The 56,483-nt window shown below is 60.5% G+C and carries 53 protein-coding genes, 1 other RNA gene and 2 pseudogenes (1 of these 56 running past the window's edge); 27 read left to right on the top strand and 29 right to left on the bottom strand.

Translation table 11 applies throughout. The features are described from left to right. Positions 1-8: 8 nt before the first annotated feature. Together ssrS and HP062_RS19580 are read left to right on the top strand one after the other, a co-directional pair. Positions 9-187: non-coding RNA, 6S RNA (ssrS, locus tag HP062_RS19575), on the top strand. 86 nt (positions 188-273) lie between these two features. Continuing rightward, positions 274-879, top strand: coding sequence for a 5-formyltetrahydrofolate cyclo-ligase (locus tag HP062_RS19580; protein ID WP_010465002.1), 606 nt, complete (start codon positions 274-276; stop codon positions 877-879). Between the two features lie 35 nt (positions 880-914). On the opposite strand, the gene HP062_RS19585 is transcribed toward HP062_RS19580, so the two are convergent. Continuing rightward, positions 915-1,067 carry a hypothetical protein gene (locus tag HP062_RS19585; RefSeq protein WP_007942433.1) on the bottom strand — a complete coding sequence of 51 codons (153 nt, stop codon included), beginning with the start codon at positions 1,065-1,067 and terminating at the stop codon, positions 915-917. Between the two features lie 201 nt (positions 1,068-1,268). On the opposite strand from HP062_RS19585, the gene HP062_RS19590 reads away from it, so the two are divergent. The 4 genes from HP062_RS19590 (at position 1,269) to HP062_RS19605 (ending at position 6,643) form a co-directional block, all read left to right on the top strand. Continuing rightward, positions 1,269-1,718, top strand: a complete 450-nt coding sequence (locus HP062_RS19590) for an EVE domain-containing protein (RefSeq protein WP_172791900.1) — start codon at positions 1,269-1,271, stop codon at positions 1,716-1,718. A 121-nt stretch (positions 1,719-1,839) separates the two neighbouring features. Beyond that, positions 1,840-2,805: an HlyD family secretion protein gene (locus HP062_RS19595; RefSeq protein WP_077747167.1), complete on the top strand. Its 966-nt coding sequence runs from the start codon at positions 1,840-1,842 to the stop codon at positions 2,803-2,805. Beyond that, positions 2,802-5,525 carry a ribosome-associated ATPase/putative transporter RbbA gene (rbbA, locus tag HP062_RS19600; RefSeq protein WP_172791901.1) on the top strand — a complete coding sequence of 908 codons (2,724 nt, stop codon included), beginning with the start codon at positions 2,802-2,804 and terminating at the stop codon, positions 5,523-5,525. The genes HP062_RS19595 and rbbA overlap by 4 nt, the downstream gene beginning before the upstream one ends. Next, positions 5,525-6,643: an ABC transporter permease gene (locus HP062_RS19605; protein ID WP_077747165.1), complete on the top strand. Its 1,119-nt coding sequence runs from the start codon at positions 5,525-5,527 to the stop codon at positions 6,641-6,643. The genes rbbA and HP062_RS19605 overlap by 1 nt, the downstream gene beginning before the upstream one ends. 90 nt (positions 6,644-6,733) lie before the next feature. Here HP062_RS19605 and HP062_RS19610 read toward each other — a convergent pair whose 3' ends face one another. Continuing rightward, entirely contained in the window at positions 6,734-7,141 is a 408-nt protein-coding gene (locus tag HP062_RS19610; protein WP_010465012.1) for a flagellar basal body-associated protein FliL, read from the bottom strand. A 150-nt stretch (positions 7,142-7,291) separates the two neighbouring features. Between HP062_RS19610 and HP062_RS19615 the strand changes: the two genes are divergently transcribed. Further along, positions 7,292-8,269, top strand: coding sequence for an NADPH:quinone oxidoreductase family protein (locus HP062_RS19615; RefSeq protein ID WP_172791902.1), 978 nt, complete (start codon positions 7,292-7,294; stop codon positions 8,267-8,269). 240 nt (positions 8,270-8,509) lie between these two features. Next, on the top strand, positions 8,510-9,862 hold the full coding sequence (gene glpT / locus HP062_RS19620) for a glycerol-3-phosphate transporter (protein WP_010465017.1): 1,353 nt from the start codon (positions 8,510-8,512) through the stop codon (positions 9,860-9,862). Here glpT and HP062_RS19625 read toward each other — a convergent pair. The 7 genes from HP062_RS19625 to HP062_RS19655 form a co-directional block, all read right to left on the bottom strand. Then, positions 9,835-10,506, bottom strand: a complete 672-nt coding sequence (locus HP062_RS19625; protein WP_010465019.1) for a gamma-glutamylcyclotransferase — start codon at positions 10,504-10,506, stop codon at positions 9,835-9,837. The two genes, glpT and HP062_RS19625, sit on opposite strands and share 28 nt — an antisense overlap. Before the next feature lie 233 nt (positions 10,507-10,739). Beyond that, positions 10,740-11,708, bottom strand: a complete 969-nt coding sequence (locus HP062_RS19630; RefSeq protein WP_010465021.1) for a CDP-6-deoxy-delta-3,4-glucoseen reductase — start codon at positions 11,706-11,708, stop codon at positions 10,740-10,742. After that, positions 11,708-13,174, bottom strand: coding sequence for a 4-hydroxy-3-polyprenylbenzoate decarboxylase (gene ubiD, locus HP062_RS19635; protein WP_007942423.1), 1,467 nt, complete (start codon positions 13,172-13,174; stop codon positions 11,708-11,710). Before ubiD ends, HP062_RS19630 begins: the two co-directional genes overlap by 1 nt. A 69-nt stretch (positions 13,175-13,243) precedes the next feature. Next, positions 13,244-15,244 carry an acyltransferase family protein gene (locus HP062_RS19640; RefSeq protein ID WP_172791903.1) on the bottom strand — a complete coding sequence of 667 codons (2,001 nt, stop codon included), beginning with the start codon at positions 15,242-15,244 and terminating at the stop codon, positions 13,244-13,246. Positions 15,245-15,388: 144 nt separating this feature from the next. Then, positions 15,389-16,648, bottom strand: a complete 1,260-nt coding sequence (gene rho / locus HP062_RS19645; protein WP_007942421.1) for a transcription termination factor Rho — start codon at positions 16,646-16,648, stop codon at positions 15,389-15,391. A 247-nt stretch (positions 16,649-16,895) separates the two neighbouring features. Then, positions 16,896-17,225, bottom strand: coding sequence for a thioredoxin TrxA (trxA, locus tag HP062_RS19650; RefSeq protein WP_008150340.1), 330 nt, complete (start codon positions 17,223-17,225; stop codon positions 16,896-16,898). Positions 17,226-17,345: 120 nt separating this feature from the next. Then, complete coding sequence (locus HP062_RS19655; RefSeq protein ID WP_010465028.1) at positions 17,346-18,053, bottom strand: FadR/GntR family transcriptional regulator; 708 nt, start codon at positions 18,051-18,053, stop codon at positions 17,346-17,348. Between the two features lie 257 nt (positions 18,054-18,310). On the opposite strand from HP062_RS19655, the gene HP062_RS19660 reads away from it, so the two are divergent. The 5 genes from HP062_RS19660 to ppx all read left to right on the top strand — a co-directional run bounded on the left by HP062_RS19660 (position 18,311) and on the right by ppx (position 22,903). Then, positions 18,311-19,096, top strand: coding sequence for a transporter substrate-binding domain-containing protein (locus tag HP062_RS19660; RefSeq protein ID WP_172791904.1), 786 nt, complete (start codon positions 18,311-18,313; stop codon positions 19,094-19,096). A gap of 21 nt (positions 19,097-19,117) precedes the next feature. Then, positions 19,118-19,786, top strand: a complete 669-nt coding sequence (locus HP062_RS19665) for an amino acid ABC transporter permease (RefSeq protein WP_169857174.1) — start codon at positions 19,118-19,120, stop codon at positions 19,784-19,786. Then, a complete protein-coding gene (locus HP062_RS19670) occupies positions 19,783-20,433 on the top strand; it encodes an amino acid ABC transporter permease (RefSeq protein WP_083375491.1) in 651 nt (216 codons plus the stop codon). The genes HP062_RS19665 and HP062_RS19670 overlap by 4 nt, the downstream gene beginning before the upstream one ends. After that, complete coding sequence (locus HP062_RS19675) at positions 20,420-21,157, top strand: amino acid ABC transporter ATP-binding protein (RefSeq protein WP_010465037.1); 738 nt, start codon at positions 20,420-20,422, stop codon at positions 21,155-21,157. The genes HP062_RS19670 and HP062_RS19675 overlap by 14 nt, the downstream gene beginning before the upstream one ends. 243 nt (positions 21,158-21,400) lie before the next feature. Beyond that, entirely contained in the window at positions 21,401-22,903 is a 1,503-nt protein-coding gene (ppx, locus tag HP062_RS19680; protein ID WP_010465038.1) for an exopolyphosphatase, read from the top strand. A gap of 195 nt (positions 22,904-23,098) precedes the next feature. Here the strand turns inward: ppx and ppk1 are convergent, their stop codons facing one another. Further along, positions 23,099-25,321, bottom strand: a complete 2,223-nt coding sequence (gene ppk1 / locus HP062_RS19685) for a polyphosphate kinase 1 (protein ID WP_010465040.1) — start codon at positions 25,319-25,321, stop codon at positions 23,099-23,101. Positions 25,322-25,339: 18 nt separating this feature from the next. Then, the gene (gene hemB, locus HP062_RS19690; protein ID WP_008150323.1) at positions 25,340-26,353 is read right to left on the bottom strand and encodes a porphobilinogen synthase; all 1,014 of its coding nucleotides are present in this window, start codon (positions 26,351-26,353) and stop codon (positions 25,340-25,342) included. Between the two features lie 206 nt (positions 26,354-26,559). Between hemB and HP062_RS19695 the strand changes: the two genes are divergently transcribed. After that, positions 26,560-27,183 carry a DedA family protein gene (locus tag HP062_RS19695; protein WP_077747159.1) on the top strand — a complete coding sequence of 208 codons (624 nt, stop codon included), beginning with the start codon at positions 26,560-26,562 and terminating at the stop codon, positions 27,181-27,183. Here HP062_RS19695 and HP062_RS19700 read toward each other — a convergent pair. After that, positions 27,164-28,399 (bottom strand): sterol desaturase family protein, encoded by a 1,236-nt coding sequence (locus HP062_RS19700; protein ID WP_172791905.1) that lies wholly within the window; start codon positions 28,397-28,399, stop codon positions 27,164-27,166. The genes HP062_RS19695 and HP062_RS19700 overlap by 20 nt on opposite strands. A 116-nt stretch (positions 28,400-28,515) precedes the next feature. Between HP062_RS19700 and elbB the strand changes: the two genes are divergently transcribed. Then, positions 28,516-29,184 (top strand): isoprenoid biosynthesis glyoxalase ElbB, encoded by a 669-nt coding sequence (gene elbB, locus HP062_RS19705; RefSeq protein ID WP_083375489.1) that lies wholly within the window; start codon positions 28,516-28,518, stop codon positions 29,182-29,184. A gap of 56 nt (positions 29,185-29,240) precedes the next feature. On the opposite strand, the gene HP062_RS19710 is transcribed toward elbB, so the two are convergent. From HP062_RS19710 to HP062_RS19730, 5 genes are all read right to left on the bottom strand, one after another. Beyond that, entirely contained in the window at positions 29,241-29,696 is a 456-nt protein-coding gene (locus tag HP062_RS19710) for a YaiI/YqxD family protein (protein ID WP_010465051.1), read from the bottom strand. A 125-nt stretch (positions 29,697-29,821) separates the two neighbouring features. Then, on the bottom strand, positions 29,822-31,720 hold the full coding sequence (locus HP062_RS19715) for an FTR1 family protein (protein ID WP_172791906.1): 1,899 nt from the start codon (positions 31,718-31,720) through the stop codon (positions 29,822-29,824). Between the two features lie 150 nt (positions 31,721-31,870). Then, a complete protein-coding gene (gene rhtB / locus HP062_RS19720) occupies positions 31,871-32,503 on the bottom strand; it encodes a homoserine/homoserine lactone efflux protein (protein WP_010465055.1) in 633 nt (210 codons plus the stop codon). Positions 32,504-32,730: 227 nt separating this feature from the next. Next, positions 32,731-33,312, bottom strand: a complete 582-nt coding sequence (locus HP062_RS19725) for a mechanosensitive ion channel family protein (protein ID WP_172791907.1) — start codon at positions 33,310-33,312, stop codon at positions 32,731-32,733. Next, the gene (locus HP062_RS19730; RefSeq protein ID WP_077747154.1) at positions 33,312-35,222 is read right to left on the bottom strand and encodes an ATP-binding cassette domain-containing protein; all 1,911 of its coding nucleotides are present in this window, start codon (positions 35,220-35,222) and stop codon (positions 33,312-33,314) included. The genes HP062_RS19725 and HP062_RS19730 overlap by 1 nt, the downstream gene beginning before the upstream one ends. Positions 35,223-35,272: 50 nt before the next feature. Between HP062_RS19730 and HP062_RS19735 the strand changes: the two genes are divergently transcribed. Continuing rightward, positions 35,273-35,737: a TIGR02444 family protein gene (locus tag HP062_RS19735; RefSeq protein WP_010465061.1), complete on the top strand. Its 465-nt coding sequence runs from the start codon at positions 35,273-35,275 to the stop codon at positions 35,735-35,737. Here the strand turns inward: HP062_RS19735 and HP062_RS19740 are convergent. Further along, positions 35,734-36,870: an AlgP family protein gene (locus HP062_RS19740; RefSeq protein ID WP_172791908.1), complete on the bottom strand. Its 1,137-nt coding sequence runs from the start codon at positions 36,868-36,870 to the stop codon at positions 35,734-35,736. The two genes, HP062_RS19735 and HP062_RS19740, sit on opposite strands and share 4 nt — an antisense overlap. A 192-nt stretch (positions 36,871-37,062) precedes the next feature. Between HP062_RS19740 and HP062_RS19745 the strand changes: the two genes are divergently transcribed. Further along, positions 37,063-37,728 (top strand): FKBP-type peptidyl-prolyl cis-trans isomerase, encoded by a 666-nt coding sequence (locus tag HP062_RS19745; RefSeq protein WP_083375484.1) that lies wholly within the window; start codon positions 37,063-37,065, stop codon positions 37,726-37,728. Positions 37,729-37,787: 59 nt separating this feature from the next. Here HP062_RS19745 and HP062_RS19750 read toward each other — a convergent pair whose 3' ends face one another. The 7 genes and pseudogenes from HP062_RS19750 to HP062_RS19780 form a co-directional block, all read right to left on the bottom strand. After that, positions 37,788-38,246, bottom strand: coding sequence for an Rsd/AlgQ family anti-sigma factor (locus HP062_RS19750; RefSeq protein WP_007899333.1), 459 nt, complete (start codon positions 38,244-38,246; stop codon positions 37,788-37,790). A 177-nt stretch (positions 38,247-38,423) separates the two neighbouring features. Then, entirely contained in the window at positions 38,424-38,975 is a 552-nt protein-coding gene (locus tag HP062_RS19755; protein WP_077747152.1) for a disulfide bond formation protein B, read from the bottom strand. 359 nt (positions 38,976-39,334) lie between these two features. Beyond that, positions 39,335-40,573: a heme biosynthesis protein HemY gene (locus HP062_RS19760; protein ID WP_172791909.1), complete on the bottom strand. Its 1,239-nt coding sequence runs from the start codon at positions 40,571-40,573 to the stop codon at positions 39,335-39,337. Continuing rightward, a pseudogene (locus tag HP062_RS19765) lies at positions 40,570-41,711 on the bottom strand (uroporphyrinogen-III C-methyltransferase). The gene HP062_RS19760 and the pseudogene HP062_RS19765 overlap by 4 nt, the downstream one beginning before the upstream one ends. A gap of 16 nt (positions 41,712-41,727) precedes the next feature. Further along, a complete protein-coding gene (locus HP062_RS19770; RefSeq protein ID WP_172791910.1) occupies positions 41,728-42,495 on the bottom strand; it encodes a uroporphyrinogen-III synthase in 768 nt (255 codons plus the stop codon). Beyond that, complete coding sequence (hemC, locus tag HP062_RS19775; protein WP_010465075.1) at positions 42,492-43,433, bottom strand: hydroxymethylbilane synthase; 942 nt, start codon at positions 43,431-43,433, stop codon at positions 42,492-42,494. Before hemC ends, HP062_RS19770 begins: the two co-directional genes overlap by 4 nt. A 138-nt stretch (positions 43,434-43,571) precedes the next feature. Beyond that, the gene (locus HP062_RS19780; protein ID WP_010465077.1) at positions 43,572-44,318 is read right to left on the bottom strand and encodes a LytTR family DNA-binding domain-containing protein; all 747 of its coding nucleotides are present in this window, start codon (positions 44,316-44,318) and stop codon (positions 43,572-43,574) included. Positions 44,319-44,779: 461 nt separating this feature from the next. Here HP062_RS19780 and argH point away from each other — a divergent pair, with 461 nt between their 5' ends. Next, positions 44,780-46,174: an argininosuccinate lyase gene (argH, locus tag HP062_RS19785; RefSeq protein ID WP_010465079.1), complete on the top strand. Its 1,395-nt coding sequence runs from the start codon at positions 44,780-44,782 to the stop codon at positions 46,172-46,174. 121 nt (positions 46,175-46,295) lie between these two features. Here argH and HP062_RS19790 read toward each other — a convergent pair whose 3' ends face one another. Further along, positions 46,296-46,955, bottom strand: a complete 660-nt coding sequence (locus HP062_RS19790; protein WP_172791911.1) for a glutathione S-transferase family protein — start codon at positions 46,953-46,955, stop codon at positions 46,296-46,298. 125 nt (positions 46,956-47,080) lie between these two features. Between HP062_RS19790 and HP062_RS19795 the strand changes: the two genes are divergently transcribed. The 3 genes from HP062_RS19795 (at position 47,081) to HP062_RS19805 (ending at position 50,882) form a co-directional block, all read left to right on the top strand. Further along, complete coding sequence (locus tag HP062_RS19795) at positions 47,081-47,365, top strand: hypothetical protein (protein WP_010465083.1); 285 nt, start codon at positions 47,081-47,083, stop codon at positions 47,363-47,365. A gap of 235 nt (positions 47,366-47,600) precedes the next feature. Beyond that, positions 47,601-47,846, top strand: coding sequence for a TIGR02647 family protein (locus HP062_RS19800; RefSeq protein WP_010465085.1), 246 nt, complete (start codon positions 47,601-47,603; stop codon positions 47,844-47,846). Positions 47,847-48,038: 192 nt separating this feature from the next. Beyond that, entirely contained in the window at positions 48,039-50,882 is a 2,844-nt protein-coding gene (locus HP062_RS19805; protein WP_172791912.1) for a class I adenylate cyclase, read from the top strand. A 5-nt stretch (positions 50,883-50,887) separates the two neighbouring features. Here HP062_RS19805 and rnk read toward each other — a convergent pair whose 3' ends face one another. The 3 genes from rnk to cyaY form a co-directional block, all read right to left on the bottom strand. Further along, on the bottom strand, positions 50,888-51,298 hold the full coding sequence (gene rnk, locus HP062_RS19810; RefSeq protein WP_010465090.1) for a nucleoside diphosphate kinase regulator: 411 nt from the start codon (positions 51,296-51,298) through the stop codon (positions 50,888-50,890). Positions 51,299-51,574: 276 nt separating this feature from the next. Next, complete coding sequence (locus HP062_RS19815; protein WP_010465092.1) at positions 51,575-51,793, bottom strand: DUF1289 domain-containing protein; 219 nt, start codon at positions 51,791-51,793, stop codon at positions 51,575-51,577. Between the two features lie 4 nt (positions 51,794-51,797). Beyond that, positions 51,798-52,130: an iron donor protein CyaY gene (gene cyaY, locus HP062_RS19820; RefSeq protein ID WP_172791913.1), complete on the bottom strand. Its 333-nt coding sequence runs from the start codon at positions 52,128-52,130 to the stop codon at positions 51,798-51,800. Between the two features lie 314 nt (positions 52,131-52,444). Here cyaY and HP062_RS19825 point away from each other — a divergent pair, with 314 nt between their 5' ends. The 6 genes and pseudogenes from HP062_RS19825 to HP062_RS19850 all read left to right on the top strand — a co-directional run. After that, positions 52,445-52,618 carry a lipoprotein gene (locus tag HP062_RS19825; protein ID WP_010465096.1) on the top strand — a complete coding sequence of 58 codons (174 nt, stop codon included), beginning with the start codon at positions 52,445-52,447 and terminating at the stop codon, positions 52,616-52,618. A 9-nt stretch (positions 52,619-52,627) separates the two neighbouring features. Further along, positions 52,628-53,875, top strand: a complete 1,248-nt coding sequence (gene lysA / locus HP062_RS19830) for a diaminopimelate decarboxylase (protein ID WP_010465097.1) — start codon at positions 52,628-52,630, stop codon at positions 53,873-53,875. 4 nt (positions 53,876-53,879) lie between these two features. Beyond that, positions 53,880-54,710 carry a diaminopimelate epimerase gene (gene dapF / locus HP062_RS19835; RefSeq protein ID WP_010465099.1) on the top strand — a complete coding sequence of 277 codons (831 nt, stop codon included), beginning with the start codon at positions 53,880-53,882 and terminating at the stop codon, positions 54,708-54,710. Positions 54,711-54,723: 13 nt separating this feature from the next. Then, a complete protein-coding gene (locus HP062_RS19840; RefSeq protein WP_010465101.1) occupies positions 54,724-55,449 on the top strand; it encodes a DUF484 family protein in 726 nt (241 codons plus the stop codon). A 2-nt stretch (positions 55,450-55,451) separates the two neighbouring features. After that, a pseudogene (gene xerC, locus HP062_RS19845) lies at positions 55,452-56,350 on the top strand (tyrosine recombinase XerC). After that, positions 56,347-56,483 carry the 5' end (the start) of an HAD family hydrolase gene (locus HP062_RS19850; protein WP_172791914.1) on the top strand. It continues 574 nt past the right edge of the window, so 137 of the gene's 711 nt are visible here — the first part of the coding sequence; it begins with the start codon at positions 56,347-56,349; the stop codon falls past the right edge of the window. Before xerC ends, HP062_RS19850 begins: the two are co-directional and overlap by 4 nt.

Here is a 56,483-nt window from a genome sequence, read left to right on the forward strand (position 1 = left end):
ACTCGCATCACTCCCTGGGGTGCTTGCCAGTTGACCACGTCCCTGAGCCGATTCGCACTACCCTGGAGGCTGCACGTTGGGCTGGTGTGCATGTCCGCTAGACGGAAAGCCTTAAAGCCTACTGCATCTTCCACCTTGAACTTTCGGGTTCAAGGGCTAAGTCAGCAGCGGTTCATCCGGGGAGCCTGATTCCAGTCCGATGCCGGTTTAAATACCGGCATCGGCTTTTTTACGGGTACGCTTTACGTATCCGTCCTGTCGAAGCCTGAATCCATGACCGAACCTGCGCTGCTGCCCCGCCCGCAACTTCGACGCATGCTGCGCAAGGCCCGCCGCGCACTGACCCCCAGTCAGCAACGCCAGGCTGCTCGCGGGCTGTACAAGCAATTGGCTCAGCAGCCGTTGTTTCGCCGGGCCAAACACATCTCCCTCTACCTGCCCACCGACGGTGAAATCGACCCGCGCCTGTTGCTGCGCGCGGCGCAACGTCGGGGCAAGGCGACTTATCTACCGGTACTCAGTGCCTGGCCGCGGACCAAAATGGTGTTCCAGCGGATTCGTCCCGGTGAAAAACTCAAACCCAACCGCTTTCGTATTCTCGAACCCCGGCACAACCTCGCCCGCCAGCGCAAAGTCTGGGCGCTGGACCTGGTACTGTTGCCATTGGTGGGATTTGACGACGTCGGCGGCCGCCTGGGAATGGGCGGCGGTTTCTACGATCGAAGCCTCGCCTACCTGGCGCGGCGAAAAAACTGGCGCAAGCCGACGCTGCTGGGCCTGGCCCATGAATGTCAGAAGGTAGAACGATTGGCTCAGGCGAGCTGGGATGTGCCGTTGCAAGGAACGGTTACCGACAAGGCGTGGTATTTCGCAGGCTAGACGCCACTGGAATCAGCGGCGTCCGAAAGTCAGGCTCAGCGTTTGAAGGCCGATGGCTGTTGTTGCTGTGCGATTTCGATTGGCGCGTCAGTCTTGTTGTTCCACAGGCTTTGGGCATAGCCGGTGGTCACGACGCCGAGGCCGAACAAAATAACCAAAATCCATAGTAAATCCGGTTTGCGTTTCATCGATTGCCCCCCAAAGGCACATCAACACGATGACAGCAGCGGTTTCCGTTGTAGGTGTAGGCCGTGCAGCAGCGTCAAGCTTAGAAGGCCGGCATTTTGCGGCAACGTGAACTGACACGCAAACGCTGGCGTCAACCGACTGTCGGTTTGTCATAAAATTGCCCGACAACTTGCCCAATCACCTCGCAAGGAGCAAAAACCATGGCCTATTGGCTGATGAAATCCGAGCCCGATGAACTCTCGATCAAAGACCTGGCGAAGCTTGGCAAAGCGCGCTGGGATGGGGTTCGCAACTATCAGGCGCGTAACTTTTTGCGGACGATGGCGGTGGGCGACGAGTTTTTCTTCTATCACTCCAGCTGCCCGGAGCCCGGGATTGCCGGGATCGGAAAGATTATTCAAGCGGCGTATCCGGACCCAACGGCGCTGGAGCCGGACAGTCATTACTACGATCCAAAGGCCACGCCAGAGAAAAACGCCTGGAGCGCGATTGATGTTGCGCATGTCGAGACGTTTTCCAAGGTGTTGAAGCTGGAATACTTGAAGCAGCAGACGGTGTTGGCCGAGATGCCATTGGTGCAGAAAGGCTCAAGGTTGTCGGTGATGCCGGTTACCGCCGAGCAATGGACAGCGGTGCTCGGCCTGCGCTAAACAAGCTGAACCGCCCGACGCTCTGGCCTGGATCGGTCAGACGTGACACCCCGTTGACGGATATCAAGTCGCCCCGCCGCTTGCCTGTCAGACTACGACGCTACAGACGCAGGATGCCGACATGTCGATTCACCGCCGCTCTTCACTTTTTTTCGCCTTTTTACTGGGGGCAGTGTTACTGGCCGCTGGGGGTTTTGGTTATTGGAAGTCGACCCTTAGCCGACTGCCCGAAGGGTTGTATGTCGGTAATGGCCGACTTGAAGCCACTGAAGTACAGATCGCCAGCAAAACAGCCGGCCGGCTGGCCGAAGTCCTGGTCGATGAAGGCGACAAGGTGACCAAGGGTCAACTGCTGGCACGCATGGACACCCGGACCCTCGAAGCCCAGCGCAACCAGGCCGAAGCCGAAGTGATACGCGCCCGGGAAAACCTCAATGCCGCCCAGGCCAATGTGCAACTGCGCCAGAGCGAGCAACGGCTTGCCCACCAAGAGCTCAGCCGTTCTCAGGAATTGTTCAAGCGTGGCTTCTCCAGTGGCCAGACCATCGATCAGCAACAATCTCGCTTCGAAACGAGCAACGCGGCCGTCACCGCGGCCCGTGCGCAGGTGTCCGCCGTCGGCGCCGCCATTGGCGCGGCGCAGGCACAAGTCGCTCAGCTGACCAGCGAGATTGACGACAGCAGCCTGCGGGCGCCCATTGACGGGGTGATTCAGCTGCGCATGGCCGAACCCGGTGAAGTCCTCGGTGCCGGTGGGCGAGTGTTGTTGCTGATTGATCCGAACGATCAGTACATGAACCTCTATCTCGCCACATCCGTAGTGGGACGCCTGGCGGTCGGTGATGAAGCGCGGATCCTGCTGGACGCCCTGCCCGGCCAGCCGTTGCCGGCGAAAATCAGCTTCGTGGCAGCCAAATCGCAATTCACCCCCAAAGAAGTCGAGACCCGCGACGAACGTCAGAAACTGGTGTTTCGGGTCAAGCTGCGCCTGACCCAACCCAGCAGCGTGCCCCAGGCCAAACCGGGGATGCCCGGTAACGGCTACGTGCGCACCGCGCCCATTGGCTGGCCGGCCAATCTTCAATGACCGGCCTGGCGCTGCAAGCCACCGACCTTCAGCACCGATACGGCCAACAGCAGGTGCTGACCGACATCACGTTCAGCCTGCCCGCCGGCACCCGGTGCGGCTTGATCGGTCCGGACGGCGCCGGGAAATCCAGCCTGCTGGGATTAATCGCCGGTGTGAAGACGCTGCAAGACGGCCAACTGGACGTGCTCAGCGGCTCGATCCAGGACCGGCGCCACCGTATCAGCCTCTATTCGCGAATTGCGTTCATGCCTCAAGGCCTGGGCGGCAACCTGTATCCCGAGCTGTCGATCAGCGAAAACATTCACTTCTTCGCCACTTTGTTCGGCCTGTCCGGAGCCGAATGCGATCAGCGCATGCAAAGTCTGTTGCTGGCCACCGATCTGCAGCGGTTTGCCGAGCGCCCGGCGGGCAAGTTATCGGGCGGCATGAAACAGAAGCTCGGCCTCTGTTGTGCGCTGATTCATGAACCCGACCTGTTGATCCTCGATGAACCGACCACTGGCGTCGATCCGCTGTCCCGGCGGCGCTTCTGGGAATTGATTGATGACGTCCGGCGTCAACGTCCGCAATTGACGCTGTTGGTTGCCACCGCGTACATGGAAGAGGCCGAGCAATTCGAACACTGCCTGATGCTCGATGGCGGCAAACTGATTGCCGCCGGCTTGACCAGCGACCTTGGGGCAGCGACCCCCAGCGGCAAGCTCGATGAGGCCTTTACTCACTTTCAGGGCGACAGCGGCCGTGACAACCAGCCGCTGGTGATCCCTGCCCGAACCAACGCCACGGCCGACATCGCCATCGAAGCCCATGACCTGACCCTGCGCTTCGGCGATTTCACGGCGGTGGACAAGGTCAGCTTCGCCATCGGCCGCGGCGAGATCTTCGGGTTTCTGGGCTCCAATGGCTGCGGCAAAACCACCACCATGAAAGTCCTCACCGGGCTGATCCCGGCCAGCGAAGGCCGCGCCACGCTGCTGGGCAATCCAGTGAATGCCAAGGATCTGGCTACCCGCAAGCGCGTCGGCTTCATGTCCCAGAGCTTCTCGCTCTATGGCGAACTCAGCGTGCGGCAGAATCTGGACTTGCACGCCCGACTGTTCGATTTGCCCAAGGCCGAGAGCGCACAGCGCATCGATGAGCTGATCCAGCGCTTCAACCTGGGCAGCGTCGCTCATCAGCCGTCCGGAGGACTGCCACTGGGCCTGCGCCAACGCTTATCCCTGGCGGTGGCGGTGCTACATCGCCCCGAAGTGCTGATCCTCGACGAACCGACGTCCGGCGTCGACCCGGCCGCACGGGATGATTTCTGGCGGCTGCTGATCGAACTGTCTCGCGAACAGGGCGTGACGATTTTCCTCTCCACGCATTTCATGAACGAAGCCCAGCGCTGTGACCGCATCTCGCTGATGCACGCCGGCAAGGTCCTGGCCTGCGACACCCCGGCGGCTCTGCAACTGCAGTTCAAGGGCCAGACTCTGGAGGCGGCGTTCGTCACCTGCCTGGAGCAGGCCCAGGGCCCGATCGCAACGGCGGCGCCACCAACGCCCATCGACACGACGCTCGCCCCCGTCGCCCCGATGCAAGACAGCCGCTTCAGTTTTGGACGGTTGCGGGCGCTGGCGAGTCGTGAAGGCAAGGAGTTGCTGCGCGATAAAGTGCGCATGGCCTTTGCCCTGCTCGGGGCGATGTTCATGATGGTGATTTTCGGCTACGGCATTTCCCTGGATGTGGAAAAACTCGCCTTCGCGGTTTACGACCAGGACCAGACGCCACAAAGCCGGGCGTATCTGGAGGCTTTCCGCAGCTCCCGTTACTTCGACGAACAACCGCCCATCAGCGATCCGGCGCAATTGCATCGACGATTACAGCGCTCGGAAATCAAACTGGCGCTGGAAGTCCCGCCGGGATTCGGCCGGGACTTGTTCGCCGGTCGCCAACCCGCTGTCGCGGCCTGGCTCGATGGCGGCATGCCGTTTCGCGCCGAAACCAGCCGCAATTACGTGGAAGCGGTACACCAGGGCAACCTGTTGCAATTGGCCGAGCAGTCCAGCCCCGCACTGAACCGGCAAGCGGCAGCCCAACTGGAAACCCGCTTCCGCTACAACCAGGATGTCGTCAGCGTCAACGCCATCGGTCCCGGGGTGATGGCGCTGATCCTGGCGTTCATCCCGGCCATGCTGACGGCGCTGGGCATCGTGCGGGAGAAAGAACTGGGCTCGATCACCAACTTCTACGCCACACCGCTGACGCGACTGGAGTTCCTGCTAGGTAAGCAAGCGCCATATCTGGCCATCAGCTTGATCAACCTCGCCGTCCTGACGGCTATGAATCGCTGGCTGTTCGGCGTGCCTTTCAAGGGCAGCGGCCTGACCCTGGCCTTCGGCGGGCTGCTCTACGTGCTGGCGACCACCAGCATGGGCCTGTTGATTTCGGCGTTCACCCGAACCCAGATTGCCGCCATTCTCGGCACCATGATCATTACCAGTCTGCCGACCATTCAGTTCTCCGGCTTGATCGTGCCGCGCTCGTCACTCGATGGCGCGGCCGCTGTCATGGGGATGCTGTTCCCGGCGGGTTATTTCCTCGATATTGCCGTTGGCACGTTTACCAAGGCCCTGGATATCCGGCAGTTGTGGCCGCAATGCCTGGCACTGTTCGGGTTTTTCCTGGGGTTTACCGGCCTTAGCCTGGCCATGCTGAAAAAGCAGGAGGCCTGATGCACAAGCTTGCGCACATCCTGCGACTTGGCCTCAAGGAACTCACCAGCCTGCGACACGACAGCGTGTTGCTACTGTTCCTGTTCTATGCCTTCACCGTCGCGATCTACATGCCGGCCGCGGGCTCGGTGATTGGCGTGCACAACGCCAGCGTGGCCATGGTCGATGAAGATCACAGCCACCTGTCACGACAATTGGCGCAAGCCCTGCAGCCGCCGGAATTCCAGGCGCCGGTGTCGTTGCCCTATGAACAACTGGACGATGTGCTGGACAGCGGTCGATTCACCTTCGTCATCAATATTCCGGCCAATTTCCAGGCAGATCTGTTGGCTGGCCGCCAGCCAGCCGTGCAGGTCAACGTCGACGCCACAGCCATGAGCCAGGCGTTCATGGGGGCGGGCTACATCGGACGGATTTTCCAGCGCGAACTGCAGACCTACAGTGAACAAGGCGATGCAGCGAGCAAAGCCCCCGTGCTGCTGACCACCCGAGCGCTGTTCAATACCAATCTGGAGGGCGGCTGGTTCCTGGCGGTGATTCAAATCGTCAACAACATCACCATCCTCGCCATCATCCTGACCGGCACAGCGTTGTTGCGTGAGCGCGAACACGGCACCCTCGACCATTTGCTGGTGCTGCCCCTCACGGCGCTTGAAATCATGCTGGCGAAAATCTGGAGCAACATGCTGGTGGTGGTGCTGTGCACCTGGATCTCGCTGGAGGTGATCGTCAAAGGTGCACTCGGCGTGCCGCTGGCCGGTTCCATGACCCTGTTCCTGATGGTGACGGCCGTTTATCTGTTCGCCAGCACAGCGCTGGGGATATTCCTTGCGACCCTCGCCCGCTCGACACCGCAATTCGGCCTGCTGGCGATTCCGGTGATCATCCCGATGTTGCTGCTCTCCGGCGGCAGTACGCCGCTCGACAGCATGCCGCAATGGCTGCAATGGGTCATGCAGGGCTCGCCATCGACCCACTTCGTCAGCCTCAGCGCCGCGATACTGTTTCGCGACGCGGGGATCAATGTGGTGTGGCCGGACTTGCTGGCATTGAGCGCCATTGGCCTGCTGTTTTTTAGCGTGGCGCTGATGCGGTTTCGCAAGAGCCTGGCGTCCTGAATCGCGGGCAAGCCGGCGCCCACAGGGTTCTGCTCAGTTCCTGTGGGAGCGGGATTGCTCGTGAAGAGGCCGGCCCGGGCAGCGAGAGACTTACTGAATGATGAGGTTGTTGAACAACAAATCCTCAACCATCGGCTTGCCGGTCTCATCGTTCATCACTTGCTGAGTCTGCTTCAGGGCTTCCTGACGCAGCTTCTCCTTGGCTTCAACGTTGCTCATCGCTTCGGTCGTCTGCTGGGCAAACAACGCCACCAGCTGATTACGGATCAACGGCTCGTTGGCCTTCACTGCCTTGGTCGCCTCCTCACCGGTCACGCGCAATGCCACATCGGCCTTGTAGACCTTGAGCTTCGGCGTACCGTCCAGCCCATAGTTGCCCACGAACGGCGGGCTCAAGGTGATGTAATTGACCTTCGGAGCTTCACCTTCTTTGGCTTCTTCGGCCATCGCTGCCACAGGCAGAGACAGGGCCAGCAACAACATGATCCACGCTTTCACAATTCGCTCCTTATCCGGTTTGCGGCCTAGCATAACGACCCGCCGCTCAAGCACAAGCTTATGGCTGACTATCAGGGTCGGGCATGCTCGTTGACCCATCGACTCACACACCTACACTTATCGGCCATCACTCCCAAAGGAATAGCCCTGATGAAAGCCGTGCTGTGCAAAGCCTTCGGCCCTGCCGAATCGCTGGTGCTGGAAGACGTCGCCAGCCCTGTCGCGAAGAAGAATGAAATCCTGCTGGACGTGCATGCCGCCGGGGTGAATTTCCCGGACACGCTGATCATCGAGGGCAAATACCAGTTCAAGCCGCCCTTCCCGTTTTCCCCGGGTGGCGAAGCGGCCGGTGTGGTCAGTGCAGTGGGCGAAAAAGTCAGCCACCTCAAGGTCGGTGACCGGGTCATGGCCCTGACCGGCTGGGGCAGTTTCGCCGAGCAGGTCGCCGTGCCGGGCTACAACGTGCTGCCGATTCCGCCCTCGATGGACTTCAACACCGCTGCCGCGTTCAGCATGACTTACGGCACCTCGATGCACGCACTCAAGCAACGGGCCAACCTGCAACCGGGTGAAACCCTGCTGGTGCTCGGCGCTTCCGGCGGTGTTGGCCTGGCCGCCGTGGAAATCGGCAAAGCCATGGGCGCCCGCGTGATTGCCGCCGCCAGCAGCGCCGAAAAACTTGCGGTGGCCAAGGCAGCCGGCGCCGATGAACTGATCAACTACAGCGAAACCAGCCTCAAGGACGAAATCAAACGCCTGACCGACGGCCAGGGTGCCGACGTGATTTACGACCCGGTCGGCGGCGATCTGTTCGACCAGGCCATCCGCGCCATCGCCTGGAATGGCCGCTTGCTGGTGGTCGGTTTCGCCAGCGGACGCATTCCAGAACTACCGGTGAACCTGGCGCTGCTCAAGGGCGCTGCCGTAGTCGGCGTGTTCTGGGGCTCGTTTGCCCAACGCCAGCCGCAGGACAACGCGGCGAACTTCCAGCAGTTATTTGACTGGTTTGCCGAGGGCAAACTGAGGCCGTTGGTTTCGCAGGTGTATCCGCTGAGCAATGCGGCGCAGGCGATCAATGATCTTGGCCAGCGCAAAGCGGTCGGGAAAGTGGTGGTACAGGTTCGCTGAACGTTAAAAAGCGGGCCGGATTGTCCGGGCCGCTTTTTCAGGACGCTTGAAATGCCTCATCAACCGCCGCCCAGGACCATTCCCATAACGCCCTTCACTTATACCTGTGCGACATGTTCATAAAGGAACACGCAACTGCCCACATTTCCGCTGTTTGGTCGATGCGAACCGGTGCTATTTTCGGTAACGAAACTGTAACATTCGCATCCGCAGTCAAAACAAGAAATCTGGAGCTCTTGAATGTTTGCTTTCTTTCGTCCTGCCGCACATCAGGCTCCATTGCCTGAAGAAAAAATAGACGACACCTATAAACGCCTCCGCTGGCAGATCTTCGCCGGGATTTTCATCGGGTATGCGGGTTACTACCTGCTGCGCAAGAACTTCACCCTGGCGTTCCCCGATCTGATCGCCCAAGGCTATACGAAGGGTCAACTGGGTGTGGCCATGTCGGCGATTGCCATCGCCTACGGTCTGTCCAAGTTTTTGATGGGCATCGTGTCCGACCGCTCCAACCCGCGTTACTTCCTGCCCTTCGGCCTGGTGGTCTCCGCCGGGGTGATGTTCGTTTTCGGTTTCGCACCGTGGGCGACGTCCAGCGTGACCATGATGTTCATCCTGTTGTTCATCAACGGCTGGGCGCAAGGCATGGGCTGGCCGCCAAGTGGCCGCACCATGGTGCACTGGTGGTCGCAGAAAGAACGTGGCCAAGTGGTGTCGATCTGGAACACCGCGCATAACGTCGGCGGTGGCTTGATCGGCCCGCTGGCGATTCTCGGCATGGGCTGGTTCAACGACTGGCACAGCAAGTTCTACGTCCCGGCCGCCGTGGCGCTGCTGGTTGCGGTCTTTGCGTTCATTGTGATGCGCGACACACCACAATCGACAGGCCTGCCGCCGATCGAGAAGTACAAGAACGATTACCCGGAAGGCTACGACGCCAGCCACGAAGAAGAATTCAGCGCCAAGGACATCTTCGTCAAATACGTGCTGCGCAACAAAATGCTCTGGTTCATTGCCCTGGCTAACGTCTTTGTCTACCTGCTGCGCTACGGCATCCTGGACTGGGCACCGACTTACCTCAAAGAGGTCAAGCACTTCGACTTCGACAAGAGTTCGTGGGCGTATTTCCTCTATGAGTGGGCAGGCATTCCGGGCACGTTGCTGTGCGGCTGGATGTCGGACAAGGTTTTCCGTGGCAACCGTGGCCTGACCGGCATGGTGTTCATGGCGTTGGTGACCGTTGCGACGATCGTGTACTGGCTGAATCCGCCGGGTAACCCGATGGTCGACATGATCTCGCTGTTCGCGATCGGCTTCCTGATCTACGGCCCGGTGATGCTGGTGGGCTTGCAAGCGCTGGAACTGGTACCGAAAAAGGCCGCCGGTACTGCCGCGGGCTTTACCGGTCTGTTCGGTTACTTGGGCGGGTCAGTCGCGGCCAGTGCGCTGATGGGCTACACCGTGGACTACTTCGGCTGGGATGGTGGCTTCATCCTGTTGGTCGCCGCCTGCTTGCTGGCAATGGCGTTCCTGGCGCCCACGCTGGGGCACAAGCAAATCGCCAGTCAGACCCGCGAAGAAGCGATCGCCTGATCGGCTTTTGATTGGCAGCGCTTGAGCCGCGCCTCCAGATTCCGGTCTGGCATGGCGTGGCTACGCAGGGCGTTGGCGGTCTGCTCGACATAATCGCGAGTGGTGCCGTAACGCCCGCAAGCGTTTTCGAACACATGGCTCAGCACATGATCCGGCAAGTTGCCGGCATAGCTGGGCAAGTGCCGCTCCAACACAAATCCCAAGGCCTGAACCTGGCTTCCGTCTTCGAGACGGCAGTTGAGCCAGTGTGGCCGATAAGACGGGAACGGCATTTCGCGCTGCCAAAGCGCATAAAGCGAGGCTTCCAGTTGTTCTTCGGGCAAACGGTAAGCGAAGCCGCTGCAAGAACCGCCGCGATCCAGGCCAAAGACCAGACCAGGGACTTCCGGCGTGCCGCGATGTTCGTGGGACCACAGGTATAACCCGCGATGGTAGCCATGCACTCGGCCGCGCACTCGCTCCACCGCCGCACATTCAGGGCGCCAGATCAGCGAACCATAAGCGAATAACCAGACGGGCCCGCCCTTGTGTCGAGCCATGGTCGACTGCATCGAGCTGAGTAATTGTTCGTGCGTAAGCTGCGGCCCCAGATCGAGCCGCGGAGGGTAAGCCAGATTCAAAAATGAAGATTCAATGGCGCTCATGGCGAATAGCGTTCAGCTCCCCGCGGATAAAGAATTACTAAATAGAACGCACCGCTGTAACAATAAGGCACATATGTTTTCAGGCAATTTAAGTGCCATGGCACAGTTCTTAAATAATTGCCTTGCTTGGATATAACCTACCGGCATTTATATAAAACTATAAATACCGATCGGCTATATGGGGAGTTATAACGATTAAGACCGTGGATCAGATCGTGGATCAAAATCGTGGATCAAGATCGCGGCGCGTACGCAAACACGTCGGCGCGCATCTGATGCGCATCCATCCCCGCTTCAACCAACGCATCCAGTGTGCCGTAGACCATGGCCGGTGAGCCGCTGGCATATACGTGCAGCGCTTTCAGATCAGGGAAGTCCTCACACACTGCCTCATGCAACATGCCGCAACGCCCCTGCCAGCCGCATTGATCGCTGACGACTTTATGCAGGAACAGATTGGGCAGTTTCAGCCACTCATCCCAATGTTCGATTTCATAAAAGTCTTCAGGCCGACGAACACCCCAATACAGATGCACCGGATGTTTAAAACCCGCGGCCCGGCAATGTTCAATCAGGCTGTGGATCTGGCCCATGCCGGTGCCAGCGGCAATCAGCACCAGCGGACCGTCCGGCAGTTCCGCCAGATGGGTATCGCCGAACGGCATCTCGATCCGCACCATCGGGTTGCGTTGCAGTTGTTCGATCAGGCTCAGCGCACTGCTTTCGCGCGCCAACACATGAATTTCCAGGTCGCGGCCGGAATGCGGTGCAGAGGCCAGGGAGAAGGCGGATTTCTCGCCGTTCTCGCGCTCGATCATCAAATACTGGCCGGCGTGATAACGCGGTGGCTTGCCGGCTGGCGCCCGCAGATGCACGCGAAAGGTATCGCCGCCGACGTCCCTGCATTCAATGACCTGACACGAAAAGCTGCGCACCGGCAGTTCTCCCAGCGCGAGCACGCCATCCCACAGCACGATGCAGTCTTCCAGCGGCTCTGCTATGCAAGTGTAGAACTCGCCATGGTCACGCACACCGCCGTCCTGTTCGACCCGGCCTTCCACCAGCAACGCCGCGCACACGTGGCAATTGCCGTTACGACAGCTTTGCGGGCATTCATAGCCCAGGCGCCGCGCGCCATCGAGAATACGCTCGCCGGGCAGAATCTCTAGCACTGCTCCGGAAGGCTGCAAGGTTACACGCATCAATCTATTCCTAACTGATTCCAGATGGCATCGATCCGTTGGGTCACGGCGTCGTCCTTGACGATCACCCGGCCCCACTCGCGAGTGGTTTCGCCCGGCCATTTATGCGTGGCATCGAGCCCCATCTTCGAACCCAGGCCGGAGACCGGCGAGGCGAAGTCGAGGTAGTCGATCGGCGTGTTGTCGATCATCACCGTGTCGCGCTTGGGGTCCATGCGCGTGGTGATGGCCCAGATCACGTCGTTCCAGTCTCGCGCATTGATATCGTCGTCTGTGACGATAACGAACTTGGTGTACATGAACTGTCGCAAAAACGACCAGACACCGAGCATTACCCGCTTGGCGTGGCCCGGATACGACTTCTTCATGGTCACGATGGCCATGCGGTACGAGCAACCTTCCGGCGGCAAGTAGAAGTCGGTGATTTCCGGGAACTGCTTCTGCAGGATCGGCACGAACACTTCGTTCAGCGCCACGCCGAGAATCGCCGGCTCATCCGGCGGACGGCCGGTGTAGGTGCTGTGGTAGATCGGTTTGATCCGGTGGGTGATGCGCTCGACGGTGAACACCGGAAAGCTGTCGACTTCGTTGTAGTAGCCAGTGTGGTCGCCGTAAGGGCCTTCGTCGGCCATCTCGCCCGGATGGATCACGCCTTCAAGGATGATCTCGGCGGTGGCCGGCACTTGCAGGTCGTTGCCGCGGCACTTCACCAGTTCGGTGCGGTTGCCGCGCAGCAGACCGGCGAAGGCGTATTCGGAGAGGCTGTCCGGTACCGGCGTCACGGCGCCAAGGATGGTCGCCGGGTCAGCGCCCAGGGCCACGGAGACCGGGAACGGCTGGCCGGGATGCTTTTCGCACCACTCACGGTAATCCAGCGCGCCGCCCCGGTGGCTCAGCCAGCGCATGATGACCTTGTTGCGGCCAATCACTTGCTGACGGTAGATGCCGAGGTTCTGGCGGTCTTTGTTCGGACCTTTGGTGACGGTCAGGCCCCAGGTGATCAGCGGGCCGACGTCGCCGGGCCAGCAGGTCTGCACCGGCAGCATCGCCAGATCGACGTCGTCGCCTTCGATGACCACTTCCTGGCACACCGCGTCTTTCACGACTTTCGGCGCCATCGCAATGATCTTGCGGAAGATCGGCAGCTTGGACCAGGCGTCTTTCAAGCCCTTCGGCGGCTCGGGCTCTTTGAGGAAGGCCAGCAGCTTGCCGATCTCGCGCAGCTCGCTGACCGCCTCGGCGCCCATGCCCATCGCCACCCGCTCGGGGGTGCCGAACAGGTTGCCGAGCACCGGAATGTCGTAGCCGGTCGGGTTTTCGAACAACAGCGCCGGGCCTTTTGCCCGAAGCGTGCGATCACAGACTTCGGTCATCTCCAGCACTGGAGAGACGGGGATCTGGATGCGTTTCAACTCTCCGCGCTGCTCAAGCTGCTGCACGAAATCCCGAAGATCCTTGAATTTCATTGACGATGGCACCCCTAAAATAGGCGTACATCCTACCTGCTCTGCCGCCCGCTGGCAGCTTATCGCTGCTTACTTGGCCGCATTTGCGTTGCCATTGCCCAGTGTCGTGCGGGCTTGCAAGCGCTTGAACAGCGGCTCAAGCACCGGCGCGATAAAGCGCGCACCGACTTCCGACAGGTGATTGTCGTCGGTATACAGCGAATGACCGTCGAGTTGGGCGCGGCACAGGCCCGCGTGATCGCACAGCAATGGCGCCGGATCAACCACGGTCACGCCGGGGTTCGCCGCCGCTATCTGCGCGAACAGTTGGCTGATGAACGCCTGGCGCTTGAAGTGCTCAGCCACTGCTAAACCGACGTCATCGGTCGGACGATGCAGCATGGCCAGGCGGCTGAGGCGGTAAGGCGGGCTGAAGGGTTGCAACGGCGCTTCCTTGATCAGCCAGACGCGATGCCCGCCATTGCGCAATTGCCGGATGGTCGCCTGCAACCCTTCCGCCAGTTGCTGCTCGGCATTGGCCCTTTCGTAACGACCATGGGCATCTTTCAGTGCATGCCCGAGATCGCCTTTCGCATCACCATAGAGATACAGGCTCCAGCGCGCGACAAGGACCACATCGCCCACCGACTGCGGCTTCAACTCCTGCTCGACCCGGCGATTGAAACGGGCGCACCGTTGATCGTGCTCAAGCCCTTCCACCGGGAGGCAGCCCGTGGAGCTGGCGAGAATCACGCTGACGCCATGCTTCTGCGCCCCCTCATCGAATACCGGAATCAGCGCGGTGGCGTGACTGTCGCCCCAGACCAGCACCCGTGACGACAACGCCGGCGCCCCGTAGTGACAGAAGAGCTTGTCGTCAGGGGTTTTGTCGTCGGCCAGGCAGCGCATCAGTTCCGGTCGCCATTCCTTCGCCTTGGCGTACTGCAACGCTTGATCGGACAGGCGCGAAGGCAAGCCATGGGTCCAGCGTAACGTTTGCCCGGCCAACCCCAGCACCAGTACACCGACGCCCGCCGCCAGCAGCATCTGCCGACGCCCCGCCAGCAGCCGTCGTTCACGGAACGGCGTCTCGACAAATTTCCACGACAAGTAGCCCAGCACCAGGGTGAGCAGAATCAAGCCGGCAATATCAAACGGGCCGGGGTCCTCGACACTGGCGTAACTGGCGAAGACAAACACCGGCCAATGCCACAGGTACCAGGAATAGGAAATCAGCCCGAGACCGACCAGTACGCGACTGGCCAGCAGCCCACCCACCAGGGTCTGCCGGTGTCCATTGGCCCAGATCAGTGCAACCACGCCCAAGGTCGGCAACAACGCCGCGACACCGGGAAATGGCGTGCTTTTGTCGTAACCCACTATCGCCAGCAGAATCAACCCGAACCCGGCCAGGCTGACCACTTGAGCCCCGGCGGTGGTCAGGCGCCATTGGCTTCTGGGCGCCACGGCCAGCATGGCGCCGGCCAACAACTCCCAGGCGCGCATCGGCAACAGGAAAAACGCTTTCTCAGGGTGATGCGCAACGGCCCACACACTGAGCCCGAAAGACACCAGCAATACGGCGAACAGCGCCAGACGCCAGGCTTTCAGGCGACTCGACAACAGCGTCAGCAACAGCGGGAAAACGATATAGAACTGCTCTTCAACCGCCAGCGACCAGGTATGCAGCAACGGCTTGAGGTCGGAAGCAACGTCAAAGTAGCCGTCCTGACGCATGAACAGGATGTTGGAGACAAACATCACCTGGTAACGCACAGAGCGCCCCAGTTCTTCATAGTCCTTGGGCGCTAACAGAAACCAGCCCACCGCCAGCACGGCAATGATCATGGCAAACAGCGCGGGGAGGATTCGCCGGGCACGGCGGGCCCAGAAGTCGACAAAGCTGAAACGCCCGGCCTGACGCTGATTCCAGATGATCGAGGTGATCAGGTAGCCCGAAATCACAAAGAAAATGTCGACGCCGACGAACCCGCCGGTAAACCCTGGAACGCCAAAATGGAACAGCACCACGGCAATCACGGCGATTGCGCGTAAACCGTCGATATCCCTTCGATAAGCAAGCGTGCTCATAAACAGTAAGGCCAGTCAGTTGATTGTTTTTACGATCGTTTTTTTGTTTTCTAACTGACCGGAGTTAATCACAAACCTCCCATTTTTCTGGCAAAAAAAATGGCGCCCCGAAGGACGCCATTTTAAGCGGATGTAAAAACCGCCTTACTTGCGCTTCATCGACAAGAAGAACTCGTCGTTGGTCTTGGTCGTTTTCAGCTTGTCGACCAGGAACTCGATGGCCGCAATTTCGTCCATCGGGTGCAGCAGCTTGCGCAGAATCCACATGCGCTGCAACTCGTCGTCGGCCGTCAGCAACTCTTCGCGGCGGGTGCCGGAACGGTTGATATTGATGGCCGGGAACACGCGTTTTTCAGCGATACGACGGTCCAGAGGCAGTTCCATGTTGCCGGTGCCTTTGAATTCTTCGTAGATCACTTCGTCCATCTTCGAGCCGGTTTCAACCAGCGCGGTGGCGATGATGGTCAGCGAACCGCCTTCCTCGATGTTCCGCGCGGCGCCGAAGAAACGTTTCGGTTTCTCCAGTGCGTGGGCATCGACACCACCGGTGAGTACTTTGCCGGAGCTCGGGATCACGGTGTTGTAGGCACGAGCCAGACGGGTGATGGAGTCGAGCAGGATCACCACGTCTTTCTTGTGTTCGACCAGGCGCTTGGCCTTCTCGATCACCATTTCTGCAACCTGCACGTGGCGGGTTGGCGGCTCATCGAACGTCGAGGCAACCACTTCGCCGCGCACGGTGCGCTGCATTTCGGTCACTTCTTCCGGACGTTCATCGATCAGCAATACGATCAGGTGAACTTCAGGGTTGTTACGAGCGATGTTGGCGGCGATGTTCTGCAGCATGATCGTTTTACCGGCTTTCGGCGGTGCAACGATCAGACCGCGCTGGCCTTTGCCGATCGGGGCGCACAGGTCGATGACACGACCGGTCAAGTCTTCGGTGGAACCGTTGCCGGCTTCCATCTTCATGCGCACGGTCGGGAACAGCGGGGTCAGGTTCTCGAAGAGAATCTTGTTTTTCGCGTTCTCGGGACGATCGTAGTTGATCGTGTCGACCTTGAGCAGCGCGAAATAACGCTCGCCTTCCTTCGGAGGGCGGATCTTGCCAACGATGGTGTCACCGGTGCGCAAGTTGAAGCGACGGATCTGGCTCGGCGAGACGTAGATATCGTCTGGGCCGGCGAGATAGGAAGCGTCAGCGGAGCGCAGGAAGCCGAAGCCGTCCTGGAGAATCTCCAGCACGCCATCACCGGAGATTTCCTCGCCGCTTTTCGCGTGCTTTTTGAGCAGGGAGAAAATCACGTCCTGCTTGCGCGAACGGGCCATATTTTCTATGCCCATCTGTTCGGCCAATTCGAGCAGTTCGGTAATCGGCTTTTGCTTGAGTTCAGTCAGATTCATATAGGAATGACGTAATCATTTATGGAGGGGGGAAATTAAGCTTTTGGCTTAATGAGGCCGCGCCGCAGAGAAGGCGACAGGATCGCGTACTTATTCGAAAAGGAGTGCGTCGGCGACGGCTAGCAGGGGGCAATGGAGAAACCAGTGCGGGGCCGAATGTACCACCTGAGTTTCGGAGCGTCTAGCCCTCAATAACGAAAAGGCCCCGCAATATGCGGGGCCTTTTCCTGACGCTTTATAACAACGCTTAAATGTTGGCGTCGAGGAAGGCCGCCAGTTGCGACTTCGACAGTGCGCCGACCTTGGTCGCTTCAACGTTGCCGTTCTTGAACAGCATCAGAGTCGGGATACCACGCACGCCATGCTTGGCCGGGGTTTCCTGGTTCTCGTCGATGTTCAGCTTGGCAACGGTCAGTTTGCCTTTGTAGGTTTCAGCAATTTCGTCCAGGACAGGAGCGATCATTTTGCAAGGGCCGCACCATTCAGCCCAGTAGTCGACCAGTACAGCGCCTTCGGCCTTGAGGACGTCGACGTCGAAGCTAGCGTCGGTGACGTGTTTGATAAGATCGCTGCTCATGGAAGTCTCCAGGTTGTAAGCAAAAAAACGTGGCCCATCATAGCCGCCCTTCCCTCGTTCAGGAAGGTGCAGTTGATTGAGTCTCGCTATGGTGGCGCATGACTTTGGGTATAGCTCAAGTCACGGGGTGGCGGGAGCGACGAAGGCAATTCCGGTACGCAGGGCTGCATTGCGTACATGTTCCTGCATGGCTTTCTGCGCCGCGCCGGACGAACGCCGGGCTAGCGCACGGAGGATTTTGCGGTGTTCTTGCCAGGTTTCCATGGCGCGTTCGGCCCGGATGAACGGTAGCTTCTGGCTCTCCAGAAAGATGTCGGCGCTGGCCGTGAGGATGCTCAGCATTGCCTGATTACCGCTGGCCAGCAGGATGCGTCGGTGAAAATCGAAATCCAGTCGTGCCGCCGCCTCGAAGTCACCTGCCTTCAATTCGTTGCGCATGGCGGCCACGTTGTCTTCCAGCGTATCGAGCTCGTGAGTGCTCAGAGTCACCGCGGCCAAACCGGCGGCAAAACCTTCCAGGGCATAACGCAACTGGAAAATATCCAACGGCGATGCCTGGGCTGCGAAGGGCCAGCTCAGTGCCGCATCGCCGCGCGGCAAATCCACCGGCGACTGCACGAATACGCCCTTGCCCGGCTGGATGCTGATCACGCCCAACGCACTCAACGACGACAGCGCCTCACGCAGGGACGCCCGACTCACCCCCAATTGCACCGCCAGATCTCGCTGCGAAGGCAAGGCATCGCCCGGCGCGAAACCCTGTTCGGTGATCAGTTTACGGATGGCTTGCAGCGCCACTTCAGGTACGGCTCTGGAAATCGAATTCATGGTTTTTTCAGACGAACCAGGACAATGAGCGGCTAGTTGTAAAGCTATTCGCAGCCCTCGGCAAGTCGTGCCCCATGGGGGTTCGGCACGTTTCACGGATGCGCCATGAGGGTGCGAAATGCCCATCCACTGTTCAGACCAGTAAGACCGAAAGAATCCAGTAAAACCGTGGCCTGCGGCCCCCAAATCCGCTTCTTGGCATGGCCCGTGCTCTGTCGATCCGCAGAATTCATTCCTCGTCGATTCGGAGATTCGCCATGACCCTGCGTTACAGCGCCCTTCTCACTGCCCTGTTTGCCAGCCTGATGTTGAGCCAGGCACCCGCTCACGCCGACGGCCTGGAGGATGTAGTCAAACGCGGCGTCCTCAAGGTCGCCGTGCCTCAGGACTTTCCGCCGTTCGGCTCGGTCGGCCCGGACATGAAACCCCGCGGCCTCGACATCGACACCGCCAAACTGCTGGCCGAGCAACTCAAGGTCAAACTTGAACTGACCCCGGTCAACAGCACCAACCGCATTCCGTTCCTGACCACCGGCAAGGTCGACCTGGTGATCTCCAGCCTGGGCAAAAACCCCGAGCGCGAGAAAGTCATCGACTTCTCCAGCGCCTATGCGCCGTTCTACCTCGCCGTGTTCGGTCCGCCAGATGCCGACATCAAAGGCCTGGACGACCTCAAGGGTAAAACCGTCAGCGTCACCCGGGGCGCCATCGAAGACATCGAGCTGACCAAAGTCGCTCCCGAAGGTGTGACCATCAAACGCTTCGAAGACAACAACTCGACCATTGCCGCCTACATCGCCGGGCAAGTCGACCTCATCGCCAGCGGCAACGTGGTGATGGTCGCGATCAGCGAGAAGAACCCTAAACGCATTCCAGCGTTGAAAGTGAAGCTCAAGGACTCGCCGGTCTATGTCGGCGTGAACAAGAACGAGCCGGCGCTGTTGGGCAAGGTCAATCAGATCCTCGCCACCGCCAAAACCGACGGAGCACTGGAGAAAAACTCCCAGACCTGGCTGAAAGAGCCATTGCCGGCCGACCTCTGATCGTCGCTCGGGAGATTTGATATGGCCTATCAGTTCGACTTTCTGCCGGTGGTGCAAAACACCGATCTGCTACTGCGCGGCGCCTTGTTCACCCTTCAACTGACGGCCATCGGCGCGGTGCTGGGTGTGGGGCTGGGCATCGTCGGGGCGCTGGTGCGGGCGTGGAACATTCGCCCGTTCTCGGCGATCTTCGGGGTCTACGTCGAGTTGATCCGAAATACGCCGTTTCTGGTGCAGCTGTTTTTCATTTTCTTTGGCTTGCCGTCGCTGGGGGTACAGATTTCCGAATGGCAGGCGGCGGTGCTGGCGATGGTGATCAACCTCGGTGCCTATTCGACCGAAATCATTCGCGCCGGTATCCAGGCGATCCCCCGAGGACAGCTGGAAGCCGCTGCGGCCTTGGCGATGAGTCGATTCGAAGCGTTCCGCCACGTGGTGCTGCTGCCAGCGCTGGGCAAGGTCTGGCCGGCCCTGAGCAGCCAGATCATCATCGTCATGCTCGGCTCGGCGGTCTGTTCGCAAATCGCCACCGAAGAATTGAGCTTTGCCGCCAACTTCATTCAGTCGCGCAACTTCCGCGCCTTTGAAACCTATGCCCTGACCACGCTGCTGTACCTGTGCATGGCGCTGCTGATCCGCCAACTGCTGAACTGGATCGGCCGTCGCTACATCTCGAGGAGCAGCCAATGAGCGATTTCACCTTCTGGGACATCGTGCGCAACCTGCTCACCGGCCTGCAGTGGACCCTGGCGTTATCGCTGGTGGCGTTTATCGGCGGCGGGCTGATCGGCTTGCTGATCATGGTCATGCGCATCTCGAAAAAGCCTCTGCCGCGTAACATTGCCCGCACTTACATCGAGCTGTTCCAGGGTACGCCGCTGTTGATGCAGCTGTTTCTGGTGTTTTTCGGCGTGGCGCTGGCCGGTGTGGAGATTTCGCCGTGGATGGCGGCGGCGCTGGCCCTGACGCTGTTTACCAGCGCCTATCTGGCGGAGATCTGGCGCGGCTGCGTCGATTCGATTCCCAATGGTCAGTGGGAAGCCTCGTCAAGCCTGGCGCTCAACCCGCTGGAACAACTGCGCTACGTGATTCTGCCGCAAGCGCTGCGGATCGCCGTGGCACCCACCGTGGGCTTCTCGGTGCAAGTGGTCAAAGGCACCGCCGTGACCTCGATCATCGGCTTCACCGAACTAACCAAGACCGGCGGCATGCTCGCCAACGCGACGTTCGAACCGTTCATGGTCTACGGCCTCGTCGCCCTCGGTTACTTCCTGCTTTGCTACCCCTTGTCCCTCAGTGCGCGCTACCTGGAAAGGAGACTGCATGCCTCTGCTTAGAATTTCCGCCCTGCATAAATATTACGGCGACCACCATGTGCTCAAAGGCATCGACCTGAGCGTCGAGGAAGGCCAGGTGGTGGCGATCATCGGCCGCAGCGGCTCGGGCAAATCCACCTTGCTGCGCACCCTCAACGGCCTGGAGTCGATCAACGACGGCGTAATTGAGGTCGACGGCGAATACCTCGATGCCGCTCGCGCCGATTTGCGCACCTTGCGGCAGAAAGTCGGGATGGTGTTCCAGCAGTTCAACCTGTTCCCGCACCTGACCGTGGGCGAGAACGTGATGCTCGCGCCGCAAGTGGTGCAGAAAGTGCCGAAGGCCAAAGCGGTCGAGCTGGCGCGGGAGATGCTGGAGCGGGTCGGGCTGGGCGAGAAGTTTGATGCCTTCCCGGACCGGCTGTCGGGCGGGCAGCAGCAGCGCGTAGCGATTGCCCGGGCGTTGGCAATGTCTCCCAAAGTCTTGCTGTGCGACGAAATCACGTCAGCGCTGGACCCGGAATTGGTCAATGAAGTGCTGAGCGTGGTCCGGCAACTGGCCAAGGAAGGGATGACGCTGATCATGGTCACCCATGAAATGCGCTTTGCCCGGGAGGTTGGGGATAAGTTGGTGTTCATGCATCAGGGCAAGGTGCATGAGGTGGGGGATCCGAAGATTCTGTTTGCGAACCCGCAGACGGCGGAGCTGGCGAACTTCATCGGCACAGTTGAAGCAGCAGGCTAACCCTTTTGTGGCGAGGGAGCTTGCTCCCGCTGGGCTGCGCAGCGGCCCTAAAAACTATCACCTCGTTTTCACTGGATCGCATGTGCAGGTTTTGCGACTGCTGCGCAGTCGAGCGGGAGCAAGCTCCCTCGCCACAGGAACTCATGCCGTCCGTGCTCTGGATCAAGGCTTTGAACGCTGCGCGTTGGCGGCAGCGTTTGATCGTGGCAGGATGTCGAGGTTATCGACCGAGACCCCATGACCATGCCGCAATCCCAAGCCAAGAATCTGTCCCTGATCGCCGCAATCGACCTGGGCTCCAACAGCTTTCACATGGTCGTGGCCAAGGCCCAGAACGGCGAAATCCGTATTCTCGAGCGCCTCGGGGAGAAAGTTCAGCTGGCCGCCGGCATCGACGAAGAGCGTCAGCTCAACGAAGAATCCATGCAGCGCGGGCTCGATTGCCTGAAGCGTTTTGCCCAACTGATAAACGGTATGCCGCCCGGTGCCGTACGGATCGTCGGCACCAACGCCCTGCGTGAAGCCCGCAACCGCGGTGAATTCATCCGCCGCGCCGAAGAAATCCTCGGCCACTCGGTGGAAGTCATCTCCGGCCGTGAAGAAGCGCGCCTGATCTACCTCGGCGTGTCCCACACCCTCGCCGACACCCCGGGCAAACGCCTAGTGGCCGACATTGGCGGCGGCAGTACCGAATTCATTATCGGCCAGCGCTTCGAACCGCTGCTGCGCGAAAGCCTGCAGATGGGCTGCGTCAGTTATACCCAGCGTTATTTCAAGGATGGCAAGATCACCCCGGCCCGCTACGCCCAGGCGTACACCGCAGCGCGGCTGGAGATCATGAGCATCGAACACGCGCTGCATCGCCTGACCTGGGATGAAGCCATCGGCTCCTCGGGCACCATCCGCGCCATCGGCCTGGCGCTGAAGGCGGGCGGTCATGGCACGGGCGAGGTCAACGCCGAAGGCCTGGCCTGGCTCAAGCGCAAACTGATGAAGCTGGGCGATGTCGAGAAAATCGACTTCGAAGGCATCAAACCTGACCGCCGCGCGATTTTCCCCGCCGGCCTGGCGATTCTCGAAGCGATCTTCGACGCCCTAGAATTGCAGCGCATGGATCACTGTGAAGGCGCCCTGCGCGAAGGCGTGCTCTATGACCTGCTGGGCCGTCATCACCATGAAGACGTGCGTGAGCGCACGCTCAGCTCGCTGATGGAGCGTTATCACGTCGATCTGGAACAAGCGGCGCGGGTCGAGCGCAAAGCCCTGCATGCCTTCGATCAGGTGGCCAAGGATTGGGAACTGGATGACGGCGTCTGGCGCGAACTGCTCGGCTGGGCGGCCAAGGTCCATGAAGTGGGCCTGGACATCGCTCACTATCAGTACCACAAGCACGGCGCTTACCTGATCGAGCACTCGGACCTGGCCGGGTTCTCCCGTGAAGACCAACTGATGCTCGCGTTGTTGGTGCGCGGTCACCGACGCAACATTCCCCGGGACCGGTTTGCCGATTTCGGCGAGGACGGGATCAAGCTGATTCGCCTGTGCGTGCTGCTGCGCTTTGCGATCCTGTTCCATCACATCCGCGGCACCCAGGAAATGCCTCAGGTGGTGTTGCACGCCAAACGCGACAGCCTCGATGTGTTGTTCCCTGAAAACTGGCTGGACGAAAACCAACTGACCCAGGCCGACTTCGCCCTTGAGGCTGAATGGCTGACGCGGGTCAGCTTCACGCTGAACGTGCGCTAAAAACCGCAGCGAACACATTCCCTGTGGCGAGGGAGCTTGCTCCCGCTGGGGTGCGAAGCGCCCCCGTCTATCCCTGAAAAGAAGGGGACTGCTACGCAGTCCAGCGGGAGCAAGCTCCCTCGCCACAGGTAGGAAGCTGAAACCAAAAAGGGCGATCCATGTGGATCGCCCTTTTTTTGCCCAACCGAATCTGCGTCAGCGAACGGCGAGAATCGGGCTGCCCAGCCGCTCCAGCAAGGTCGCCTGCGCGCTGCGCGGGTTCTGGTTGCCGGTCGGCGTGTTGCGGATGTAGCGACCGTCCGCCTGCAGGCTCCAGCTGTGGGTGTTGTCGGTCAGATAAAGCTCCAGCTCTTTCTTGACCCTCATGATCAGCTTCTTGCCCTCGACCGGGAAGCAAGTCTCTACGCGCTTGTCGAGGTTGCGCTCCATCCAGTCGGCGCTGGACAGGAACATCTGCTCTTCACCGCCATTGAGGAAGTAGAACACCCGGGTGTGCTCCAGGAAACGCCCGATGATCGAGCGCACATGGATGTTGTGCGACACCCCGGCGATACCCGGACGCAGGCAGCACATGCCGCGCACCACCAGATCGATACGCACCCCGGACTGACTGGCCTTGTACAGCGCGCGGATGATCTTCGGATCGGTCAGCGAGTTGAATTTGGCGATGATGTGCGCCGGTTTGCCATCGAGGGCGAACTGGGTTTCCCGGGCAATCATGTCGAGCATGCCCTTCTTCAACGTGAATGGCGCGTGCAGCAGCTTCTTCATGCGCAGGGTTTTCCCCATGCCGATGAGCTGGCTGAACAGTTTGCCGACGTCTTCGCACAAGGCGTCGTCCGAGGTCAGCAAGCTGTAGTCGGTGTACAAGCGGGCGTTGGCCGCGTGGTAGTTGCCGGTACCCAAGTGGGCGTAACGCACGATCTCGCCGGCTTCGCGACGCAGAATCAGCATCATCTTGGCGTGGGTCTTGAAGCCCACAACGCCGTAAATCACCACCGCACCGGCCGCTTGCAGACGGCTGGCCAGTTGCAGGTTGGACTCTTCGTCGAAGCGCGCACGCAACTCGATCACCGCGGTGACTTCCTTGCCGTTACGCGCGGCATCCACCAGCGCATCGACAATTTCCGAGTTGGCGCCGGAGCGGTACAGGGTCTGGCGGACCGCCAATACATGCGGGTCCTTCGCGGCCTGGCGCAGCAGGTCGACCACGGGAGTAAAGGACTCGAACGGGTGCAGCAGCAGGATGTCCTGCTTGCTGATCACGCTGAAGATGTTCTCGCTGTTCTGCAGCAGTTTCGGGATCTGCGGGGTGAACGGCGTGTATTGCAGCGCTCGCTGACTGTCCAGGCCGGTGATGCTGAACAGGCGGGTCAGGTTGACCGGACCGTTGACCTGATACAGCTCGGTCTCGTGCAGGTTGAACTGCTTGAGCAAGTAGTCGGACAGGTGTTTCGGGCACGTGTCGGCCACTTCCAGGCGCACCGCGTCACCGTAGCGACGGGAGAACAGCTCGCCGCGCAGGGCGCGGGCCAGGTCTTCCACGTCTTCGGTATCGACCGCGAGGTCAGCGTTTCGGGTCAGGCGGAACTGGTAGCAGCCCTTGACCTTCATGCCCTGGAACAGGTCATCGGCGTGCGCGTGGATCATCGACGACAGGAACACATAGTTGTCGCCCGAGCCGCCCACTTCTTCCGGCAACTTGATCACGCGCGGCAGCAAGCGTGGCGCGGGGATGATCGCCAGACCGGAATCGCGACCGAAGGCGTCGATGCCTTCGAGCTCGACGATGAAGTTCAGGCTCTTGTTCACCAGCAACGGGAACGGGTGCGTCGGGTCGAGGCCGATCGGGGTGATGATCGGCGCGATCTCGTCGCGGAAATAGCGGCGCACCCAGGTCTTGATCTTGGTGGTCCAGTGACGCCGACGGATGAAGCGGACCTGATGTTTTTCCAGTTCCGGCAACAGAATGTCATTGAGGATCGCGTACTGACGGTCGACGTGACCGTGTACCAGCTCGCTGATGCGGGCCAGGGCCTGATGCGGTTGCAGACCATCGGCACCGGCCTGCTCACGGGCGAAGGTGATCTGCTTCTTCAGGCCAGCCACGCGAATCTCGAAGAACTCGTCCAGGTTGCTGGAGAAGATCAGCAGGAACTTCAGCCGCTCCAGCAACGGGTAGGACTCATCCAGCGCCTGTTCCAGCACGCGGATGTTGAACTGCAGTTGCGAGAGCTCGCGATGGATATACAGGCTGCTGTCATCCAGACCGGGAATCGCAATCGCTGGCGCCGCTGTTGCGGTTTCGGTCACCGCCGCGGGTGGAGCGGGTTCCAGCTCCGGCGGCGTCTCGGCGATTTGCTCGACCACGGGTTGAGCTTCTTTTACGGCAACTTCAGTGAGTCCTTCGGTATTCATGGAATGTTCCTGGGAGGGCTATTTCTGCTCTCGTAACAATTGAGCGGCGCGCACGGCAAAGTAAGTCAGGATGCCATCAGCTCCTGCACGTTTGAAAGCGGTCAGGGATTCGAGGATAACCCCTTCGCTCAACCAGCCATTCTGGATGGCCGCCATGTGCATGGCGTATTCACCGCTGACCTGATAAACAAAGGTCGGCACTTTAAATTCTTCTTTGACCCGGTAAAGGATGTCCAGATACGGCATGCCTGGCTTGACCATGACCATGTCCGCGCCTTCTGACAAGTCCGCCGCCACTTCGTGCAGGGCTTCGTTGCTGTTGGCCGGGTCCATCTGATAGGAGGCCTTGTTGGCCTTGCCCAGGTTCAGCGCCGAACCTACCGCATCGCGGAACGGGCCGTAATAGGCGCTCGCGTACTTGGCAGAGTAAGCCATGATCCGCACGTTGACGTGATCGGCCAGCTCCAGCGCTTCGCGGATGGCCTGGATGCGACCGTCCATCATGTCCGACGGGGCTACCACCTGTGCGCCGGCCTCGGCGTGGGATAGCGCCTGCTTGACCAGGGCATCGACGGTAATGTCGTTCTGCACGTAGCCCTCTTCGTCGAGAATGCCGTCCTGGCCGTGGGTGGTGAACGGGTCCAGAGCGACGTCAGTGATCACACCCAGTTCCGGGAACTGCGCACGCAAGGCGCGGGTGGCGCGTTGGGCGATGCCGTTCGGGTTCCAGGCTTCAGCGGCGTCCAGGGACTTGAGCTCCGGGGGCGTGACCGGGAACAACGCCAATGCCGGAATCCCCAGTTCGACCCACTTGGCCGCTTCTTCGAGCAACAGATCGATGGTCAGACGCTCAACCCCCGGCATCGACGCGACTGCTTCGCGACGGTTTTCACCGTCCAGCACGAACACCGGCAGGATCAGATCGTCGACGGTCAGAACGTTTTCACGGACCAGTCGACGCGAAAAATCATCACGGCGATTGCGACGCAGGCGGGTTGCAGGAAACAAACGGTTGGCGGGGGTAAAGCTCACGGCAGACTCCTGAGCCCGCTGGCGTGCGAGCGTGACAGTTATAAGCGGCCATTATGACCGTGGTATTACAGTTATGTGCACCCCTGCGGCAGGTAGTCGCATTCCATTGTCCTTGTAGGAAATGTTCACGTCGAGACACATTTGGACACTTTCATGAATGTGCACGAAGGGTTAGGCTGCGCGTTCATTTCGCCAGCATCCAGACAATGCTCCAACAATTTCTTCAGGAATTCGGCTACTTCGCCCTCTTTCTCGGCACGTTCTTCGAAGGCGAAACCATCCTGGTGCTCGCAGGCTTCCTCGCGTTCCGCGGATACATGGACATCAAGATCGTCACGATCGTGGCGTTCTGTGGCAGTTATGCCGGCGATCAGCTGTGGTATTTCCTCGGGCGAAAACACGGTCGCAAATTGCTGGCGCGCAAACCACGCTGGCAACTGATGGGTGACCGGGCGCTGGAACATATCCGCAAACACCCGGACATCTGGGTGCTGAGTTTCCGCTTCGTCTATGGATTGCGCACGGTCATGCCGGTGGCGATCGGCCTGTCGGGATATCCGCCGGGGCGTTATCTGCTGCTCAACGGGATTGGTGCTGCGATCTGGGCGACCGCACTGGCCGCAGCGGCGTATCACTTCGGCGCGGTGCTTGAGGGCATGCTGGGCAGCGTCAAGAAGTACGAGCTGTGGGTGCTTGGTGCCCTGCTGGTACTGGGCCTGGGCTTGTGGCTGCGCCGGCGTTTCAAGAATGCCCGTCTGGCGAAGAAGATCTACGCCGACGAGCAAGCCGAGCTGGCCAAGGCCGCCGAGACTAAGACGCCAACCGAGTGAAGCGGTCCCTGCAACAGTAGAGACCGATGCCGCTGAGCAGGCTGTAGCTGAACAGGCCGATCCAGCCCACTGCGCTGGCCGGCCACAGCCCGACCACGGGCGCCAGCCACACCAGCGGCACATTCGATGCCAGGCGCAGCAGCTCCAGTTTCAACGCCTGCGGGCGATTCTCCAGGGCCATGCCCAACGTAAACAAGCCGAACGCCACTGCGCCCCAGCCCAACACCAGCGCGGCAGTCGGCAAACGTGGCTCAAGGTTCATCAAATAGCTGCCCAGCGCGATGTAAACGCAGAACTGCAACGCCACATACACCTGCTGACGCCCGTCCAGCGGCACCTCGAATTTGCGGAACTGACTCAGGTCCGGTTTGTTCATCGGGTACTTGGCCGCCACATCCGCCGGCCGCCAGCCGGTGCGCATGAACCAGATCCGCAGCTTGTCCCATGTGGTTTCAGCCCGTCGCGCGTCATCCCAAAGCTGTGCGTAAAACTGCACGTTCGCCCACAACGGATTCCAGCTTGCCAACGGCGTGGTCACGCCGAAAATCACCGGCTCGTTGTCGTCCTCTTCCTGGAACGAGCCGAATAGACGGTCCCAAATAATGAACACCCCGCCGTAGTTGCGATCCATGTAGAGAGCGTTCTGTGCATGGTGAGCCCGATGATTGGACGGCGTGACAAAGAACCACTCGAACCAGCCGAGCTTTGGGATGTGTTTGGTATGCACCCAGAACTGATAGAGCAAGTTGAGTGCGGCAACGCTGATGAACACCAGCAACGGCACGCCGAGCACCGCCATCGGCAGGTAGAAAATCCAGCTCAGCAGAAAGCCGGTACTGGTCTGGCGCAGGGCCGTGGAGAGGTTGTAGTCCTCACTCTGGTGATGCACCGAGTGCGCGGCCCAGAGGATGTTGCGCTCATGGCCCATACGGTGCAGCCAGTAGTAGCAGAAGTCATAGAGGACGAAGGCAAACACCCAGACCCAGACGCTGTCGGCCGACAGTTCGAACAGCGCCAGGTGCTTGAGGGCAAACGCATAGGTCACCAGGCCGACGCCTTTGGTCAACAGGCCGGTAGTGGTCGACAACACCCCGGTGCTGATGCTGTTGATCGCGTCCGCCAGCCGATAATTGCTCAACCCGCGCCAACGGTCCGCCAGCAGCTCGACGGCAATCAGCACAAAGAAAAACGGCACCGCATACAGAATGAAGTCCATTGACGCGCCCTGATCGGAATCTTGAGGACAGATGCTAGGTGTAGCCGCGAATTAACCCTATGGCAACGAGTGACAAATTAGTGGACATTTAACGCCATGAATCTGGAGAAAAACCCATGAGCAAAAAAATTGCAGTGATCCTTTCCGGCTGTGGCGTGTACGACGGCGCCGAGATCCACGAAAGCGTGATTACCTTGCTGCGCCTGGACCAGCGTGGCGCCGAGGTGCAGTGCTTTGCCCCCAATATCTCGCAATTGCATGTGATCAATCACCTTACCGGCGACGAAATGCCCGAGTCACGCAACGTGCTGGTGGAATCGGCGCGGATCGCCCGGGGCAACATCAAGGACATTCGTGAGGCCAGCGTCGAAGACTTCGACGCGCTGATCGTGCCGGGTGGGTTTGGCGCGGCCAAGAACCTGTCGAACTTCGCCATCGAAGGCGCCGGTTGCACCGTTCAACCGGACGTCCTGGCGTTGACCGAAGCGTTTGCCGAAGCGGGCAAACCGGTGGGGTTGATGTGCATTTCGCCGGCGCTGGCGGCCAAAATCTATGGGCCAGGCGTGACCTGCACCATTGGCAGCGACGCCGATACCGCCGCCGCCATGAACAAGATGGGCGCCACTCACCAGGATTGCGCAGTGAGCGACATCGTCGAAGACAAGGCGCGCAAACTCGTCTGCACCCCGGCTTATATGCTGGCCCAGAGCATCAGCGAAGCCGCCTCGGGGATCAACAAACTGGTTGACCGTGTCCTCGAACTGACCCACGAAAACGACGCTTAACGCGGTCAAATTGTGGGAGTGAGCCTGCTCGCGCCCACCTTTGATTTGAGTAAGGCTCAGGCTTTACGGGTCAGCCGAGTGAGTATCCGGTCAAGCGCATTGGCGAACGCCTGCTTCTCGCGCTCACCAAACGGCGCCGGCCCGCCGCTCATCTGGCCTTGTTCACGCAGATCGGTGAACAGGTTACGCACTGCCAACCGATCGCCCATGTTCTGCGCATCGAATTCCTTCCCCCGCGGGTCCAGCGCTGAAACGCCGTTTTTCACCAGCCGATCGGCCAGCGGCACATCGCTGCAAATCACCAGTTCACCTGGCACCGCGTGTTCCACCAGATAGTCATCGGCGGCATCCGGGCCGCTGGGCACCACGATCAGCTTCACCAGAGCCAGGCCAGGTTTGATCTGTGGCTGCCCCGCCACCAGCACCACTTCGAACTGGCGCTTGAGAGCGAACTTCACCACCAGATCCTTCGCCGCCCGTGGGCAGGCGTCGGCATCGATCCATACGCGCATTGTGTTTCCCTCCGTTAAAAGCTTCGCGGGCAAGCCTCGCTCCTACAGGATTCGCGCGTTATTTGGGGCCGCGTACAACCTGTAGGAGCGAGGCTTGCCCGCGAATATGAGCGCAGCGAATGCTCTTAAGAAACCTGCACCCGCCGCTTCTCCGCCATCCAGCTACGGCCATACAGCACCACAATCGCAACGATCGCCACGCACTGGGCACTCAGCGAATACGCATCCGCGTGGATCCCCAGCCAGTCGAAGTCAAAGAACGGCACCGGCCGGGTTCCGAAGATTCCGGCTTCCTGCAACGCCTTCACGCCATGCCCGGCGAACACCACCGACAGCGCGCAGAGCAGACCGGCGTTGATGCTGAAGAACAACGACAGCGGCAGTTTCTGCGAGCCACGCAGGATCACCCACGCCAGCCCGACCAGCAACACCAGCGCCGTTGCACCACCGGCCAACACTGCGTTATGCCCCGCAGGCCCCGCCTGCAGCCACAGGGTTTCGTAGAACAGAATCACTTCAAACAGCTCGCGATACACCGAGAAAAACGCCAGCGTCGCAAAGCCGAAGCGTCCGCCGCCGCCCACCAGGCTGCTCTTGATGTAATCCTGCCAGGCTGCCGCGTGACGACGGTCGTGCATCCACACGCCGAGCCAGAGCACCATGACGGCGGCAAACAACGCCGTCGCACCTTCCAGCAATTCACGCTGCGAACCGCTGACATCAATCACATAGGCCGCCAGTGCCCAGGTCGCCAGACCCGCCAACAACGCCAGGCCCCAACCGACGTTGACGCTGCGAACCGCCGATTGCTGGCCGGTATTGCGCAGGAACGCCAGGATCGCCGCCAGCACCAGAATCGCTTCGAGGCCTTCACGCAGCAAAATCAGCAAACCGGAGATGTAGCTCAAGGACCAGCTCAAGCCGTCGCTGCCCAGCAGCCCGGCGGACTCCTTCAACTTGGCCTTGGCCGCGTCCAGACGCTGCTGGGCCTGGGCCACCGGCAAACCGTCCTGCAACGATTGACGGTACGCCATCAGGGACTTTTCGGTGTCCTTGCGCACGTTGGCGTCGACGTTGTCCAGCGAGCTCTCGACCAGTTCGAAGCCTTCCAGATACGCCGCTACCGACAAGTCATAGGCTTGATCATGATCACCGGCACGGTAGGCCGCGAGGCTCTTGTCCAGGGTGGCGGCGGTGTAGTCGAGCAACTGCGCCGGGCCGCGCTTGACCTGCGGCGGTTGCGCCCGCTGCGCACGGAACGTCGCGGCGGCTTGCGGGCCATCGGCGGCCTGCACTTCGGCTGGCGTCTGACGAGCAAGGTCGGCGATGTTGTAAGTCTTTTCGGATGTGGCGGCGGCCGGATCGGCGCTGAAACCGGCGATGTAGGTTGCCAGGTCCCAACGCTGGCGATCGTCCAGTTGATCGGCGAAGGCCGGCATGTCCGTGCCTTCGACGCCCAGGCCCACTGTGGTGTAGATCGCGTACAGACTCAGGTGATCCAGGCGCGCCGTGTCACGCAGATTGGCTGGCGGCGGCGTCAGACCGACACCGGCCGGGCCGTCACCGGCCCCCGTATCGCCGTGGCAGACCGAGCAATGCTGGGCGTAAAGCGGTGCACCACGGGTCGGATCCGGGGTAATGATCGGCGCCTGACTGACTTCATAGGCCACGGCCAGCTTCGCACCCAGCTGCCGAGCCTGACGGGCCACGTCCGCACCGTCCTGACGGGCACTAATGGCGCTGCGTAGCGTGCTGACGCCCTGCTCCAGCCCGGCTTTTTCCGGCTTGGCCGGCATCGCCGCGATCAAGCCTTGCAGCACCTTGATGAATTCCAGCTGCTCGCGGTATTCGGACTCGTCGATGACCTTGCCCGCTTGCACCGTCTGCGGGTAATCCGCGCCGATGTAATCGAGCAAATGCAGAGCTTGCGGCGCGCCTTCCACGGTGTCCGCCAGCAGATTGAAACTGCACAAGGCAAACAGCGGCAACACCAGCCAGGCCAGGAAACGGGACGGGGCAGTCATGAATGAATCTCAATTGGAAATACGAAGTAACACATTGTTCACTTCCAATGACTTTCACTCAAGCTTTGTTAGCAAGTACCGGCGTTTCTGCAGGGGCTCCGGACATGAAAAAGGCGACCTCGGAGGTCGCCTTTTGTGTTCCTTGGTGCTTTAAACCGCAGCTTTGCGCAATGTCGCCATAAACGCCGCCGCACCGATGAACAGCCCGGCAAAGGTCCGGTTCATGCGTTTTTGCTGCTTGGGCGTGCGCAACAGGCGCAGCACCTTCGACGCCAACCCGGTGTACCCGGCCATGACGATCAGGTCGACGCAGACCATGGTCACACCAATGATCAGGTACTGAGCGAGCAGCGGTGCGTGAGGATCAATGAACTGCGGCAACACCGCCAGCATGAACACCAGAGCCTTGGGATTGCTGATATTGACCAGGAACCCACGGAACACCAAAGCCAGCGGCTTGCCGATCTGACGCACGGCCGCGTCGTCACTCATGTCGCTGGGCAGCGCGCGCCATTGCTTGACCGCGAGATAAACGAGGTAGGCCACACCGAACCATTTGATCGCATAGAAAGCGGTGGCTGATGCCGTGAGAATCGCGCCCACACCGGCGCCGACAATCGCGATCTGTACCGCCAGGCCCAATTGCAGGCCCAGGGCGTTCCAGTAACCGCGCCAGAAACCGTATTGCAGACCGCTGGACATCGACGCAATGGCGCCGGCACCGGGAGACAGACTGATCACCCAACAGGCGGCAAAAAACGCCAGCCATGTTTGAAGCTCCATTGCACACCTCGACTCAGACTTGTGACAGACGTCTAAGCTAATGCGGCTTTGGGCTGATGACTACCGATTTTTTGAAGGATAGAGCGACTGCCGACCAGCGTTTTATGACTTTAGGGCCCCTTCGCGAGCAAGCCCGCTAACACATTAAACCGAGTCTCTAAACAAAAACGCGGTCAACTGTGGGAGCGGGCTTGCTCGCGAAGGCGGACGGTCAGGCAACAGAAGGCTTACTTTTCGATCCCGCTCAACGGAAACACATCCGTGCCGCGCCAGCGTCGAACCGAGCGCTGGAAGAACAGGCTGTTGGGCACTTGCACCATGGCGCTACCCGTCCCTAGTTCTTCCGCTTCAATCAGCGTGGTGTAAAGCAGATTGATCGCCACCACCCGGCCTTTGACGCCGGGCTTGTCGGTGGTGTCCACCAGTTCGACGACGTCACCGATGCGGAACGGGCCGACGGTGAAGATCAGGATCGCGCACAGCAGGTTGGACAGCACGCTCCACATGGCGAAGAACGCCACTGCCGCGACCGCAACAAACCCGGACAACGCGGTCCAGAGCACGGTGGCCGAGACTCCGAGGCGTTCGAGTACGAAAATCAGCGCACTGCCCATGATCAGCCAGCGCAAACCTCCGCGCAGCGGCATCAGCAGTTGCGGTGGAAACGGGTAGCGCTCGCCCAGGCGCGTCAGGCATTTAGCGACGAAGCGCTGGGCAAAGTAACCCGCCAACAGAATCAGCAGGATTTGCGCAGCGAACCAGATCGGCTCGCCCCACCCCGCCGGCAGCGGCAGCTTGAAGGCTTCCATCAAGACAGCGCCTCCAGCTCCGCCTGCATGCTTTCGAGCAGTTCCAGGGCTTCCATCCAGGCTTCTTCGAGTTCGGCTTCACGCACCTTCAACTTGGCCTGTTCAGCCAGCAGATCGCGCAAATCGTTCTTGCGCGCCGGTTCGTAAATATCACTGTCGCCGAGGCTGGTATCGATCTTCGCCAGTTTCTCGTGCAGCTTGCCCAACTCGGTTTCGAGCTTGTCAGCCTCACGCTTGTGCGGTGCCAGTTGCTGACGCAACGCAGCAGCGGCCTGGCGCTGGGCCTTCTTGTCGGTCTTGTCCGGGTTGACCGGGGTGTTGCTGACCGGCGCATTGCGCTGACGGTAGTCGACCAGCCAGCGGGCGTAGTCTTCCAGATCGCCGTCGAACTCCTCGACCTTGCCGTCGGCCACCAGATAGAAATTATCGGTGGTGCTTTTGAGCAAATGACGATCGTGAGAGACCACCAGCACCGCGCCACTGAATTCCTGCAGGGCCATGGTCAGCGCCAGGCGCATTTCGAGGTCCAGGTGGTTGGTCGGTTCGTCGAGCAGCAACAGGTTCGGCCGATCCCAGGCAATCAATGCCAGGGCCAGACGGGCCTTTTCGCCACCGGAGAAATTCAGCACCGGCTCGTCGATACGCGCGCCACGGAAGTCGAAACCGCCGAGGAAGTCGCGCAGGGTCTGCTCGCGTTCGGTCGGCGCCAGACGCTGCAAGTGCAGCAATGGGCTGGCCTTGGAATCGAGGGAATCGAGCTGATGCTGGGCGAAGTAGCCGACGACGGTGTTCTCACCACGGGTCAGGCGCCCGGCCAACGGCGAGAGTTCACCGGCGAGGTTCTTGATCAGGGTCGACTTACCGGCACCGTTCGGGCCAAGCAAACCGATCCGCGCACCGGGGGTCAGTTGCAGCTTGACCTTCTCCAGCACGGCTTTGTCGCCATAACCCAGGCGAGCGTCCGACAGATCGATCAAAGGGCTGGAGATTTTCTGCGATTCACGGAAGACGAAGTCGAACGGCGAATCGACGTGGGCGGCGGACAGCTCTTCCATCCGCTCCAGCGCCTTGATCCGGCTCTGGGCCTGACGGGCCTTGGTGGCCTGGGCCTTGAAGCGGGCGATGTAGCTTTCCATGTGCGCACGTTGCGCCTGCTGCTTCTCGTAGGCCTGCTGTTGCTGGGCCAGGCGTTCGGCTCGGGCACGTTCGAAGGCGCTATAACCACCACGGTACAAGGTGATCTTGCGCTGATCGACGTGGGCCACGTGATCGACCACGGCATCAAGGAAATCCCGGTCGTGGGAAATCAGCAATAAGGTGCCGGGATAGCTTTTCAGCCATTCTTCGAGCCAGATGATGGCGTCGAGGTCCAAGTGGTTGGTCGGTTCGTCGAGCAGCAACAGGTCCGAGGGGCACATCAAAGCCTGCGCCAGGTTCAGACGCATCCTCCAGCCACCAGAGAAATCTCCTACCGGACGATCCATTTGCTCGTTAGTGAACCCAAGACCGGCCAGCAGCTTGCGAGCCCGGGCGTCGGCGGTGTAACCGTCGGCACTGTCGAGTTCCGCGTGCAGACGGGCCTGAGCGGCGCCGTCATGCGATGCTTCGGCAGCGGCGAGGTCGCGTTGCACCTCACGCAGGCGCAGGTCACCATCGAGCACGTAGTCGACCGCCAGGCGTTCGAGGGTCTCGATTTCCTGACGCATGTGGGCGATGCGCCAGTCGGCCGGCAGGAAGCAGTCACCCGAGTCCGGGTGCAGCTCGCCCCGAATCAAGGCGAACAGGCTCGATTTGCCGGCGCCGTTGGCACCGATGAGGCCGGCTTTGTGGCCGGCGTGCAGGGTCAGCTCAGCGTCTTCTAGCAGACGTTGAGGGCCACGCTGTAAAGTCAGGTTCTGAAGTCGAATCATAATGGCGGCGGAGTCTACCAGCTTCGCTCGCAACTGGCGCGAGTAGCACTATGTCCTCTGACCTGTGGAGCTTTTCCCTTACCACCTACGCGCGTCCCGGCATTGAAGACGCGTGCCTGACGTTGCAGTCGGCGGGTGTGAACGTGTGCTTGCTGCTATGCGCGTTGTGGCTGGGAGAACGGGGCGTCACCTGTAACGAACAACGCTTGCAGTTGCTTCGCGATATAGCCGGACCTTGGGACGCAGATGTCGTGCAACCGTTGCGCGCCTTGCGAATGCAATGGAAAGCCGCCGCCAGCGAGGATGCCGGACTGGATGATCTGCGCGAACAAGTGAAAGCACTGGAGATGGAAGCCGAACGGCATCTGCTGTTGCGACTGGAACGTGTGGCGCAGAGTTGGCCGCAGTATGAGGTGACCGATTCAACGGCCTGGCTGGAAGGTGTGGCGGCAGGCGCCGCCCACCTGAACCGCGACGCGCTGCATCAGCTGCGCGTCGCGGCAACCGGCACTTAAGAAGCGCTGGCTGGGGTGGTGCTGGTGCTCGACGGTGCGGCTGGCGTTGGCGCAGTCGATGGGGTCGAGGGGGTGGCTGCTGCCGCTGGCGAAGCCGATGCAGCTGGAGTCGCTGGCTTGGTAACTGGCGCAGTAGCTGGCTTGGCAGCAGCGGCAGGCTTTTTCACGGCCGGTTTGGCGGCAGGTTTTGCAGCTGGCTTCGCGGCAGCAGGTTTTGCTGCAGCTGGTTTGGCTGCTGGTTTCGCTGCAGTAGCTGGCTTGGCGGCGGCAGCGGGTTTCGCGGCGGCAGCTTTGGCAGCGGGTTTAGCAGCGGGTTTCGCCGCCGCTTTTGCAGCCGGTTTTGCGGCAACGGTTTTAGCCGCGGCAGGTTTTGCGGCTGGCTTGGCGGTAGCAGTTCTTGCAGCGGCAGGTTTTGCAGCAGGCTTCGCAGCAGCCGATTTTGCAGCTGGTTTTGCCGCTGCGGTTTTCGCCACAGCCGGTTTCGCAGCAGCGGTTCTTGCAGCAGGTTTAGCGGCGGCCGTTTTGGCAGCAGCTGGCTTGGCGGCAGTTTTGGCAGCCGTCGATTTAGCCGCTGGTTTTGCAGCGCTGGCAGCAACCGGTTTTTTCGCCGCAGGTTTTGCTGCGGCTTTCACCGGCGCTTTGGCGACAGGTTTGGCAGCAGGCTTGGCCGGTGCTTTGGCAGCCGCCGGTTTGGCAGCGGCTTTCTTGGCAGGTGCCGCAGCAGGCTTGGCCGAACGCAGGGACAACGCCTTGCCGACAGCCTCTTGTACACGACCGATACCCTGGGCCAGTTTCAGGCTTTCTTGAGCATCGCGCTTGAGTTGCAGAATGTAGCTGCGCGTTTCGGATTGACGATCCTTGAGGGCATCGAGCAAGTCCTCAAGTTCTTTCACCGCACCCTTCGCTTTGGTTTGTGCCTTGGCTTTACCGGCAGTTGCGGCGTCCTGCAACTTGGTACGGGATTTGTGCAATTTCTCCTGCGCTTTTCCGCGCTGCTTTTCCAGTTTGGCGAGCAGTTTTTCAGCATCAGCCAAGGCTTGGGAACAAGCGTTTTCCAAATGATCGAGCAGGCTGCCCGAGAGTTGTTGGAGTAAGTGCAACGGGGTATTTACAGGCTTCTTGGTGGCCGACATGGTTTACCTCCTGGCTGACGTGGGTGCGGCTCATACTAGACCTCTGATGACACCGCCGCTAGGGCATGTTGACAGTATCGAAAGCGCTGCGTTGCAACAGATTGAAATTCTTCTGCGCGGGTGCAAAACCAGTTCACCTTTGAGCGCACTCACACTGGCATAATCCACCGCATCTCAGATCGGAGTGTGCCCATGTCGCGCTACTTTTTTTTATCGTTGTGTGTGTTTTTTTCCGTGGCCCAGGCCGCCGAAAAAACCACCCCGAACGAGGCTCACGATCTTGCTTACAGCCTGGGTGCGAGCCTGGGTGAACGCTTGCGCCAAGAGGTGCCGGATCTGCAACTCCAGGCATTGCTCGACGGTCTGCAACAAGCCTATCAAGGCAAGCCACTGGCATTGAAAGACGAGCAGATCGAACAGATTCTGGCCGAGCACGAAGCCCAGGTCGCCGAGCAACCCGCCCTGCCACAAAGTGAAGTCGCGCTGGAAAAAGAGCAGCGCTTTCTCACCGAGGAAAAAGCCAAACCGGGTGTTCGTGAATTGGCGGATGGCATTTTGCTGACCGAGTTGGCACCGGGCACGGGGGCCAAGGCAGGCCCTGATGGCAAGGTCGAAGTTTTATATGTCGGACGCCTTCCCGACGGCACCGTGTTCGATCAGAACAGCAAGCCGCAGTGGTTCAGTCTGGATAGCGTAATCAGCGGCTGGCGCAGCGCATTGCAAAACATGCCGGTCGGTGCGAAATGGCGCCTGGTGATTCCATCGTCGCAAGCCTATGGCGCGGACGGTGCCGGCGACCTGATCGCTCCGTTTACGCCGCTGGTGTTCGAAGTCGAATTGCGCGGTGCCACAAGCTGAAAACCGAGAACGAAAAACGGCGCGCATAGCGCACCGTTTTTTAGTCTTGCAGGAGAGGTTCAGGCCTGAACCGAGTCCTCTTCCTTGTGAGCAGTGTGCAGCACTTCGATCAGGCAATCTTCCAGTTCGAAGCGTTCGTGCAACAGCCCGCCCAGCTCCTTGAATTTCTCTGCCACGCACTTGCCTGCATCACACAGGTCGTTGAACGCCAGCAGCTTCTCGGTGATGACGTCGATGCGCGGGTAAATCGTCTCGGCCAGCTCCAGCCCGCGTGTATCGCCAAAAGCCTTGGCTTCGCCGGTCAGCTGTTCGTAGATTTCGAAGTGCCCGGCAGACACGTAGTCGACCAGCACGCCGCAGAATTCCTGCAACGGCTTTCGGTTTTCGCCCAAAGCCTCTGGCTTGGCACCGAGAGCATCGTAGGCTCGAACCAGTTCGTGACGCTCCTGCAACCAGCGATCGATCAGCAGATGCACTCCACCCCAACGTTCCTGAGCATTCTGACAACTTTCGAGCATGGTGATCTCTCTTCCCTTGTGGGTCATGCTGCCCTACACCTGTCGCAGTCTTGATAATCAAGAATCGGCCAGGCAGAGCGCCATCGAGCAACATAATTCCAATGACACGTGCGGGCCAGATTATGCCCGCGCGACAATGGCTTCAAGGTACGCAGGAGATAAAGTTCATACAAGTGTTTAATCACCCGCCAGCCCCCGGTGCGACGACACGCCGCTGAGCGGTCGCTTGCAGGCAAGCCAGACAACGCGCAGCAGCAGATAAACACTCAGAATTGTCACCGCCATGAAGAGCAGCAGACTCCACTCCGGGATGCTCAGGTCGAACAGCGTCCAGGAGATTTCTGCGCAATCTTCGTCCCCTTTGAACATCCGCGTCACTTTGCACAGCCAGGGCACGTTCTCGTATAAGGCCTGCGGATTGGTAGAGCAGGTCGATAGCTGATGCGCCGGATCGCTTTGCAACAAGACTTGCCGCCACGCCGCGACCATACCGGCGAGACTGCATGACAAACCGAGCAGCCAATAAAGAAAAGTCCCGAAGCGGCCGGGGCCATGCACCGAAGCTGTCAGGCAGACACCGGTGAACAACGCCAGGCAGACTCGCTGCAAAAGGCATAACCCGCAAGGCTTGAGGCCGATTGCGTATTCCAGGTAATAGGAAACGCCCAAGGCCAAGGCACCTGCAATAAAAGCCATGAAAAACAAGGAGCGTGAGCAGGCCAAAAACATGGCTTATCCGTAACAGTAGAGACAGGCGGTTACGGTAGAGGAAAGCGCGCCAGCCTTTCAAGGCGGGCCGGCACGGACACTTCACCAGAAGTGTAGGGAATTCCCGACAGCGTCGGGAGGACTTGATGAAGTCCCGTGTAGGACAAAGCCGATCAGGGATTACAAAGCTAAACATTCAGCGAAATTCGAGCGGCCGGATCGCGCCCAGGAACGACTCCCGCCCCAGGCGCAGCCTGCATCCGGCTGCTGAGCAGTCGTCATACACTTAAACGCGATTGGCCTGATGAAACCGTGGTGCTCGCTTTACAACTGCTTCGCAGCCGGACGCAGGCTGCACCAGCTGCTACAGAAGGAATACGTCAGGCGTAAACGGGCGCTGGGAGTGGTGCCGCCAGCAGGCGCTCATCCAGCAGACCCAGACCTTCCTGAAACAGCTGATTGCTGCGCTCTGTGTCGCCGAGCTGAGCGAGCAACCGCGCCAGTTCCGCACAGGCTTCCGGGTTGCGCTGGACCCGCAAACTGCTTTCCAGATAGTCCCGCGCCTTGCCCCACAGACTGCTTTGCAGGCACAGGCGGCCGAGTGTCAGCAGAAGGCTTGGGTCGGCCGGATGATCCTTGAGCCAACCCTCCGCCATTTGCAGTTGACGAGCCGGATCGCTACCACGCACCAGACCGTAGAGACGCGCCAGATGACTGTCGTACTTGCGCTTCAGCGCTGTGCGCAGAACCTCCTCCGCTTCGACCTGTGCACCCAGTTGCCGCAGTTGCTCGGCATAGGCCAGCACCAACTGAGGCTCCTGGCGCTGAGCCGAGGTGAGTTGCTGCCAGGCGCGATTGAGCGATTGCAAACCCACCGTGCCGTCCGCTTCCTTATGCGCCGCCAGGGAAAGGTTTTCACCCCACGCCCGTCGCTCCAGATCGGCCAGCTCGGCGGGAGGCAAGACTTTATCCTTGCGCAGCTCCGGCAGCAGGCGAATCACTGCCGACCAGTCGCCGCGCTGCTGATGCAGACGCTGCAACTGGCGCAAGGTCTGGACGTTATGAGGATGACGCTCGTGCATGGCTTGCAGGGTCACCAGGGCGCCTTCGGTGTCGCCACGGTCGTTCTGCAACTGGGCGTGACTCAAGGCAATCGCCAACTCCGCCTGGGGCTGGCGTTCGAGGGCGCGCTCCAGCAAGTTGTCGCATTCCTCGTAGTGACCTTGTTCATTGGCGGCGCGTGCGGCGCCAAGGTAGTAGAGCAGCGGCTGGCGCTCGGCTTCGGCGGCGCGATGCAAATGACGCTGCGCACTGGCCCAGCGACCTTCCGCCAGGTCCAGCTGACCGTGTTCGATCGCCACTTGCACCCGACGGCTGCGATTGCGCCGCGACCACGGATTGACCACGCCGCTGGACGTCATCACCAGCTCAACCAACGCCTTGATGCCCCAGAACACCAGCCAGAGCACTGCGACCAACGCCAGGGTGGCCCACAGACTCGCTTCATAACGGAAGGTCTTGTAGGCAATCAGCACGTAACCGGAATGCTCGGCGATCGCCAGGCCCAGTGCGGCGGCTGCGGCGATGACCAGAAACACGATCACATAGAGGCGTTTCATGGCGTGGCCTCCTGCGCAGTGTTCGCGGCCGGTTTTGCCATCGGTTTGATCGAGTCTTCGGCGTTGACGTTACGCCGCTCCAGATACCCCTGAACCGCACTCAATGTCCCGGTCAGGTCCGGCGTGACCACAGTGACCGGCTGCTTGCTCAACTCGCCCACCTGCTCAAGCATGACTTTGCTTTGAGGGTTGTCCGGGTTGAAGTTGCCCGTCAATACATCACGCGCCTCAGCCAGCGCCTGGGTGTAGACCGCTGCCTGGCCATTGAGCGCGGCCCATTGCGCCTGCTCCAGCGCCAGGCTCAGCGCCAGACGCACCTGACTGAGGCTCTGCCCTGCCAGCAATGGGCGAACATTTTTGTCAGCATTGAAGTCGATGCGGATGTAGCGCGAAATCTGATCCCACCACTGCGCCCAACGACTGGCTCCGTCGCCATCGGCCGTCAGGCCCAACAGCGATTCGCCACGATCCTTGTACTCGGGGCCAGCTCGGTGAGGTTGATGACCTGATCGCGCAGTGCGCCCAATCGCAGGAACAACCCGGTGCGATCCGGCTGTTCTGTGCTGCGCAGCGCCACCAGGGTTTTGGCCACTTGCTCGCGAGCTGCGAAGGCACCGGGATCGTTCTGTTCACGCAGAATTTCATCGGCACCCTGCACCAGGGCCTGGGCGCTGCTGATGTCCTGCAGCGCAGAAAGGCGCAGGCTGGCCAGACGCAACAAGTGCTCGGCTTCGGCCAGACGCCAATCCTTGCGACTCGCACCGAGGACCGTTTCCAGACGCTGATTCAAGCGTTGCTGATCGCCTTGCAACTGCGCCACCAAACGGCTGCGAGCGTCCAGTTCTTCGGCTGCAGGCATTTGTTCAAGGCGCGCGCTCAAGCGCTGTTCATTGAGTTTCAGGCTCTGCGCCTGATCGCTCAACGCCTGGACCTGGCTCAACTGCTGCTGAGTGTTGGCTTGCAGGTGACGCACCTGCCAGACACCCCAACCGCCCACGGCAACACCGGCGGCGCCCAACAGCAGCGCGACGATTGCCAGCCCATTGCCCCGGCGCTGCACTGTGGCAGGTGGTGGAGTTTCAACCGGCGCTTCAAGCACCGGCAGCACGTCATCTTTAGGCAAGGCTGTTTCGCTCACGTATCCATCCTTTGCATTAGAGAACGGGTTCGGGATGCTCCCGTAACACCGTCAGCAAAGCCGTGGCACTGGCGCCACGGCAATCCACAACTGTTTGGGCCCCGGCGGCACGTGCCAGCTCGGCGACCCTGGGGCTTGGAACAAACAACGGCAACCGCGCCATTTCAGGCCAGGCATCGCCTGCCAATTGGCGCAGGTGCTCAAAACCCTGTCCACTGCTGACCACCAGCCCGTTCAAGCGTTCCGCTTCGATCCGGTCAGGCAGCACCGTCGACGGGTAGTGAGGCAGTCCACGACGGTATAACTCCAGATACTCGACACTAGCACCAAGCTCGCGCAAACGCTCAGCCAGCAACTCGCGCCCGCCCTCCCCGCGCAAGATCAGCACCCGCGGATCGGGTCGGGCAATCGCCTCGCGCAACGAGGACAGCTCAAGCAAGGCTTCGCTGTCATCGCCCTCGGCGGGGAAACTCACGTCCAGCCCGTTATCCGCCAGGATCTGCGCCGTCGCCGCGCCCACGCTGAACCAGCGTGGGGACGGTGGCTGTGGCCAATACTGATTGAGCAGGTCAACGCCCATTCTCGCGGCCGGTTTACTGACCACGATCACCGCACAGTAACGATCCAGCCCCTGAATCACCTCGCGCATTGTGTCAGAGACAGCAATCGGCTCGATCTCCAGAAGCGGCAAACTGCTGCTGAAAATCCCCGCTTGCGACAAAACGCTGGCCAGCGCCGCCGACTCATCTGCGGGGCGCGTCAGCAGCAGGCGCCAGCCCGTCACTCGTGACCTGCCTCGCCATAGACCGCTTTCAGAATGTCGGCGGCGCCCTGGCTCAGCAAGTCTTCAGCGACTTGCACACCCAAGGCTTCTGCATCGGCCCTTGGCGCACGAGCCTCGGCGTTGAGCAGCAGGCCGCCGCTCGGATCGCCCACCAGACCGCGCAACCAGATCTGCTCGCCTTCAAGCACGGCGTAGCAGGCGATTGGCACTTGGCAGCCACCATTCAGATGTTTGTTGAGAGAACGTTCCGCGGTCACGCGGGTGGCGGTGTCCTGGTGATGCAACGGCGCCAGCAGGGCGTGAATTACGCTGTCGGCGCTACGGCATTCGATGCCGACCGCGCCTTGGCCACCAGCCGGCAAGCTGTCGTCGACACTGATTGCCGAGGTGATGCGATCTTCGAAGCCGAGACGAATCAGGCCGGCAGCCGCGAGGATGATGGCGTCGTATTCGCCGGCATCAAGCTTGGCCAGGCGCGTGTTGACGTTGCCGCGCAGGAAGCGGATTTCAAGGTCCGGGCGGCGAGTCAGCAGCTGAGCCTGACGGCGCAGGCTGGAGGTGCCGACGATGCTGCCTTGCGGCAACTCATCCAGGCTGGCGTAGGTATTGGAAACGAACGCATCGCGCGGGTCTTCACGCTCGCAGATGCAGAACAGACCGAGGCCTTCGGGGAAATCCATCGGCACGTCTTTCATCGAGTGCACGGCGATGTCGGCTTCGTTTTCCAACAACGCGGTTTCGAGTTCCTTGACGAACAGGCCCTTGCCACCGATTTTCGACAGGGGCGAGTCGAGCAGCTTGTCGCCACGACTGACCATGGGCACCAGCGTCACAAGCAAGCCCGGATGAGCCTGTTCCAGACGTGTCTTGACGTATTCGGCTTGCCACAGGGCAAGAGCACTTTTGCGGGTGGCGATGCGGATTTCGCGAGAGGACATGGATCAATCCGTACTGAATAGATACGGCGGATAATAACAGCTCAGCCAAATCCACTTTGACTTGTATCAGAAACTACGTGGCCTCCCTGGCCCCGGACGTCCAACAAACGGGTGTGAAGTTCGCTTCTGATCAGCGAATCAAAGCTGTTGCATCATTTTTCGTACGCCGGCCACGTGGCGACGGCTGACGATCAGGGCATCGCCATTGAGGCCTTTGAGGAACAGCTGAAAATGCCCCAGCGGCGTGCGCTGCAAGCGTTCGATGCGTTCGCGGGCGACCAGAGCGTTGCGGTGAATGCGCACGAAACGGTCGCCGAATTCATCTTCCAGGGCCTTGAGCGGTTCATCCAGCAGCACTTCGCCGCCTTCATGGCGCAAGGTCACGTATTTGTGATCGGCAATGAAGTAGACCACCTGACCCAACGGGATCAGCTCAATGCCTTTACGTGTTCGGGCACTGATGTGGCTGCGGGGGCCGCTGCCGCTTTCGGCGGCTGGACGGGTCAGGGCGGCGAGCTGGACGCGATTGGGCCGCTCGGCTTTTTTCAATGCATCATGTAAATGTTCGGTTCGCACAGGCTTCACCAGATAGCCCACGGCGCTGGCCTGCAGGGCTTCCACGGCAAATTCATCGGGCCCGGTGCAAAACACCACGGCGGGCGGGGTTTCGCGTTCGCACAACCGGGCAGCCACTTGCAGGCCATCAAGGCCTGGCATGCCGATATCGAGCAACACGATATCCGGCTTGTGACTGTCGATCAGCGCTAACGCCTCTTCGCCGTTCGTGGCGCTGGGCTCCAGGACAGTGTATCCCTCGAGTTCGCCAACCATTCGGCTCAGGCGCTCGCGGGCTAGGGGTTCGTCATCAACGATCAGGACATTCATATTGCGCTGGATTCCTGCGTGAGTCTCGCACAAGGATAGCGTAGACAGGTGAAGTGACGTCCGTCACCGCGATCCACGCTAAGACTAGCGCGAGGGCCAAAAAGTGCCGCGAGACCGGCGGCTAAATTTTCATCTGCCAATTGATTGGAGGCTCTGGCCCGCATAAGCGAGGTATCGCCGTAGGGTTTGCCGATACACAATATGAACACCCCCTCTTCTTATAGTCAGCCGCAGCGCCGAGAAGTGCGCTGTTCCTATTGTCCAACTGTAGACGGTTGCAGGGACGATATTGCTCAATCGGAAAATATCGTTGCGCAATTTCCCACAAGGCATGTCCTGAGTATGGACCCCGCCTTGTGAAAAAAACCTGTCGACCAGCGTCAGCGACAGGATTGGCAACCCTGTTATTATCCGCGGCAGCTTCCACCGTCATTTTTTCTTCAGCCGACACGAGCGAATTCATGAGCACTGACAAGACCAATCAGTCCTGGGGCGGCCGCTTCAGTGAACCCGTCGACGCCTTCGTCGCCCGCTTCACCGCCTCCGTCACTTTCGACCAGCGCCTGTATCGCCACGACATCATGGGCTCGATCGCCCACGCCACCATGCTGGCCAAGGTCGGCGTGCTGACAGACGCCGAGCGCGACAGCATCACCGATGGCCTGAAGACCATCCAGGGTGAAATCGAGGCCGGTCAGTTCGACTGGCGCATCGACCTCGAAGACGTGCACATGAACATCGAGGCGCGCCTGACCGACCGCATCGGCGTCACGGGTAAAAAACTGCACACCGGGCGCAGCCGCAACGACCAGGTCGCCACCGACATCCGCCTGTGGCTGCGTGACGAGATCGACCTGATCCTCAGCGAAATCACCCGCCTGCAAAAAGGCTTGCTGGAGCAGGCCGAGCGCGAAGCCGGCAGCATCATGCCGGGCTTCACCCACCTGCAAACCGCGCAGCCGGTGACTTTCGGGCACCACATGCTGGCCTGGTTCGAAATGCTCAGCCGCGACTATGAGCGCCTGGTCGACTGCCGCAAGCGCACCAACCGCATGCCGCTGGGCAGCGCCGCGCTGGCCGGCACCACTTACCCGATCGACCGCGAGTTCACGGCTCAGTTGCTGGGCTTCGATGCCGTGGGCGGCAACTCGCTGGACAACGTGTCTGATCGCGACTTCGCCATCGAGTTCTGCTCGGCCGCGAGCATCGCGATGATGCACTTGTCGCGGTTCTCCGAAGAGCTGGTGCTGTGGACCAGCGCCCAGTTCCAATTCATCGATCTGCCGGACCGTTTCTGCACCGGCAGCTCGATCATGCCGCAAAAGAAGAACCCGGACGTGCCAGAGCTGGTGCGTGGCAAGACCGGCCGTGTCTTCGGCGCGCTGATGGGCCTGCTGACCTTGATGAAGGGCCAGCCACTGGCCTACAACAAAGACAATCAGGAAGACAAGGAACCGCTGTTCGACGCGGCCGATACGCTGCGCGATTCGCTGCGAGCCTTTGCCGACATGATCCCGGCGATCAAGCCCAAGCACGCGATGATGCGCGAAGCGGCGCTGCGTGGTTTCTCCACCGCGACTGACCTGGCTGACTACCTGGTACGCCGCGGCCTGCCGTTCCGTGATTGCCACGAAATCGTTGGCCATGCCGTGAAGTACGGCGTGGAAAGCGGCAAGGACCTGGCGGAAATGAGCCTGGAGGAGCTGCGCAAGTTCAGCGACCAGATCGATCAGGACGTATTCGCCGTGTTGACCCTGGAAGGCTCGGTGAACGCCCGCGACCATATCGGCGGGACTGCGCCGGCGCAGGTGAAGAAGGCCGTGGCGCGCGGTCAGGCATTGCTCGCCAGCCGCTAAAAGCTTCGCGGGCAAGCCTCGCTCCTACGGGATCTTTGTCGCCCCGCAATTGCGCGAACGACACCGATCCCGCAGGAGCGAGGCTTGCCCGCGAAGACTGACTCAAGAACGCTACAAAACCCTACTTCTTGGAAGCGACCATCGCCATAAACGCCGGCATCGCCGCTTCCTTGTCCACCGCAATCCGCTGCACGTTCGGGTTCTGCTCCAGTCGCTCCAACAGCGCCCTGGCCGCCGGCATCTCGGCCAGCAGATCGATATCGAACAGCTTATGCGCCACCGCACAGGCCAGTGGAACGCTGTACAGGAAGTACAAATCCGCAATGCTCAGACTGTCCCCTGCCACATAAGGGGCGAACTTGCCGTGCCTGCCCAACGCGGCAAAGCCTGCCAGCAGCTCGGTCTTGGTCTTGTCCCTGATCGCGTCCGGCACCTGCATGCCGAAAAATGCCTGGGGATAACAGGCGCGAGCCGGCAACTCGATGTACAACTCGATTTCCTTGGCCACTGCCAGCACTTGCGCCCGCTCGAACGGGTCGCTCGGCAGGAGCGATATACCGTTCTGACTTTGCTCGATGAACTCGAGGATTACCGCGGTTTCATTGATGAAACCCTGCTCGGTGCGCAAAACCGGCACCTTGCCGCGCGGACTGATGGCCAGCGAGTCCGGGCTTGTGCCGGCATAAAACGGTACTTCTTCAAACGGCACGCCCTTCTCCAGCAGCGCCAGCTTGACCATGTTGTAGTAGTTACTGACGGAAAATCCATAAAGCTTGAGCATCACAAAGCCTCCAGGCCGTGCGGGGTTGGCAGTGCCTGTTTATAGAACGCCGAAGCGATTCCTGCCAGCAGCATCACAGCGCTGAATGCAGGTAAACTGGCCGCCTTAAACTTGAGGAGCCTGCCATGAGCGAGCCAACTGATATCGATAGCGACGAAGAAGAATTCACCGAAACCACCCTGATCGAGGCCATCGAAAACCAGATCGAAAGCGACAACCCGCCTGCGGCCAAGGCCACGTTCAACAAGCTGACCCTGGTGGGTTACGAGCGCGAGGAAATCCTCAACCTGATGGCCCATGTGCTGGCAGTAGAAATCGACGCAATCCTCGAAGAAGACCGCGCGTTCAACACCGAATGGTATGAAACCGCCCTGCGTGCACTGCCAGAGTTGCCGCCGGAAAAGAAGTAACCCCGATTCCGTAGGAGCGAGGCTCGCCCGCGAAGGGTGCGCTGAAGTTTTTCCAGACAAACCGTGTCATCGTTCTTCGCGGGCAAGCCTCGCTCCTACGCACCCCGCTGGCGCACCACCCTGCGGGGAATGCATCCCGAGGCGAAAAAACCCTGTCGCGAGCACTGGACATGCCGCACGAGTGGGCTCACCTTAGGGGCGCTGTCGTCCAATTCCTAGAAAGTCTGGAGTCCTTATGTCGCTTACCCCTGAGTTGGTTGCCGAACTGGAAATCCTCGCACTCTTCAACCTGGACAGTTCCCAGGAAGGTTTGAAAATTCATCAGACCGCTGCCCCGAAAGCCATTGCTGCCGCCCAAAGACTGTTCGACAAAGAACTGATCACCCAGCCAGATGGTGGTTATCTGACCAGTCTGGGTCGTGACGCCGCGCAAAATGTGCAAACCGTTCTGACCATTCTCAACGTCCAGGAAACAGCCTGAGCATTACCGTAGCGCCCACGGAAACCCCTGCTACGGGATTTCCGCGGGCACACTTTGTGACTTGCCGTCGCCTCGCGGTAGAAATCTGGCGTCAAAAATACAAATTCAGCTTAAAAGTCCCGCGTCCGAGGCGCTAAACTGCCCCCATCCGCAGACCCCACGTCCGAGCTTCGCGAGCCGGTTTGAGCTGACATGACCCGCACCCATGAAATCCGCCCCGATCTGGACGAGGGAATCGACCGCAAGGTTCTCAGCCAGCTGCGCGCTCGCTTTCTGAAGCTCAACGAAGGCCGCATGGCCCGTGCCATGGAAGGGTTGTCGCCCCGCCAACAAACGGTGCTGACGCTGCTGCCGCTGTTTTTCCACGTGAATCACCCACTGTTGCCAGGTTATGTGTCGGGCAGCACGCCGGCCGGGCTGTCGAATTTCGAGCCTGACGCCAACGCCCTCGCCGAAGCCCAGCGCCTGACCCGATCGTTTTCCTATAAGCCACGCCACGGCAGCAATCCACCGCGTCCGATCCACGGACTATTCCTGATGGGCAGTCTGGGCACCCTGGCCCAGGCCGATCAAAGCGACATGGACGTGTGGGTCTGTCACAGCCCGGACTTGAACGAGAACGAACTCGCCGAGCTGCGCAAAAAGTGCCAGTTGCTTGAGGCCTGGGCCGCCAGCCAGGGCGCCGAGGCGCATTTCTTCCTGATCGACCCGGCCCGCTTCGTGCTCGGCGAGCGCGATACGCAATTGAGTTCGGAAGACTGCGGCACGACCCAGCACTACCTGCTGCTGGATGAGTTCTACCGCACCGCAATCTGGCTGGCCGGCCGCACGCCAATCTGGTGGCTGGTGCCAGTCTACGAAGAAGCCGCCTACGACCGTTACACCCACACGCTGCTGTCCAAGCGCTTCATCCGTGCGGACGAGTCGCTGGATTTGGGGCATCTGGCCTATATCCCGCCGGGGGAATTCATCGGCGCCGGGCTCTGGCAGTTGTTCAAGGGCATCGAGTCGCCCTACAAATCCGTGCTCAAACTTCTGCTGATCGAGGTGTATGCCAGCGAACACCCCAAGGTCCATTGCTTGAGCCTGCGCTTCAAGCAGGCGGTATTCGCCAATCAACTGGACCTCGACGAGCTCGACCCCTACATCGTGGTCTACCGACGCATCGAGGAATACCTCACCGCGCGGGGCGAGCCGGAGCGCCTGGAGCTGGTACGCCGCGCGTTGTACCTGAAGGTCAACCGCAAGCTCACCGGCAGCAGTCGCACCCAGAGCTGGCAACGTTCGCTGCTTGAGCGCCTGGCTCACGAATGGCACTGGGATCAGCGGCAGCTGGCGCTGCTCGACAGCCGCAGCCAATGGAAAGTCCGCCAGGTCAGCACCGAACGCCGAGCCCTGGTCAATGAACTGAACTACAGCTACCGCTTCCTGACCCAGTTCGCCCGCAACGAGCAAACCGCCAGCCTGATCAACAAACGCGACCTCAACGTGCTGGGTCGGCGGCTGTATGCAGCCTTTGAGCGCAAAGCGGGCAAAGTCGAGTTCATCAACCCCGGCATCGCCCCGGACCTGGCCGAAGACACCCTGACCCTGGTGCAGGCGCCCAACAAGAAAGAACCCGGGCAAACCCAGTGGGGCTTGTACAACGGCAGCCTGGCAGCCCACGAGTGGGAACATTTCGCGCCGATCAAGCGCAGCCGCCAATTGCTGGAGCTGCTGACCTGGTGCCACCGCAACGGTGTGATCGACAGCAGCACCCGCCTCGCCTTGCACCCAGGCACCAGCGATTTGAGCGAGTTCGAACTGTTCAACCTGCTCGGCAGCCTGCAACAAAGCATCGCCCTGCCCTTGGCGACGGTTGCCGAAGAGCCCTTGCTGCGCGCCAGTGTGCCGAGTGAAGTGCTGATTCTGGTAAACGTCGGCGTCGATCCGCTCAAGCACCATCGCGACCTGAATATCCTGATGACCACCGAGCGCACCGACTCCCTGAGCTACGCCGGTGTCCGGGAAAACCTGGTGCTGACCCTGGACCAGGTCACGCTCAACAGCTGGAACGAAGTGCTGGTCAACCGCTACGACGGCCCCCACGCCCTGCTCGACTGCCTGCGCGATTACCTCAACAACTTGCCGAACGGTCTACAACAACCCCGTTTGAGGGTGCGTTGTTTCTGCCACAACCGGGCGCAATTCATTGCACGGCGGGTCGAAGAGGTCCTCGATACGGCGCAGAACCTGCTGCTGAGCCAGCTCAATCATCGCTACCTGCTACAGGTCCAGCAGCATTACCACGTGCTGGAGTTGGTGCCCGGCCAGGTCAATCACGTCGCCCTCGCCACGCTGCCGGCGCTGTTCGATTACCTGGGCGAAGAACTGGCGAGCTACAGCCCGCTGCACCTGGACCCGATGGCACTGGAAGACCACGACCTGGCGCTGATCCTGCCCATGGGCCAGCCCGAATGCATTCAAGTGTTCTACCGAATCACCGAACAGCAGGCGGAGCTGTACGTACTGGATGAATTCAATGCCCTGTGGCAGCAGCGCTTGCCCTATCACGACGAACAAAGCCTGTTGGTGCCACTGCAACGGTTCCTGCAATCAATCCAGTACCGACGCGACGCGTTGCTGCCGATGAACGCCGCCCAGCCCCTGAACCTCGACACGTTGTATTACCAGCTACTGCCGTCAGGTCCTGGCCGGGCGCGTCGCGTCGAAACCCGGCCGGCGCCGCAAACCCCGATCAATAAACCGTTCTACGACGTGCAGGCGATCATCGGCAAAGCCGCGCCGGGACAGGTGCAGGTCACGTTGTATTGCAATCAGCGGGAGTTTTCAGAGCTGGAGTATGGCGACCATTTGTTTAGCGTGGTCGCCCAGGAGATCGTCGAGCAGCGCCGGGAAATCGAGCGCTATCGCTGCTACATCACCGACCTGGACTTGTCGGGCCTGCTCGGTGATGGTCAGAGTTCAAGCAATTTGTATTTGCGCTACAAGGCCGACCTGGAGCGCGCGTTGAATGAGGCGCTCGAGCAGGTCTAAGCGGTTTACTCCGGAAAATGACCGCCCCCGGCCGGCTGGGATTCAACTTCCAGCAGGGTCAGTTTGAGGGTTTTGCCGCCTGGTGCTGGCCAGTCGATGTGCTGGCCAACTTTAAGGCCGAGCAGCGCGCTGCCGACCGGCGCCAGAATGGAAATCTTGCCTTCGTCGGCGTTGGCGTCCTTGGGATAAACCAGGGTCAGGTGATAGTCCTTGCCACTGCCTTCTTCGCGGCAATGCACACGGGAATTCATGGTGACTACATCGGCGGGCACTTCTTCGTGACCGACCACGGTATCGGCGCGATCCAGTTCGGTTTGCAGCGCAATGACGCCCGGCAGCGTGTCATCCAGGCTGTCGATCAGGCGCTCCAGACGTTGCACGTCCAGACGAGTAAGGGTGATGGAAGGTGTGGTCATGATTGAGGCAGACTCCTTTCTTCTGCACAAAAAAAGCAAAACCCCGCCAGAAAAAGGCGGGGTTTTCACGAGCCTCGATGGGTTGAGGCGTTTCTGGACACTATCACAGCTCAATAAATATACAAGTGAGTGGCGACCACGCACCTGCGCTGACATTTTTGAGAGAGGCTTGCCTGTGGCGAGGGAGCTTGCTCCCGTTCGGCTGCGCAGCAGTCGTAAGCTTTTTGGGGCCGCTTCGCAGCCCAGCGGGAGCAAGCTCCCTCGCCACAAAAGCTCTTATGCCAAGGCTTTGCGCTGGACTGCCTGGGCGCAGATCACACGCCGACGATCATCATCCGCCGAGCGCCATTCGCGGATGTCTTCGACATGGCGAAAACAGCCAAGGCAGACCTTCTGTTCGTCCAACCGACACACACCGCTGCACGGCGAAGGCACGGCCGGGCTGACATTGCTGTAGAGCGGTTTGGGCGGACGAACGGGCGCAGGCTGGGTCACGGTCTCACAGGCCTTCGAAATCGAGCTCGGCGTCAGCTTGCTGCTTGACGATGCGCTCAAGCATCTCGCCCAACTGTTCTTCACTCTTGTCGCACATCCAGCGCTCGCTCTCTTCGTCGTAATCAAAGTGGAAACCACCGGACACGGCCGCAAGCCACAGCTGACGCAGGGGTTCCTGGCGGCTGAAGATCAACTGGCTGCCGTTTTCGAACTTGACGGTGAGCACACCGGCCGAGCTCTCCAGATCGATATCCAGGCCACTATCGTCAAAAATATCCTCCAGCGTCTGCTGGGTGGCATCGACCAGGTCATGGAAACGGGCTTCGGTCAAACTCATTACGGCAACCTCAAAAAGTGTCTGTTCACGCTCAAGCGCCGCAAGATACGGGCGAGCCCCGGTGATTGCAAAGGATAACGACCCACGGTGATCACGAAACCTGTGGGAGCGAGCCTGCTCGAGAAGGGCCCATCATATTCAACATCAATGTTGACTGACACTACGCCTTCGCGAGCAGGCTCGCTCCCACAGGGATTGCGCCCGGCTGACCAGCATCGTGCCAAGCCCCGCCGGACGGGAGCCCCGTCGCATAGGCAAGCTGACGGGTGGCCGGTATACTCCGGCGCAATTAATGCATTTTCAAGGATTTCGCCATGAAGCGCCTGATCTCTTCCCTTGCTGCGCTCGTCGCGGTTGCCTGCCTTGTGTCGGCCTGTGGTCAAAAAGGCCCGCTGTATCTGCCCGACGATTCCCAGGATCCCGCCGAGCAGGCTCAGTCCTCGCAAAAGCAGCCGTCCAAAGCACACAAGCACGACGTCTACCAATAAGGGAACGCCATGGACGCTTTTAATTACCGTGGCGGGGAGCTGTTTGCCGAAGGTGTGGCCCTGTCGGCCATCGCCGAACGTTTCGGCACACCGACCTACGTCTACTCCCGCGCGCACATCGAAGCCCAGTACCTGGCATACGCCGATGCGCTGGTCGGCATGCCGCACCTGGTCTGCTTTGCGGTCAAGGCCAACTCCAACCTGGGTGTACTGAATGTCCTGGCCCGTCTTGGCGCCGGTTTTGACATCGTCTCCCGTGGCGAGCTGGAACGCGTACTGGCCGCCGGCGGCAGCGCCGACAAGATCGTTTTCTCCGGTGTCGGCAAGACCCGTGACGACATGCGTCGCGCCCTGGAAGTTGGCGTCCATTGCTTCAACGTCGAATCCACCGATGAGCTGGAGCGTCTGCAAGTGGTCGCCGCCGAGCTGGGTGTTCGCGCACCGATCTCGCTACGTGTGAACCCGGACGTCGATGCCGGCACGCACCCGTACATTTCCACCGGTCTCAAAGAGAACAAGTTCGGCATCGCCATCGCCGACGCCGAAGACGTGTACATCCGCGCCGCCCAGTTGCCCAACCTGGAAGTGGTCGGCGTCGATTGCCACATCGGTTCGCAACTGACCACCCTGCCGCCGTTCATCGACGCCCTCGACCGCCTGCTGGGCCTGGTCGACCGCCTCGGCGATTGCGGCATTTACCTGCGCCACATCGATCTCGGTGGCGGTTTGGGCGTGCGTTATCGCGATGAAGAGCCGCCATTGGCTGCCGACTACATCAAAGCCGTGCGCGAGCGTCTCGACGGTCGCGACCTGGCGCTGGTGTTCGAGCCGGGCCGTTTCATCGTCGCCAACGCCGGCGTGCTGCTGACCCAGGTCGAGTACCTCAAGCACACCGAACACAAAGACTTCGCCATCGTCGACGCGGCCATGAACGACCTGATCCGTCCGGCGCTGTACCAGGCCTGGATGGATGTCACCGCCGTGCGCCCACGCACTGCAGCGGCGCGCGCCTACGACATCGTCGGCCCGATCTGCGAGACCGGCGACTTCCTGGCCAAGGATCGTGAACTGGCCCTGGAAGAAGGCGATCTGTTGGCCGTGCATTCGGCCGGCGCCTATGGGTTTGTCATGAGTTCCAACTACAACACCCGCGGCCGCGCCGCCGAAGTGTTGGTGGACGGTGATCAGGCATTTGAAGTGCGTCGCCGTGAGACGGTAGCCGAGTTGTTTGCTGGCGAAAGCCTGCTGCCGGAGTAATCCCATGCTGCTGCGTTTTACCAAGATGCACGGCCTGGGCAACGACTTCATGGTCCTCGACCTGGTCAGCCAGCACGCGCACATCCTGCCCAAGCACGCCAAGCAATGGGGCGATCGGCATACCGGCATCGGTTTCGACCAGTTGCTGATCGTCGAAGCGCCGAGCAACCCGGACGTGGACTTCCGCTACCGGATCTTCAACTCCGATGGTTCCGAAGTGGAACAGTGCGGCAACGGTGCGCGCTGTTTCGCCCGCTTCGTGCTCGACAAACGCCTGACCGCCAAGCGGCAGATTCGCGTCGAGACCAAAAGCGGCATCATCGAACTGGATATCCGCAGCGACGGCCAGATTGGTGTCAACATGGGCGCACCGCGTCTGGTACCGACCGAGATTCCATTCGACGCGCCAGAACAGGCCTTGAGTTATAAGCTCGATGTCGAGGGTACGACCGTCGAACTGGCCGCCGTGTCCATGGGAAACCCCCATGCCGTGTTGCGGGTCAGCGACATCAACAACGCACCGGTGCATGAACTGGGACCGAAAATCGAACACCACCCGCGCTTCCCGGCGCGGGTCAACGTCGGTTTTCTCCAGGTCATCGACCGGAACCGTGCGCAGTTGCGCGTCTGGGAACGTGGCGCCGGGGAAACCCAGGCCTGCGGTACCGGCGCCTGCGCTGCCGCAGTGGCCGCGATCAGCCAGGGGTGGATGGATTCGCCGCTATTGATCGACCTGCCCGGCGGGCGTCTGTCCATTGAATGGGCAGGCCCTGGCCATCCGGTCATGATGACCGGCCCGGCAGTCCGCGTTTATGAAGGACAAGTGCGTCTTTGAGAGAGTCGAATCCATGAAAGATAAGCCCCAGGTTCCCGCCCCACAGCCCGACGAATCCCCTTCCGAAAGCCTTGAGGCGGCGGCGATTGCCGCGTACCTGGAGGCTCATCCGGATTTCTTCGTCGAGCACGAAGAACTGCTCCCGGCCTTGCGCATTCCGCACCAGCGCGGCGATACCGTCTCGCTGGTCGAACGCCAGATGAAGATCCTGCGCGACCGCAACATTGAGTTGCGTCATCGCCTCTCGCATTTGATGGACGTGGCCCGCGACAACGACCGCCTCTTCGACAAAACCCGCCGCCTGATTCTGGCGCTGATGGATGCCAGCAGCCTGGAAGACGTGGTGATCAGCGTCGAAGACAGTCTGCGCCAGGACTTCCAGGTGCCTTTTGTCAGCCTGATCCTGCTGGGTGACAACCCGATGCCGGTGGGCCGCTGGGTCACCCATGCCGACGCGCAAACGGCCATTGGCGGCTTGCTCTCGGAAGACAAAAGCGTCAGCGGCAGCCTGCGCGATCACGAACTGGACTTCCTGTTCGGCGAAGAACAGCGCAAACAGATCGGCTCCACCGCCGTTGTCGCCATCAGCCATCAAGGCATCCACGGCGTCCTGGCCATCGCCAGTCGCGACCCGCAACACTACAAAAGCTCGGTCGGCACGCTGTTCCTGAGCTACATCGCCGAAGTCATGGGTCGCGTGCTGCCTCGGGTCAACAGTTCCCTGCGCTCGGTACGCTGACCATGGAACGGCAACTGGACGCTTACTGCGAACACCTGCGCAGTGAGCGGCAGGTGTCGCCCCACACGCTGCACGCCTACCGCCGCGACCTCGACAAAGTGCTGGGCTGGTGCGTCAAACAGAACATCAGCAGCTGGGCCGCGCTGGACATTCAGCGTCTGCGCAGCCTGATCGCGCGCCTGCATTCCCAGGGTCAATCTTCGCGCAGCCTGGCGCGACTGCTGTCGGCCGTCCGTGGGCTCTATCATTATTTGAACCGCGAAGGTCTTTGCGATCACGACCCGGCCAACGGCCTGGCACCGCCCAAGGGCGAAAGACGGCTGCCGAAAACCCTCGATACCGACCGCGCGCTGCAACTGCTTGAAGGCGCGGTGGAGGATGACTTCCTGGCACGTCGGGATCAGGCGATTCTGGAGCTGTTCTATTCCTCGGGTTTGCGCCTTTCGGAGCTGACCGGGCTTAATATGGATCAGCTGGATCTGGCCGACGGCATGGTTCAGGTGCTCGGCAAAGGCAGCAAGACTCGCCTGCTGCCGGTCGGCAAAAAAGCGCGTGAAGCCCTGGAACTGTGGCTGCCGTTGCGGGCCATGACTAACCCGGCAGACGATGCGGTGTTCGTCAGCCAGCAAGGTCGGCGCCTTGGCCCCGGGCGATTCAGTTGCGGGTCAAAGCTGCTGGTGAGCGCGAGCTGGGGCAGAACCTGCACCCGCACATGTTGCGGCATTCCTTTGCCAGCCATTTGCTGGAATCCTCGCAGGACCTGCGCGCCGTGCAGGAATTGCTCGGCCACTCGGACATCAAGACCACCCAGATCTACACCCACCTGGACTTCCAGCACCTGGCCACGGTCTACGACAGCGCCCATCCACGGGCCAAACGCATTAAAGGCGATGATTCATGACCATCCAATTGATCACCTTCGACCTCGACGACACCCTGTGGGACACCGCCCCGGTGATCGTCAGCGCCGAAGCCATACTGCGTGAATGGCTGACCGAGCACGCACCGAACCTGGGCGCGGTGCCGGTGGAGCA

Origin of the sequence: Pseudomonas sp. B14-6, from assembly GCF_013260315.1 — a bacterium.
GTDB classification, from domain to species: Bacteria; Pseudomonadota; Gammaproteobacteria; order Pseudomonadales; family Pseudomonadaceae; genus Aquipseudomonas; species Aquipseudomonas mandelii.

Excerpts from the sequence above, each read along its gene's own strand:
- argH (WP_010465079.1), top strand. The coding sequence starts at position 44,780 with ATGAGCACTGACAAGACCAATCAGTCCTGGGGCGGCCGCTTCAGTGAA.
- cyaY (WP_172791913.1), bottom strand. The coding sequence starts at position 52,130 with ATGAGTTTGACCGAAGCCCGTTTCCATGACCTGGTCGATGCCACCCAG.
- HP062_RS19745 (WP_083375484.1), top strand. The coding sequence starts at position 37,063 with ATGTCGCGCTACTTTTTTTTATCGTTGTGTGTGTTTTTTTCCGTGGCC.
- HP062_RS19760 (WP_172791909.1), bottom strand. The coding sequence starts at position 40,573 with ATGAAACGCCTCTATGTGATCGTGTTTCTGGTCATCGCCGCAGCCGCC.
- ppk1 (WP_010465040.1), bottom strand. The coding sequence starts at position 25,321 with ATGAATACCGAAGGACTCACTGAAGTTGCCGTAAAAGAAGCTCAACCC.
- HP062_RS19735 (WP_010465061.1), top strand. The coding sequence starts at position 35,273 with ATGTCCTCTGACCTGTGGAGCTTTTCCCTTACCACCTACGCGCGTCCC.
- HP062_RS19730 (WP_077747154.1), bottom strand. The coding sequence starts at position 35,222 with ATGATTCGACTTCAGAACCTGACTTTACAGCGTGGCCCTCAACGTCTG.
- HP062_RS19710 (WP_010465051.1), bottom strand. The coding sequence starts at position 29,696 with ATGCGCGTATGGATCGATGCCGACGCCTGCCCACGGGCGGCGAAGGAT.
- HP062_RS19800 (WP_010465085.1), top strand. The coding sequence starts at position 47,601 with ATGTCGCTTACCCCTGAGTTGGTTGCCGAACTGGAAATCCTCGCACTC.
- HP062_RS19805 (WP_172791912.1), top strand. The coding sequence starts at position 48,039 with ATGACCCGCACCCATGAAATCCGCCCCGATCTGGACGAGGGAATCGAC.
- glpT (WP_010465017.1), top strand. The coding sequence starts at position 8,510 with ATGTTTGCTTTCTTTCGTCCTGCCGCACATCAGGCTCCATTGCCTGAA.
- HP062_RS19595 (WP_077747167.1), top strand. The coding sequence starts at position 1,840 with ATGTCGATTCACCGCCGCTCTTCACTTTTTTTCGCCTTTTTACTGGGG.
- lysA (WP_010465097.1), top strand. The coding sequence starts at position 52,628 with ATGGACGCTTTTAATTACCGTGGCGGGGAGCTGTTTGCCGAAGGTGTG.
- HP062_RS19695 (WP_077747159.1), top strand. The coding sequence starts at position 26,560 with ATGCTCCAACAATTTCTTCAGGAATTCGGCTACTTCGCCCTCTTTCTC.
- HP062_RS19665 (WP_169857174.1), top strand. The coding sequence starts at position 19,118 with ATGGCCTATCAGTTCGACTTTCTGCCGGTGGTGCAAAACACCGATCTG.
- HP062_RS19700 (WP_172791905.1), bottom strand. The coding sequence starts at position 28,399 with ATGGACTTCATTCTGTATGCGGTGCCGTTTTTCTTTGTGCTGATTGCC.
- HP062_RS19615 (WP_172791902.1), top strand. The coding sequence starts at position 7,292 with ATGAAAGCCGTGCTGTGCAAAGCCTTCGGCCCTGCCGAATCGCTGGTG.
- HP062_RS19750 (WP_007899333.1), bottom strand. The coding sequence starts at position 38,246 with ATGCTCGAAAGTTGTCAGAATGCTCAGGAACGTTGGGGTGGAGTGCAT.
- HP062_RS19605 (WP_077747165.1), top strand. The coding sequence starts at position 5,525 with ATGCACAAGCTTGCGCACATCCTGCGACTTGGCCTCAAGGAACTCACC.
- trxA (WP_008150340.1), bottom strand. The coding sequence starts at position 17,225 with ATGAGCAGCGATCTTATCAAACACGTCACCGACGCTAGCTTCGACGTC.
- rhtB (WP_010465055.1), bottom strand. The coding sequence starts at position 32,503 with ATGGAGCTTCAAACATGGCTGGCGTTTTTTGCCGCCTGTTGGGTGATC.
- HP062_RS19755 (WP_077747152.1), bottom strand. The coding sequence starts at position 38,975 with ATGTTTTTGGCCTGCTCACGCTCCTTGTTTTTCATGGCTTTTATTGCA.
- dapF (WP_010465099.1), top strand. The coding sequence starts at position 53,880 with ATGCTGCTGCGTTTTACCAAGATGCACGGCCTGGGCAACGACTTCATG.
- HP062_RS19780 (WP_010465077.1), bottom strand. The coding sequence starts at position 44,318 with ATGAATGTCCTGATCGTTGATGACGAACCCCTAGCCCGCGAGCGCCTG.
- HP062_RS19795 (WP_010465083.1), top strand. The coding sequence starts at position 47,081 with ATGAGCGAGCCAACTGATATCGATAGCGACGAAGAAGAATTCACCGAA.
- ubiD (WP_007942423.1), bottom strand. The coding sequence starts at position 13,174 with ATGAAATTCAAGGATCTTCGGGATTTCGTGCAGCAGCTTGAGCAGCGC.
- HP062_RS19840 (WP_010465101.1), top strand. The coding sequence starts at position 54,724 with ATGAAAGATAAGCCCCAGGTTCCCGCCCCACAGCCCGACGAATCCCCT.
- hemC (WP_010465075.1), bottom strand. The coding sequence starts at position 43,433 with ATGTCCTCTCGCGAAATCCGCATCGCCACCCGCAAAAGTGCTCTTGCC.
- HP062_RS19625 (WP_010465019.1), bottom strand. The coding sequence starts at position 10,506 with ATGAGCGCCATTGAATCTTCATTTTTGAATCTGGCTTACCCTCCGCGG.
- HP062_RS19630 (WP_010465021.1), bottom strand. The coding sequence starts at position 11,708 with ATGCGTGTAACCTTGCAGCCTTCCGGAGCAGTGCTAGAGATTCTGCCC.
- HP062_RS19740 (WP_172791908.1), bottom strand. The coding sequence starts at position 36,870 with ATGTCGGCCACCAAGAAGCCTGTAAATACCCCGTTGCACTTACTCCAA.
- HP062_RS19580 (WP_010465002.1), top strand. The coding sequence starts at position 274 with ATGACCGAACCTGCGCTGCTGCCCCGCCCGCAACTTCGACGCATGCTG.
- HP062_RS19640 (WP_172791903.1), bottom strand. The coding sequence starts at position 15,244 with ATGAGCACGCTTGCTTATCGAAGGGATATCGACGGTTTACGCGCAATC.
- HP062_RS19660 (WP_172791904.1), top strand. The coding sequence starts at position 18,311 with ATGACCCTGCGTTACAGCGCCCTTCTCACTGCCCTGTTTGCCAGCCTG.
- HP062_RS19725 (WP_172791907.1), bottom strand. The coding sequence starts at position 33,312 with ATGGAAGCCTTCAAGCTGCCGCTGCCGGCGGGGTGGGGCGAGCCGATC.
- HP062_RS19790 (WP_172791911.1), bottom strand. The coding sequence starts at position 46,955 with ATGCTCAAGCTTTATGGATTTTCCGTCAGTAACTACTACAACATGGTC.
- HP062_RS19670 (WP_083375491.1), top strand. The coding sequence starts at position 19,783 with ATGAGCGATTTCACCTTCTGGGACATCGTGCGCAACCTGCTCACCGGC.
- HP062_RS19675 (WP_010465037.1), top strand. The coding sequence starts at position 20,420 with ATGCCTCTGCTTAGAATTTCCGCCCTGCATAAATATTACGGCGACCAC.
- rho (WP_007942421.1), bottom strand. The coding sequence starts at position 16,648 with ATGAATCTGACTGAACTCAAGCAAAAGCCGATTACCGAACTGCTCGAA.
- rbbA (WP_172791901.1), top strand. The coding sequence starts at position 2,802 with ATGACCGGCCTGGCGCTGCAAGCCACCGACCTTCAGCACCGATACGGC.
- HP062_RS19655 (WP_010465028.1), bottom strand. The coding sequence starts at position 18,053 with ATGAATTCGATTTCCAGAGCCGTACCTGAAGTGGCGCTGCAAGCCATC.
- HP062_RS19825 (WP_010465096.1), top strand. The coding sequence starts at position 52,445 with ATGAAGCGCCTGATCTCTTCCCTTGCTGCGCTCGTCGCGGTTGCCTGC.
- HP062_RS19590 (WP_172791900.1), top strand. The coding sequence starts at position 1,269 with ATGGCCTATTGGCTGATGAAATCCGAGCCCGATGAACTCTCGATCAAA.
- ppx (WP_010465038.1), top strand. The coding sequence starts at position 21,401 with ATGCCGCAATCCCAAGCCAAGAATCTGTCCCTGATCGCCGCAATCGAC.
- rnk (WP_010465090.1), bottom strand. The coding sequence starts at position 51,298 with ATGACCACACCTTCCATCACCCTTACTCGTCTGGACGTGCAACGTCTG.
- elbB (WP_083375489.1), top strand. The coding sequence starts at position 28,516 with ATGAGCAAAAAAATTGCAGTGATCCTTTCCGGCTGTGGCGTGTACGAC.
- HP062_RS19715 (WP_172791906.1), bottom strand. The coding sequence starts at position 31,720 with ATGACTGCCCCGTCCCGTTTCCTGGCCTGGCTGGTGTTGCCGCTGTTT.
- HP062_RS19585 (WP_007942433.1), bottom strand. The coding sequence starts at position 1,067 with ATGAAACGCAAACCGGATTTACTATGGATTTTGGTTATTTTGTTCGGC.